At 71.4% G+C, this 53,782-nt stretch carries 61 protein-coding genes (1 of these 61 cut by a window edge); 21 read left to right on the top strand and 40 right to left on the bottom strand.

Annotated elements, in window-relative coordinates; genetic code table 11:
• Nucleotides 1-691 carry the beginning of an ABC transporter substrate-binding protein gene (locus QWZ14_RS12825; RefSeq protein WP_290317062.1) on the bottom strand. It extends 896 nt beyond the left edge of the window, so only the first 691 of its 1,587 coding nucleotides appear in the window; its start codon is at nt 689-691; its stop codon lies beyond the left edge, outside the window.
• Between the two features lie 731 nt (nt 692-1,422).
• Here QWZ14_RS12825 and QWZ14_RS12820 point away from each other — a divergent pair.
• From QWZ14_RS12820 to QWZ14_RS12805, 4 genes are all read left to right on the top strand, one after another.
• Nucleotides 1,423-1,914: a GtrA family protein gene (locus tag QWZ14_RS12820; RefSeq protein WP_290317061.1), complete on the top strand. Its 492-nt coding sequence runs from the start codon at nt 1,423-1,425 to the stop codon at nt 1,912-1,914.
• 114 nt (nt 1,915-2,028) lie between these two features.
• Nucleotides 2,029-3,546 (top strand): exopolysaccharide biosynthesis polyprenyl glycosylphosphotransferase, encoded by a 1,518-nt coding sequence (locus tag QWZ14_RS12815; protein ID WP_290317060.1) that lies wholly within the window; start codon nt 2,029-2,031, stop codon nt 3,544-3,546.
• A gap of 113 nt (nt 3,547-3,659) precedes the next feature.
• Entirely contained in the window at nt 3,660-4,592 is a 933-nt protein-coding gene (locus QWZ14_RS12810; protein WP_290317087.1) for a glycosyltransferase family 2 protein, read from the top strand.
• Nucleotides 4,589-5,623: a glycosyltransferase family 2 protein gene (locus tag QWZ14_RS12805; protein ID WP_290317059.1), complete on the top strand. Its 1,035-nt coding sequence runs from the start codon at nt 4,589-4,591 to the stop codon at nt 5,621-5,623. Before QWZ14_RS12810 ends, QWZ14_RS12805 begins: the two co-directional genes overlap by 4 nt.
• A 24-nt stretch (nt 5,624-5,647) precedes the next feature.
• On the opposite strand, the gene QWZ14_RS12800 is transcribed toward QWZ14_RS12805, so the two are convergent.
• Together QWZ14_RS12800 and QWZ14_RS12795 are read right to left on the bottom strand one after the other, a co-directional pair.
• Nucleotides 5,648-6,343, bottom strand: a complete 696-nt coding sequence (locus QWZ14_RS12800; RefSeq protein WP_290317058.1) for a WecB/TagA/CpsF family glycosyltransferase — start codon at nt 6,341-6,343, stop codon at nt 5,648-5,650.
• Nucleotides 6,344-6,389: 46 nt separating this feature from the next.
• Nucleotides 6,390-7,628, bottom strand: coding sequence for an outer membrane beta-barrel protein (locus QWZ14_RS12795; RefSeq protein WP_290317057.1), 1,239 nt, complete (start codon nt 7,626-7,628; stop codon nt 6,390-6,392).
• Nucleotides 7,629-8,093: 465 nt separating this feature from the next.
• On the opposite strand from QWZ14_RS12795, the gene QWZ14_RS12790 reads away from it, so the two are divergent.
• The 5 genes from QWZ14_RS12790 to QWZ14_RS12770 are packed head-to-tail and all read left to right on the top strand — an operon-like array spanning nt 8,094 to nt 12,968.
• Nucleotides 8,094-8,516: a hypothetical protein gene (locus tag QWZ14_RS12790; RefSeq protein ID WP_290317056.1), complete on the top strand. Its 423-nt coding sequence runs from the start codon at nt 8,094-8,096 to the stop codon at nt 8,514-8,516.
• A 3-nt stretch (nt 8,517-8,519) separates the two neighbouring features.
• On the top strand, nt 8,520-10,289 hold the full coding sequence (locus tag QWZ14_RS12785) for a type I secretion system permease/ATPase (RefSeq protein ID WP_290317055.1): 1,770 nt from the start codon (nt 8,520-8,522) through the stop codon (nt 10,287-10,289).
• A complete protein-coding gene (locus QWZ14_RS12780) occupies nt 10,286-11,737 on the top strand; it encodes an HlyD family type I secretion periplasmic adaptor subunit (RefSeq protein WP_290317054.1) in 1,452 nt (483 codons plus the stop codon). Before QWZ14_RS12785 ends, QWZ14_RS12780 begins: the two co-directional genes overlap by 4 nt.
• A 30-nt stretch (nt 11,738-11,767) precedes the next feature.
• Nucleotides 11,768-12,043 (top strand): hypothetical protein, encoded by a 276-nt coding sequence (locus QWZ14_RS12775; protein WP_290317053.1) that lies wholly within the window; start codon nt 11,768-11,770, stop codon nt 12,041-12,043.
• Nucleotides 12,044-12,047: 4 nt separating this feature from the next.
• The gene (locus tag QWZ14_RS12770; protein WP_290317052.1) at nt 12,048-12,968 is read left to right on the top strand and encodes a glycoside hydrolase family 5 protein; all 921 of its coding nucleotides are present in this window, start codon (nt 12,048-12,050) and stop codon (nt 12,966-12,968) included.
• Nucleotides 12,969-13,001: 33 nt separating this feature from the next.
• On the opposite strand, the gene QWZ14_RS12765 is transcribed toward QWZ14_RS12770, so the two are convergent.
• Complete coding sequence (locus QWZ14_RS12765) at nt 13,002-14,135, bottom strand: acyltransferase family protein (protein ID WP_290317051.1); 1,134 nt, start codon at nt 14,133-14,135, stop codon at nt 13,002-13,004.
• 239 nt (nt 14,136-14,374) lie between these two features.
• On the opposite strand from QWZ14_RS12765, the gene QWZ14_RS12760 reads away from it, so the two are divergent.
• The 4 genes from QWZ14_RS12760 (at nt 14,375) to QWZ14_RS12745 (ending at nt 18,943) form a co-directional block, all read left to right on the top strand.
• Nucleotides 14,375-15,778: an O-antigen ligase family protein gene (locus QWZ14_RS12760; RefSeq protein ID WP_290317050.1), complete on the top strand. Its 1,404-nt coding sequence runs from the start codon at nt 14,375-14,377 to the stop codon at nt 15,776-15,778.
• 5 nt (nt 15,779-15,783) lie between these two features.
• Nucleotides 15,784-16,806, top strand: coding sequence for an acyltransferase family protein (locus tag QWZ14_RS12755; protein ID WP_290317049.1), 1,023 nt, complete (start codon nt 15,784-15,786; stop codon nt 16,804-16,806).
• A 105-nt stretch (nt 16,807-16,911) separates the two neighbouring features.
• Nucleotides 16,912-18,180 carry an ATP-grasp domain-containing protein gene (locus QWZ14_RS12750; protein WP_290317048.1) on the top strand — a complete coding sequence of 423 codons (1,269 nt, stop codon included), beginning with the start codon at nt 16,912-16,914 and terminating at the stop codon, nt 18,178-18,180.
• A 208-nt stretch (nt 18,181-18,388) separates the two neighbouring features.
• Entirely contained in the window at nt 18,389-18,943 is a 555-nt protein-coding gene (locus QWZ14_RS12745) for a TspO/MBR family protein (protein WP_290317047.1), read from the top strand.
• Here the strand turns inward: QWZ14_RS12745 and QWZ14_RS12740 are convergent.
• From QWZ14_RS12740 to QWZ14_RS12725, 4 genes are read right to left on the bottom strand one after another with little or no spacing between them, the layout of a single operon-like run.
• On the bottom strand, nt 18,912-19,382 hold the full coding sequence (locus QWZ14_RS12740; RefSeq protein WP_290317046.1) for a GNAT family N-acetyltransferase: 471 nt from the start codon (nt 19,380-19,382) through the stop codon (nt 18,912-18,914). The two genes, QWZ14_RS12745 and QWZ14_RS12740, sit on opposite strands and share 32 nt — an antisense overlap.
• Nucleotides 19,379-20,821, bottom strand: a complete 1,443-nt coding sequence (gene tldD / locus QWZ14_RS12735) for a metalloprotease TldD (protein ID WP_290317045.1) — start codon at nt 20,819-20,821, stop codon at nt 19,379-19,381. The genes QWZ14_RS12740 and tldD overlap by 4 nt, the downstream gene beginning before the upstream one ends.
• A 13-nt stretch (nt 20,822-20,834) precedes the next feature.
• On the bottom strand, nt 20,835-25,664 hold the full coding sequence (locus tag QWZ14_RS12730; RefSeq protein WP_290317044.1) for a sensor histidine kinase: 4,830 nt from the start codon (nt 25,662-25,664) through the stop codon (nt 20,835-20,837).
• Nucleotides 25,661-26,734 (bottom strand): COX15/CtaA family protein, encoded by a 1,074-nt coding sequence (locus QWZ14_RS12725; RefSeq protein ID WP_290317043.1) that lies wholly within the window; start codon nt 26,732-26,734, stop codon nt 25,661-25,663. Before QWZ14_RS12725 ends, QWZ14_RS12730 begins: the two co-directional genes overlap by 4 nt.
• 125 nt (nt 26,735-26,859) lie before the next feature.
• Here QWZ14_RS12725 and QWZ14_RS12720 point away from each other — a divergent pair, with 125 nt between their 5' ends.
• On the top strand, nt 26,860-27,615 hold the full coding sequence (locus QWZ14_RS12720; protein ID WP_290317042.1) for a glycosyltransferase: 756 nt from the start codon (nt 26,860-26,862) through the stop codon (nt 27,613-27,615).
• Entirely contained in the window at nt 27,612-28,283 is a 672-nt protein-coding gene (locus QWZ14_RS12715) for a TVP38/TMEM64 family protein (protein WP_290317041.1), read from the top strand. Before QWZ14_RS12720 ends, QWZ14_RS12715 begins: the two co-directional genes overlap by 4 nt.
• Nucleotides 28,284-28,314: 31 nt before the next feature.
• On the opposite strand, the gene QWZ14_RS12710 is transcribed toward QWZ14_RS12715, so the two are convergent.
• On the bottom strand, nt 28,315-28,587 hold the full coding sequence (locus tag QWZ14_RS12710; protein WP_290317040.1) for an usg protein: 273 nt from the start codon (nt 28,585-28,587) through the stop codon (nt 28,315-28,317).
• A gap of 169 nt (nt 28,588-28,756) precedes the next feature.
• On the opposite strand from QWZ14_RS12710, the gene pncA reads away from it, so the two are divergent.
• A complete protein-coding gene (gene pncA / locus QWZ14_RS12705; RefSeq protein WP_290317039.1) occupies nt 28,757-29,413 on the top strand; it encodes a bifunctional nicotinamidase/pyrazinamidase in 657 nt (218 codons plus the stop codon).
• Between the two features lie 87 nt (nt 29,414-29,500).
• On the top strand, nt 29,501-31,174 hold the full coding sequence (locus tag QWZ14_RS12700; RefSeq protein ID WP_290317038.1) for a Na/Pi cotransporter family protein: 1,674 nt from the start codon (nt 29,501-29,503) through the stop codon (nt 31,172-31,174).
• A gap of 9 nt (nt 31,175-31,183) precedes the next feature.
• On the opposite strand, the gene QWZ14_RS12695 is transcribed toward QWZ14_RS12700, so the two are convergent.
• Entirely contained in the window at nt 31,184-31,837 is a 654-nt protein-coding gene (locus QWZ14_RS12695; RefSeq protein ID WP_290317037.1) for a cation transporter, read from the bottom strand.
• 70 nt (nt 31,838-31,907) lie between these two features.
• Here QWZ14_RS12695 and QWZ14_RS12690 point away from each other — a divergent pair, with 70 nt between their 5' ends.
• From QWZ14_RS12690 to QWZ14_RS12680, 3 genes are all read left to right on the top strand, one after another.
• The gene (locus QWZ14_RS12690; protein ID WP_290317036.1) at nt 31,908-32,312 is read left to right on the top strand and encodes a MerR family transcriptional regulator; all 405 of its coding nucleotides are present in this window, start codon (nt 31,908-31,910) and stop codon (nt 32,310-32,312) included.
• A gap of 61 nt (nt 32,313-32,373) precedes the next feature.
• Nucleotides 32,374-33,906: a UxaA family hydrolase gene (locus QWZ14_RS12685; protein WP_290317035.1), complete on the top strand. Its 1,533-nt coding sequence runs from the start codon at nt 32,374-32,376 to the stop codon at nt 33,904-33,906.
• A gap of 113 nt (nt 33,907-34,019) precedes the next feature.
• Nucleotides 34,020-35,780 (top strand): ABC transporter ATP-binding protein/permease, encoded by a 1,761-nt coding sequence (locus QWZ14_RS12680; protein WP_290317034.1) that lies wholly within the window; start codon nt 34,020-34,022, stop codon nt 35,778-35,780.
• A 29-nt stretch (nt 35,781-35,809) separates the two neighbouring features.
• Here the strand turns inward: QWZ14_RS12680 and QWZ14_RS12675 are convergent, their stop codons facing one another.
• Together QWZ14_RS12675 and QWZ14_RS12670 are read right to left on the bottom strand one after the other, a co-directional pair.
• Nucleotides 35,810-37,006 carry an LLM class flavin-dependent oxidoreductase gene (locus QWZ14_RS12675; protein WP_290317033.1) on the bottom strand — a complete coding sequence of 399 codons (1,197 nt, stop codon included), beginning with the start codon at nt 37,004-37,006 and terminating at the stop codon, nt 35,810-35,812.
• A 119-nt stretch (nt 37,007-37,125) separates the two neighbouring features.
• Complete coding sequence (locus QWZ14_RS12670; RefSeq protein ID WP_290317032.1) at nt 37,126-38,280, bottom strand: lactonase family protein; 1,155 nt, start codon at nt 38,278-38,280, stop codon at nt 37,126-37,128.
• A gap of 174 nt (nt 38,281-38,454) precedes the next feature.
• Between QWZ14_RS12670 and QWZ14_RS12665 the strand changes: the two genes are divergently transcribed.
• Nucleotides 38,455-39,345 carry an FkbM family methyltransferase gene (locus tag QWZ14_RS12665; protein ID WP_290317031.1) on the top strand — a complete coding sequence of 297 codons (891 nt, stop codon included), beginning with the start codon at nt 38,455-38,457 and terminating at the stop codon, nt 39,343-39,345.
• Between the two features lie 60 nt (nt 39,346-39,405).
• Here the strand turns inward: QWZ14_RS12665 and rplQ are convergent, their stop codons facing one another.
• The 28 genes from rplQ to QWZ14_RS12525 form a co-directional block, all read right to left on the bottom strand.
• Nucleotides 39,406-39,837: a 50S ribosomal protein L17 gene (rplQ, locus tag QWZ14_RS12660; RefSeq protein WP_290317030.1), complete on the bottom strand. Its 432-nt coding sequence runs from the start codon at nt 39,835-39,837 to the stop codon at nt 39,406-39,408.
• Between the two features lie 30 nt (nt 39,838-39,867).
• Nucleotides 39,868-40,890: a DNA-directed RNA polymerase subunit alpha gene (locus tag QWZ14_RS12655; RefSeq protein ID WP_377754817.1), complete on the bottom strand. Its 1,023-nt coding sequence runs from the start codon at nt 40,888-40,890 to the stop codon at nt 39,868-39,870.
• A gap of 42 nt (nt 40,891-40,932) precedes the next feature.
• The gene (gene rpsK, locus QWZ14_RS12650) at nt 40,933-41,331 is read right to left on the bottom strand and encodes a 30S ribosomal protein S11 (RefSeq protein ID WP_290317028.1); all 399 of its coding nucleotides are present in this window, start codon (nt 41,329-41,331) and stop codon (nt 40,933-40,935) included.
• Between the two features lies 1 nt (nt 41,332).
• Nucleotides 41,333-41,710 carry a 30S ribosomal protein S13 gene (rpsM, locus tag QWZ14_RS12645; protein ID WP_290317027.1) on the bottom strand — a complete coding sequence of 126 codons (378 nt, stop codon included), beginning with the start codon at nt 41,708-41,710 and terminating at the stop codon, nt 41,333-41,335.
• A gap of 183 nt (nt 41,711-41,893) precedes the next feature.
• Nucleotides 41,894-42,556, bottom strand: a complete 663-nt coding sequence (locus QWZ14_RS12640) for an adenylate kinase (RefSeq protein WP_290317026.1) — start codon at nt 42,554-42,556, stop codon at nt 41,894-41,896.
• 58 nt (nt 42,557-42,614) lie between these two features.
• On the bottom strand, nt 42,615-43,973 hold the full coding sequence (secY, locus tag QWZ14_RS12635; RefSeq protein ID WP_290317025.1) for a preprotein translocase subunit SecY: 1,359 nt from the start codon (nt 43,971-43,973) through the stop codon (nt 42,615-42,617).
• A 117-nt stretch (nt 43,974-44,090) separates the two neighbouring features.
• On the bottom strand, nt 44,091-44,588 hold the full coding sequence (gene rplO / locus QWZ14_RS12630) for a 50S ribosomal protein L15 (protein WP_290317024.1): 498 nt from the start codon (nt 44,586-44,588) through the stop codon (nt 44,091-44,093).
• Between the two features lie 10 nt (nt 44,589-44,598).
• A complete protein-coding gene (gene rpmD / locus QWZ14_RS12625) occupies nt 44,599-44,814 on the bottom strand; it encodes a 50S ribosomal protein L30 (RefSeq protein ID WP_377753113.1) in 216 nt (71 codons plus the stop codon).
• On the bottom strand, nt 44,783-45,433 hold the full coding sequence (rpsE, locus tag QWZ14_RS12620; RefSeq protein WP_290317022.1) for a 30S ribosomal protein S5: 651 nt from the start codon (nt 45,431-45,433) through the stop codon (nt 44,783-44,785). Before rpsE ends, rpmD begins: the two co-directional genes overlap by 32 nt.
• 11 nt (nt 45,434-45,444) lie before the next feature.
• The gene (gene rplR / locus QWZ14_RS12615; RefSeq protein ID WP_290317021.1) at nt 45,445-45,807 is read right to left on the bottom strand and encodes a 50S ribosomal protein L18; all 363 of its coding nucleotides are present in this window, start codon (nt 45,805-45,807) and stop codon (nt 45,445-45,447) included.
• Nucleotides 45,807-46,340: a 50S ribosomal protein L6 gene (rplF, locus tag QWZ14_RS12610; RefSeq protein ID WP_290317020.1), complete on the bottom strand. Its 534-nt coding sequence runs from the start codon at nt 46,338-46,340 to the stop codon at nt 45,807-45,809. Before rplF ends, rplR begins: the two co-directional genes overlap by 1 nt.
• Before the next feature lie 14 nt (nt 46,341-46,354).
• A complete protein-coding gene (rpsH, locus tag QWZ14_RS12605) occupies nt 46,355-46,753 on the bottom strand; it encodes a 30S ribosomal protein S8 (protein ID WP_290317019.1) in 399 nt (132 codons plus the stop codon).
• A 12-nt stretch (nt 46,754-46,765) separates the two neighbouring features.
• On the bottom strand, nt 46,766-47,071 hold the full coding sequence (gene rpsN / locus QWZ14_RS12600; protein ID WP_290317018.1) for a 30S ribosomal protein S14: 306 nt from the start codon (nt 47,069-47,071) through the stop codon (nt 46,766-46,768).
• Between the two features lie 70 nt (nt 47,072-47,141).
• Nucleotides 47,142-47,840, bottom strand: coding sequence for a 50S ribosomal protein L5 (gene rplE, locus QWZ14_RS12595; RefSeq protein ID WP_290317017.1), 699 nt, complete (start codon nt 47,838-47,840; stop codon nt 47,142-47,144).
• Nucleotides 47,837-48,157 (bottom strand): 50S ribosomal protein L24, encoded by a 321-nt coding sequence (gene rplX, locus QWZ14_RS12590; RefSeq protein WP_290317016.1) that lies wholly within the window; start codon nt 48,155-48,157, stop codon nt 47,837-47,839. Before rplX ends, rplE begins: the two co-directional genes overlap by 4 nt.
• A 2-nt stretch (nt 48,158-48,159) precedes the next feature.
• Nucleotides 48,160-48,528 carry a 50S ribosomal protein L14 gene (gene rplN / locus QWZ14_RS12585; RefSeq protein WP_290317015.1) on the bottom strand — a complete coding sequence of 123 codons (369 nt, stop codon included), beginning with the start codon at nt 48,526-48,528 and terminating at the stop codon, nt 48,160-48,162.
• Nucleotides 48,525-48,809, bottom strand: a complete 285-nt coding sequence (rpsQ, locus tag QWZ14_RS12580; RefSeq protein ID WP_290317014.1) for a 30S ribosomal protein S17 — start codon at nt 48,807-48,809, stop codon at nt 48,525-48,527. Before rpsQ ends, rplN begins: the two co-directional genes overlap by 4 nt.
• A gap of 16 nt (nt 48,810-48,825) precedes the next feature.
• Complete coding sequence (gene rpmC, locus QWZ14_RS12575; RefSeq protein ID WP_290317013.1) at nt 48,826-49,041, bottom strand: 50S ribosomal protein L29; 216 nt, start codon at nt 49,039-49,041, stop codon at nt 48,826-48,828.
• Between the two features lie 4 nt (nt 49,042-49,045).
• The gene (gene rplP, locus QWZ14_RS12570) at nt 49,046-49,468 is read right to left on the bottom strand and encodes a 50S ribosomal protein L16 (RefSeq protein WP_290317012.1); all 423 of its coding nucleotides are present in this window, start codon (nt 49,466-49,468) and stop codon (nt 49,046-49,048) included.
• Nucleotides 49,469-49,481: 13 nt separating this feature from the next.
• The gene (gene rpsC / locus QWZ14_RS12565; protein WP_290317011.1) at nt 49,482-50,159 is read right to left on the bottom strand and encodes a 30S ribosomal protein S3; all 678 of its coding nucleotides are present in this window, start codon (nt 50,157-50,159) and stop codon (nt 49,482-49,484) included.
• 1 nt (nt 50,160) lies between these two features.
• Complete coding sequence (rplV, locus tag QWZ14_RS12560; protein WP_290317010.1) at nt 50,161-50,562, bottom strand: 50S ribosomal protein L22; 402 nt, start codon at nt 50,560-50,562, stop codon at nt 50,161-50,163.
• A 4-nt stretch (nt 50,563-50,566) separates the two neighbouring features.
• Nucleotides 50,567-50,845 carry a 30S ribosomal protein S19 gene (gene rpsS / locus QWZ14_RS12555; protein ID WP_290317009.1) on the bottom strand — a complete coding sequence of 93 codons (279 nt, stop codon included), beginning with the start codon at nt 50,843-50,845 and terminating at the stop codon, nt 50,567-50,569.
• Nucleotides 50,846-50,850: 5 nt separating this feature from the next.
• Nucleotides 50,851-51,687: a 50S ribosomal protein L2 gene (rplB, locus tag QWZ14_RS12550; protein WP_290317008.1), complete on the bottom strand. Its 837-nt coding sequence runs from the start codon at nt 51,685-51,687 to the stop codon at nt 50,851-50,853.
• Nucleotides 51,688-51,691: 4 nt separating this feature from the next.
• Entirely contained in the window at nt 51,692-52,030 is a 339-nt protein-coding gene (locus tag QWZ14_RS12545) for a 50S ribosomal protein L23 (RefSeq protein ID WP_456307241.1), read from the bottom strand.
• The gene (gene rplD / locus QWZ14_RS12540; protein ID WP_290317007.1) at nt 52,027-52,647 is read right to left on the bottom strand and encodes a 50S ribosomal protein L4; all 621 of its coding nucleotides are present in this window, start codon (nt 52,645-52,647) and stop codon (nt 52,027-52,029) included. The genes QWZ14_RS12545 and rplD overlap by 4 nt, the downstream gene beginning before the upstream one ends.
• A gap of 12 nt (nt 52,648-52,659) precedes the next feature.
• On the bottom strand, nt 52,660-53,346 hold the full coding sequence (gene rplC, locus QWZ14_RS12535) for a 50S ribosomal protein L3 (protein ID WP_290317006.1): 687 nt from the start codon (nt 53,344-53,346) through the stop codon (nt 52,660-52,662).
• Nucleotides 53,347-53,367: 21 nt separating this feature from the next.
• Nucleotides 53,368-53,676, bottom strand: coding sequence for a 30S ribosomal protein S10 (gene rpsJ, locus QWZ14_RS12530; protein ID WP_186773380.1), 309 nt, complete (start codon nt 53,674-53,676; stop codon nt 53,368-53,370).
• A 33-nt stretch (nt 53,677-53,709) separates the two neighbouring features.
• A partial coding sequence (locus tag QWZ14_RS12525) for an EF-Tu C-terminal domain-related protein (protein ID WP_290317085.1) occupies nt 53,710-53,782 on the bottom strand: 73 nt, incomplete at its 5' end.

The following is a 53,782-nucleotide window of genomic DNA, read 5'->3' as shown; positions in this document are numbered from 1 at the left end:
GCGCCACATGCGGCCCGGCGGTGTTGCGCGCCACGCCCTCGCCGAAGGGCTGGTAGGCGGCGTTCCGCTCCCAGACCGCCTTGGCGCCGGGCACCCATTCGTCCCGGCGGAATCGGTACGGGCCGCTGCCGGTCGCGTCGGTGATCTGCTGGAAGGGGTCGGTCCGCGCCACCCGCTCCGGCATGATGTAGAGGCAGGGCGTGGTCACCTTGGCGAAGGCGTCCAGCATCATCGGGAAGGGCTTCTTCAGCCGGATCTGGAAGCGCAGGTCGTCGAGCGCCGCCATCTCCTCGGTCTGGGTCAGCAGCCGCTGGCCGAAGGCATCGCGCCGGGCCCAGCGCTGGATGCTGGCGACCGCGTCCTGTGCCCGCACCGGCTCGCCATCGTGGAAGCGCAGCCCCGGCCGCAGGGTGAAGACCCAGCGGCGGCCCTCGTCCTCCACCACATGGCCGGCGGCGGCGGCCGGGTGGACCTTGTAGTCGTCGTCCACGGCATAGAGCTGGTCGTAGACCATGTAGGCATGGTTGCGGGCGATATAGGCCGTGGTCCAGAACGGATCGATGGTGGAGAGATTGGCCTGGGGGATGAATTTCAGCACCCGCGACGCCGCGGGCTGCGCCAGGGCGGGCTTCGGCAGGACCATGGCGGCGCCGGCCAGCGCCGCCCCACCCAAGACACCGCGTCGGAACATGCGTGACACTCCCCGGAGCTGGAACGGTACAGAAACTACCCGATTCCCGGCGGGAGCGAAGCAGTAATCCGTCCGGCGGGGCGCGGCCTTGCCGCCGTCCGACCCGAGGTTGCGGAGACGGCGGGAATTTCAGCTGCGGCCGTGCGTGCCGCCACCGCAACCGGCAGTGGCCCATCCGGCCTCGGCCGCCCGCTGTCGCGGTGGATGCGCCGGTGCCGCATGGCCTGCGGTGGCGGCCTCGCCGCGGCCCGGAGCGCCGGGCGGGGCGCGGGCGGCGCCGCCAAGGCCAATCTTCCCCAAGGACGCGAAGTTTCATTGCAACGTCACGCCTTTTGCGTTGGGTGCATGGCCATGCTGCACTGCAACCGGAACCGCATCCGCGGACCGGGCAGGGACGACACCAACAACGAAATGATCGCTCCCCGAAATGCGACAGGCGCTCGACATCCGGTGATCGCGCGGCGGGCGCCAATGGGTGTAATTCAGCATTGACACTCAAGAAACATTCCGCGTTGCGACCTGCCGCATCTCCGTCACATCCAGGTCCCATACTTCACGTTCCGGAGGAGCCTCGATCGCATGCCGCACGCCTTGCCTTCATTCCCATGCTGCGCCGCAAAAAGTGACGGAGAAATTGGGTGTATCCAGGCATCAGCGAGCCGTTGTCACCGCGCCGTGGTTTGTCTGAAACCCTGTCGCGGCGTATGCAATCCGCATTCAGGATGCACCGCATGACCGCCGCCACTTCCGGCATCGTTACGCCCACCCAAGGTCCTCGTACCGCCCTTGCCCGCTGGCTCTCCCCGTCCGCCCGGCGGATGGGGCGCGAGCTGCTGCGCTTCGGCGTGGTCGGCGTGGCCGGATTCGTGGTGGATGCCGGCGTGCTGGTGGCGGGCATCGCCCTCGGCACCGGCCCCTGGTTCGGCCGGGTGCTGTCCTACCTGGCCGCGGCGAGCACGACCTTCGCGCTCAACCGCGCCTGGACCTTCCGCGACGCCGCCCGGCCCGCCGGCCGGGCCGCCGCCCGCCAATGGGGACTTTTTCTGCTGGTCAATCTTCTTGGCTTCGCCTGCAACTACGGGACCTATGCGGCGCTCCTCGCCAGCGTGCCGCTGGTCGCAGCGCATCCCGTGCTCGGGGTCGCGGCGGGTTCCCTCGCTGGCTTGCTCGGCAATTTCCTGCTGGCACGGCGCTTCGTGTTCAGCGACAGCAAGACCTCCTGAGGACCTGGACGTGATGCCCGAGACCCTGGTCCCGATCCCCTGCGGCAGCCTGCGCCCCGGCCTGCCCAGCCCAAGCCTGCGCCACGGTGCGCCCTGCTCAAAAGGAGCAATCGCATGCCCGGCGTGATGCCCCCTGAAACCCGGCCCGGCGCCCGCCAGCTGATCCCCGCCATGGCGGATGCCGGCTGGGGCCGCTTCGCCGCGGATGCCCGCACCGCCGCCCGGCGGCAGGATCCGCTGCAGGCGCCGCTGCCGCCGATCCTGCTGGCCAGCCTGGTGGCGCTGCTCGACGGCCTGGCGATCGCCGCGGCCGGAGTCGCGCTGCAGGCCCTGCCGACGCCGGCCGGCCGGCCGGATGCGGCGCTGATCGGCTTCCTCTCGCTGCTCGGCCCCTGCCTGATCGGCGTGGTCGGCGGCTACGGCCATGCCGCGCTCTACGGCAGCCGCAAGGCGGCGCTCGCCGCGCTGGCCGGGCTCACCCTGGCCGGCGGCGGGCTGTCGCTCGCGGCCATGGTGCTCGACGCCCAGGTCTCCTTCCCCCCTGCCCTCGCCCTGTTCTGGCTGGCCTTCGCCACGCCGCCGCTGCTCAGCGGCCGGCTGGCCGCCGCCCTCGCCCTGCGCGCCGCGGCCGACCGCACCCGGCAGCGCGCCGTGGTGGTCGGCGACGGGCCGCAGGCCTCCCGCTTCGTCGCCGCCCTGCGCGGCCGGCAGGACCGCAGCATCGAATTGCTCGGGCTGGTCGACGACCGCCGCCCGCACCAGCCGCGCGGCCACCGCAACGGCCTGCCCTACCTCGGCTCGATCGAGCAGCTCTGCGCCATGATCCGCCGCGGCGAGGTCGACCAGATCATCCTCGCGCTGCCCTGGGCGGCGGAGGCCCGGCTGGTGGCCCTGCTGCGGCTGTTCGGCGACTATCCGGTGGACATCCGCCTGGCCCCCGACCTGATGGCCTATCGCAGCGCCGGCCAGGCCGGCCCGGAGGCCGAGCGCCTGCGCCTGCTGCGGCTGGCCGACCGGCCGATCCGCGGCTGGGGCGCGGTGGTGAAGTCCATCGAGGACTACCTCCTCGCCGGCATCGGCCTGGCGGTCGCCGCCGCGCCGATGGCGCTCATCGCGCTGGCCATCAAGCTCGACAGCCCCGGCCCGGTCTTCTTCCGCCAGCGCCGCACCGGCTTCAACAACACCCACTTCTACGTGCTGAAGTTCCGCACGATGTACAACGACGCCCTCGACCACACGGTGAAGAAGCAGGTCTCGGCCGGCGATGCCCGCGTCACCCGGGTCGGCGCCATCCTGCGCCGCACCTCGCTGGACGAGCTGCCGCAGATCCTGAACGTGCTGCGCGGCGAGATGTCCTTCATCGGGCCCCGCCCGCATGCCCCCGGCACCCGCGCCGGCGGCCGCCCCTTCGAGGAGGTGGCCGTCCGCTACGCCGCCCGCCACCGGGTCAAGCCGGGCCTCACCGGCCTGGCCCAGGTCCGCGGCTGGCGCGGCCCGACCGAGACGGAAGAGAAATTGATCCGACGGGTTGAGAGCGACCTCGAGTATATCGACACCTGGTCGCCCTGGCTCGACCTTACCATCCTGGTCCGGACCCTGCTGGCCGTGGCGCGCATGCGCAACGCCTGCTGACGCCGAACCACCGGAGACGCCATTTGACCGCCACCGACACCTTGTCACGCGACACCGTCACCGCTGCGCCCCGCCCGGCGCCCCTTCCCGGGGCCGGCGGGGCGCGGCCCCGCATCGCCATCCTGATCCCCTGCTACAACGAGGAGGTGGCCGTCCCCCGGGTGGTCGCCGCCTTCCGCGCCGCCCTGCCGCAGGCCGCCGTCTACGTCTACGACAACAACTCGAAGGACGGCACGGTGGCCGCGGCGCGCGCCGCCGGCGCCGTGGTGCGGACCGAGAACCTCCAGGGCAAGGGCCACGTGGTCCGCCGGATGTTCGCCGACATCGAGGCCGATGCCTATGTCCTGGTCGACGGCGACGACACCTACGATGCCGCCGCAGCCCCGGCCATGCTGCGCGAGCTCTTCGCCCAGCGGCTGGACATGGTGACCGGCATCCGCATCACGCCGGAGGAGATCGCCGCCGCCGCCTACCGCCCGGGCCACCAGTTCGGCAACGCGGTGCTGACCGGCATGGTCCGCTGGGTCTTCGGCGACCGCATCTCGGACATGCTCTCGGGCTACCGGGTCTTTTCCCGCCGCTTCGTCAAGAGCTTCCCCGCCCTGGCCTCGGGCTTCGAGACCGAGACCGAGTTCACCGTCCATGCGCTCGAGCTGATGCTGCCGGTCGGCGAGGTCGCCTCCGCCTACAAGGAGCGCCCGGCCGGCTCCACCAGCAAGCTGAACACCTACCGCGACGGCTTCCGCATCCTGCGGACCATCGTCACCCTGGTGCAGCGCGAGCGGCCGCTGATGTTCTTCTCGGCCGCCAGCGCGCTTCTGCTGCTGCTGGCGCTGATCCTGGCGGCGCCGCTGCTGCAGACCTTCATCGCCACCGGCCTGGTGCCGCGGCTGCCGACGGCGGTGCTTGCCACCGGCCTGGTGCTGCTCTCCTTCCTGTCCTTCGCCTGCGGCCTGATCCTGGACACGGTCACCCGCGGCCGGCAGGAGGCCAAGCGCATCGCCTACCTGGCGGTGCCCGGGCCGGATTTCGAAGGCCAGGCATGAGCCTCGGCCCCTATCCCGCGCCGGTCCACGTCGCCGGCGCCGCCGGGCCGCCGGGCAGGACCGACGCCGACGTGATCATCCTGGCGCTGGACCGGGCCGAGGACACCATCGCCGCCATCGCCTCCGCCCGGGCCCAGACCGGCCTGGCCAAGCATGTCTGGGTCGCCGACCAGGGCAGCAAGCCGGAGAACCTCGCCCTGCTCGCCGCGGCGGTGGGGGACGCGCCGGATGCGACGCTGGTCCGGCTCGACCGCAACTGGGGCGTCGCCGGCGGCCGCAACCGGGCCACCGCGCTCGGCACCGGCCGCTGTGTCTTCGCCCTCGACAACGACGCCGAATTCGCCACGGCCGACACGCTCGCCCGCGCCGTCGAGGCGCTGGACGACGAGCCCGACATCGCCGCCGTCGCCTGCCGCATCCAGGTCTTCGCCACCGGGGCGGAGGATCTCTCCTCCTGGGGCTATCCCCCCTCGCTGCTGCCGCGCGCCGCCGGGGCCTTCGACGCAGTCACCTTCGTCGGCGCCGGCCATGGGATCCGCCGAGCCGATTTCGAGGCCGCCGGCGGCTACGACGACGCCCTGTTCTTCTGCTGGGAGGAGTTCGACTTCGCCCTGCGGGCCATCAATGCCGGCCAGCGCATCCGCTACCGCGGCGACATCGCGGTGCGGCACAAGGTCAGCGGCGAGCACCGCTTCTCCTGGTCCGGCACCCGCTGGTTCCACTTCGTCCGCAACCGGCTCTATATCGGGATGAAATACGGCACCGGCGCCCTGGCGCTGATGCCGCGCTTCCTGGCCTATCAGGTGAAGGGCGCCCGCAACGGGGTGCTGGGCCAGGGCCTGCGGGCCGGCCTCGCCGCGCTCAAGCTGGCCCGCGCCTTCCGCCCGCCGGCGGGGCAGGAGGCGCTCTACCGGCTGACCCCCGCGGCGCAGGCCTATATCGCGGCCAACGACGCGGCCCACCGGGGCGGCATGGCGAAGCGGGTGCGGGCCGAGATCCTCTCGGCCCTGCCGAGCGCCGCCAAGAGCTGAGCGCCCCGAGGGGGCCGGGTCAGCTCAGGCCTTGCGGCTGCGGGCTTCCTGCCGCAGCAGGCCGATGATCGCCGGGCTATCCACCAGGTAGCGCCGCGCCAGCCGCTTCGGGTCCTGCGCCAGCCGCCAGGCCCATTCCAGGCCGACCTTCTGCACCGGCACCGGGGCCCGCCTTTCCTCCCCGGTCAGGAAGAGCAGGCTCGCGCCGATGCAGAGCCCGAGGCCGGTCGCCCGGCCGCGTTCCACCACCTTGTGCGCCACCATGCACTGCCGGGGCGAGCCGACCGCAAGGAAGGTGAAGCGCGCCGGATGCTCCTCGATGAAGCGGACCGCCGCCTCGAACTCACCTGGATCGCGCTCGAAGCCCATCGGCGGGTTGTGATGGGCGATGCGCCGCAGCCCGGTGCGCTCGACCAGCCGCGCCAGTGCCGCCGGCTCGAGGCCGAGCACCGTCACCGGCTCGTCCGGGGCGATCTCCTGCTCGACCAGCCGCGCCGTGAGGTCGCTGCCCGGCACCACCGCCGGGACCGGCAGCCCGACCATCCGGCCGAGCTGTGCCACCACCCGGCTGTCGAGCAGCCGCATCCAGGCGTCGTCGTAGAGCGGGCGGATGCGCGGCTCGCGCGCGATGCGGACCAGATGGTCCGCATTGGGGGTCACCACGTAGCCGAAGGGTGCCCCCGGAGGACGGGCCACCAGCTGGGCGACCACGTCCGGCATCGACAGGTTGGCGAAATCATGGCCCAGAAGCCGGACCCGGCTACCCTCAGAGGGCGAAGCGGAGCCGAAGCTGGACGAGGTTCCGCGAGTACTCATCCAGACCGGCACTGGTCTCGATTCGCCGGACATAGGTATAGGTCCCGATCAGTTGCATGTTCCGATTCAGCAGATAGCGTGCTGACACGGTGGCCAACGCGTCAGTCACCTGCTGGTTCGGGCTTTCATACTCACGACGGTCGGCGCGGAGATCGGCACCAAGGATGATGTTCCGCAGGTATTCGTGATCGACCCCGATGCCCGCCTGGGTCCGCTGGAAGCTCACCGCATCGGCCCGGATCGATTCCTCGATGGTCCGGTTCACGTTGAAGCGCAGGGTGGTCAGCTGGGTCGGCGCCCAGGTCAGCACGGCTTCCACCGCCGGGCCCTGCAGGGTCTTGATGTTGGCCGCGCGGTATTCGCGCTGCCGCCAGCCGACCGCGACGCGGGCCTGCCAGACGCCGTCGAAGTCGTACTGGAAGCCGCCCAGGGCCTCCCAGGTGAAGCTGTCGCGGCCGCGGGTCAGGGCATCGGAGTAGCTGATGTCCTGCACCCGGAAGACCGCGTTCACCGCCCGGCCCGGCGCCAGCGAGTAGCTGCCGCCCAGCGAGCCGATGACGGTGTTGAAGCTCTGCGCCGAGAGCTGGTTCTGCACCCCGCCGACCGTCGCGTCCTCGAACTGGAAGCTCCGGTACACGCCGAGGGCCTGCAGGCCCAGCCGGTTGAAGGCGGTCTGGCCGAGCACCGCGACCTCGTCCGAATTATAAGGCACCGGCTGGGTGATGCCGGCCCGCTGCACGTCGAAATTGTAGACGTCGAGGTGCTCGCGGTAGTGGCGGTACTGCGCGGTGACATTGGTGGTCGCGTTGAAGTCGTACTTGCCGAAGCCGCCGATGGTCCAATCGTTGTAGTTCAGCGCCGAGCGGCTGAAGTACTGCCGGTTGTCGGAGGTGACCGAAGCCCCGAGGGCATGGGTCGTCCAGTCGGTGCGGAGGTCGACGTTCGCCCGCTCGTCGACGAAGCCGTCGGAGACGACATTGTTCTTGCGGCCGAACAGGTTGCTGTCCCAGCCCGGGGCGATCTCGACCGCGCCGTCCAGCCGGTAGCCGCCCAGCCGCACGCCCAGCGGGTCGTAGTCCGGCCGCGCCCGGCTCTGCACCGTGACGCCCCGCGCCGTGTCGGACGCGGCCCCGATCTGCGCATAGGCCTCGCCCAGCGGCATCGCCGCCAGGGTCAATCCCCAGAACACCCCACGGGAGACCCACCGGAAACCCGACCCTGGAAACCTTTTCACCACCATTGCCCCGCCATGCTGCGCCCCTGACCTGCCTAGCACGAGGTCGCTGCCCAGTATGCCCGAAACAAACACAAACTGTCCTGGCAGCCCCCTCCGGCGCCGGGTTTTGGCGGGATGTGGCACGGTTGCCGCGGTTTTCCCCTCCCCTGGCAGCGTAGGCGGGGGCGGAGGCGCATCGTGTTATGGTTACGGTCGATTCAGGCGGCCCGAAGGGGGTTGCAATTCGCCGCGTGGGCGGTGCGTATTCCCGCCGGATGCCACCCGGCCCAGGCAAATCTCAGTCCTGGTGCCGGAAGATCAGTTATTCGCGCCTGACGGGAAGGTCCCGCCGATCCGCCCCGCCGATCCGCCCCACGCGGGCCCAGCGGCGGACGCGACACCTTTTCCCCCTTGGGCGGCCCAGGATGGAGCCTTGCAATGGCCAGCGTCGAAACCTTCCGGCCGGGTGCACCCGGTGCGGACGCGGCTGAAGCCGCCCCCCGCCCGATCGACCTCGCCGCGTTCCAGGGCAGCCCGGAGGCCGACCGGCTGACCGGCCTCGTCGCCTTCGCCCTGGCCGCCGAGCGCCAGGCCGATGCCGAGCCGGAAACCGTCGCCCGGCTGCGGCAGGAGGCCGATGTGGCGCTGACCGAGCACGCCTTCCGCACCCTGCACAACAACGTCGAGCGGCTGCAGCAGGAGGCGGTGCGGGAGCAGCTCGGCCACCTGCCGCGGCCGCCCGGCTTCCTGCGGCTGCTGGCCGCCAATCTCCTCGCCCTGGTCCTGGTCGCGGCCGCGGCGGGCTGGCTCGCGCTTCACCCCCAAACCCTGGCCGGTATCACCGGCCTCCTGGCAGGCTGACGCATGTCCCTCACCCGTATGAGTCCCGGCGGCGTCGACATGGCAGCGGATACCCCGCTCCGCCGCGCCCTCAAGGCCTGCCGCAGCCAGTTCCTGATCGTCGGGGTGTTCAGCGGGGTGGTGAACCTGCTGCAGCTCACCACCTCGGTCTACATGATGCAGGTCTTCGACCGGGTGCTGGCCACCCGGGTGCTGGACACCCTGCTCTATCTCTCGATCATCGCCATCGCCGCGGTCGCGGTGCTGGCCATGCTGGAGGCGGTGCGCGGCAAGGTCATGCAGCGGATCGGCACCTGGATCGAGCACCGGGTCGCCCCCGAGGGCTTCGTCCGGGCGCTCGAGAGCACGCTGCGCGGCCGGCCCTACCGGATGGAGGCGCTGCGCGACCTGGCGGTCTGCCGCGGCTACCTCGGCTCGCCCGGCGCCCTCTCGCTCTATGACATCCCCTGGGTGCCGATCTACATCGGGGTCATCTTCCTGCTGCACCCGGTCATGGGCTACATCGCCCTCGGCGGCGCCGTGCTGCTGTTCGGCCTGACCCTGGCGAGCGAGGTCTCGACCTCGGCGCTGCTGAAGGAGGCCAATACCGCGGCGATGTCGAGCCAGCGCCGGGCGGACGCCATCTCCCGCAACGCCGAGGTGATCGACAGCATGGGCATGCTGCCCTCGGTCATCGGCCGCTGGCGGGAATCGGTCGCGGCCATGACCGCGCCGCAGCAGCGCGCCGCCGACCGCGCCGCCCTGCTGGTCGCCGCCACCAAGTTCTTCCGCCTCGGGGTGCAGATCGCCATCCTCGGCGTCGGCGCCTACCTGGTGCTGCAGCAGGAGCTCACCTCCGGCGCCTCGATCGCCGGCTCCATCATCATGGGCCGGGCCCTCGCCCCGGTGGAGCAGATGATCGGCGGCTGGAAGCAGCTCGTGCAGGCCCGGCAGTCCTTCCGCCGGCTGCAGTCCTTCCTGGCGCTGCCGCGGCTGCGCCCGCCCGGGCTGCCGCTGCCCGAACCGACCGGCAAGCTCTCGGTCGAACGCGTCTCCTATGCCTTCCCCGGCCAGGGCGTTGCGATGATCAAGGGCGTCAACTTCTCCCTCACCCCGGGCGAGAGCCTGGCCATCATCGGGCCGTCTGCCGCCGGCAAGACCACGCTGATCCGCATGCTGATCGGCACCCTGCCCGCCTCGGCCGGCACCGTCCGGCTCGACGGCGCCGACGTCTACCAGTGGCTGCGCGAGGACTTCGGCCGCCACGTCGGCTACCTGCCGCAGGATGTCGAGCTGTTCGACGGCACGGTCTTCCGCAACATCGCCCGGATGGCGGAAGCCGAGCCCGAGGCGGTCTACGAGGCCGCCCAGCTCGCCGGCTGCCACGACATGATCCTGCGCCTGCCGAACGGCTACGAGACCGAGATCGGCGACAGCGGCCAGTACCTCTCGGGCGGCCAGCGCCAGCTCATCGGCCTGGCCCGGGCCATGTTCGGCCGGCCCAAGCTGGTGGTGCTGGACGAGCCCAACTCCAACCTCGACGGCGATTCCGAGGCGGCGCTGACCGCCGCGCTGGAGCGGCTGAAGGCCCAGAGCACCACCGTGGTGCTGGTCTCCCACCGGCCGACCCTGGTGCAGGGCGTCGACAAGGTGCTGCTGCTGAAGGATGGCGCGATGGAGATGTTCGGCCCCCGCGCCGAGGTGCTGAAGCGCCTGATGAACCCGCCCCGCCCCGCCGACATGCCGCCCGGCGCCCCGCCGCTGGCCCGCCTCGAAGGGAGTGCCGCCCGATGAGCGCCACCACCGACACGCCCGATGCCGCCGCCGTGCCCGCCACGGTGGCGCGGCCCGCGACCGCCCTCACCGCCGCGCCCCTGGGCCGCGCCCTGGTGCCCGGCAGCCGCGGCCTCAGCACCGGCGGCCTGCCGCCCTTCCCCTTCAACCCGCTGCTGGACGCGGCGGCGCCGCGCACCGGCGGCACGCTGATCTTCGGGCTGCTGGTCTTCCTGGTCTTCGTCGTCGGCGGCCTGGCCTGGGCGGTCTTCGCCCCGCTGGCCGAGGCCTCGATCGCCCCCGGCGTCATCAAGGTCGAGGGCAGCCGCCGCACCATCCAGCACCTCGAGGGCGGCATCATCCGCGAGATGCTGGTCCGCGACGGCGCCAAGGTCGAGCAGGGCCAGGTGCTCATGCGGCTCGACGACATCCAGGCGGATGCCAGCCTCGAGACCCAGCGCGCCCAGCGCTGGGCGCTCATGGCCCAGGACGCCCGGCTGACCGCCGAGCTCTCCAGGGCCCGCGACATCACCTTCCCGCCGGAGCTGCGGGCCAGCACCAACGCCCGCGCCATGGACAGCATGGCCGGCCAGCGCGCCCTGTTCGAGGCGCGGACCGCCAGCCTGCTCAGCCAGGTCCAGGTGCTGCAGTCGCGCATCGACCAGCAGACCGCCGTCATCTCCGGCGCCCGCGGCCAGCTCGCCTCCACCCGCCGCCAGCTCGCGCTGATCAAGCAGGAGGAGGAGATGACCCGCACCCTGGTCAGCCAGGGCCTGCAGCGGCTGCCGCAGCTGCTGGCGCTGCAGCGCAGCTCCGCCGGGCTCGATGGCAGCATCGAGGACCTGAACGGCCAGATCGACCGCGCCAACGGCGCCATCGCCGAGGCCCGCCGGCAGATCCAGCAGACCGAGGAGCAGCGGATGCAGGACAACTCGCTCGAGCTGCGCGACGTCCGCGGCAAGCTCGCCGAGGCCGAGGAGAAGCTGCGCGCCGCCGCCGACGTCATGACCCGGCGCGAGATCGTGGCGCCGGAGAGCGGCACGGTGGTGAACCAGCGCTTCTTCACCCTGGGCGCGGTGGTGAAGCCGGGCGACCCGGTGATGGACCTGGTCCCCGACCACGACCGGCTGATCGCCGAGGTGAACGTCCAGCCCTACGACATCGACGTGGTCTACCCCGGCCTGCGCTCCGAGATCCGCCTGCCCGCCTTCAAGCAGCGGCTGGTCCCCTACCTGCACGGCCAGGTGACCTGGGTCGCGGCGGACGTGACCACGAACGAGCAAAGCCGGCAGCAGTACTACCGGGCCTACGTCCTCATCGACCAGGAGCAGCTGGCGAAGCTGCCGAACGTCTTCCTCACCCCCGGCATGCCGGTGGAGGCCCATGTGCAGATCGGCGAGCGGAGCTTCTTCCGCTATATCACCCAGCCGATCCGTGACAGCTTCCACCGCGCCTTCCGGGAACAGTGACCCGGGACCGCCTCAGGAGATCACCGTCGCATGGCCGATAGCCGCACCACCCTCTTTGCCGATGGCATCCTCGACGCCAGCGTCACCTACGGCGTCGCCCGGCTGACCCTGGCGCAGACCGGCCCGGACGGGAAGCCGGTGCCGGCCGGCCAGCTGGTGGTGCCGCTGGTCCAGCTGCCCTCCATGGCCAACAGCCTGCTCAACCTGCTGAAGCAGGTCGAGAGCAAGATGAAGGAGCAGCAGGCCCCTGCCGCCCCGGCCGTGGCGGAAGCGCCGACGGTGCCGGGCTCCTTCCGCTTCGGCTGAGCCGATGGCCGGGATCGCCCGCCGCCGCCTGATGGCGGCGCCGGCCGGCCTGGCCCTCGCCCGGCCCCGGCGGGCCGCGGCGCAGGCCTTCGCCCCGATCCGCGTCAGGATCGCCGGGCTGCAGCTCGGCGCCAACCTCGAACGCTGGTTCGCCATCTCGCGGGACAACCACCCGCGCCGGCTCGGCCGTGCCTGGTGGCGGGACTTCCGCGCCGCCGGCTTCGACCACGTCCGGATGTTCATCCCCGAGGTCGGCAAGACCGGCGCCGGCATGGAGATCCCCGGCCTCTTCGCCGAAGCGGTGCAGGATGCCCAGGCCGCGGGGCTGACGATCCTGCTGGGGCTGGCGGATTTCTATTACCAGTCGAATCCCTGGCAGGCCCAGGACTGGGCGGCGCTGCGCGCCCGGGCGGATTTCCTCGCCGCCCGCTGCGACCCCGCCACGGTGGTGCTGGCCGCGCTGAACGAGCCGGTCTTCGACGACACCCCGAGCTGGCTGCCGGTGCGGGACCGCCTGCTCGGGGTCCTGCGCCACGCCGCGCCGGACCACCTGCTGATGTGGGGCGGCCGGGAGTGGTGCAGCGTCGGGTCGCTGCTGGAATGCACCCCGCCGGCCGACCCCGGCACCATGGCGGAGGTCCACGACTACCAGGGCGGCGACACCGCCGCCGTCACCGCCCGCTTCGCCCCCGCCGCCGCCTGGCGGGACCGCCACGGCCTGCCGGTGGTGGTGGCCGAGCTCGGCGGCGCCCTCGGCCACGAGACGGACCGCGAGGCCTTCGCCGCCGACCTCGCCCAGTCCCTGCCCGCGCTGCGGCAGCTCGGCCTGCCCGCCACCCTCTGGTCCTACAGCCACGGCGGCTGGTGGCGCCTGCAGTCCGGCGACGAGCCGGTGCCGCGGCCCGGCCTGCTGCCCGGGCGCTAGGCGCCCCCTTACTGCCCGGGCGCCAGGCGCGCCTCAGGGCGAGGCCTTCAGCGGCCGCGCCGCGGCGGCGCCCGCCCGGCCGCGGTGCAGCAGCCAGGCATGCGCCGGCACCTCGATGAAGCGCCAGGCCAGCCAGCCCGCCACCAGGCTGCCGGCGAAGCCCGCCAGCATCAGCCCGATCCGCCCGGCGAGGCCGGGGTCGGCCAGCCGCAGCACCAGCACCAGCGCCGCCTCGATGAAGACCCAGCAGAGGTAGATGCCGAAGGACGCCTCCCCCAGCCGCAGCAGCAGGTCCGGCCGGTGCGGCGCCGCGCCCGGGACGGCGGCGGCGACGGGCCTGCCCGGGGCCGCCTGCCGGTGCAGCAGCGGCACCAGCACCGCCAGGCCCAGCACCGCCAGCGCATCGAGGTACAGCCAGAGGCCGAGCGGCAGCGCCGGCAGCAGCGCCCAGAGCAGCGGCCGCGGCAGCCGCCCCTCCGTCGCCAGCCGCCCGAGCCCGAGGCCCACCGCGAATTCCAGCCCGAACCGCACCAGCCCGAGGTGCAGCGTCCGGTTCAGCCCGTAGTCCGGCGTCGCCTCCGACAGCACCCAGAGCCCGGCCATCCCGGCCAGCGGCAGCAGCCAGACCGCCGGCCGCGGCAGCCGCACCAGCCCGGCCATGACCAGGGGAAAGGCGAGGTAGCCCGCCCATTCCACCGACAGCGCCCAGGAGGGGTAGTTCCAGGCATGCACCCGGGTGGTCTCCCAGGCGTTGGTCAGGGTCAGCTGCAGCAGGAATTCGCGCAGGCCGAAGCGCTCCGGGCTGCGGATGTCGAGGCCGGCGAGGCTCGCCGCCGCCACCAGCCCGGCCAGCGCCAGCAGCGCCAGCGCATGCAGCGGCCAGATCTTGGCGAAGCGCCGGCGCAGGAAGCCCTTGGCCCCGGCCCAGCCGACCGGCGGCCGCGCCCCGTAGCCGAGCCACAGCGCATAGCCCGAGAGCAGGAAGAAGCCGTCCACCCCGAGGTAGCCGTGCCCGAGCAGCGGCCGCAGCCAGGGCAGCGCCGCCCCCACCTGCAGCGGCAGATCGAGGTGATAGAGGATCACCCAGCCGATCAGGAAGAAGCGCAGCCGCGTCAGCGCCGTGTCGCGCGGCGCCGCACCCGTCGCCGTCGGCAATTCCTTCTGCATGCGCCCTGCTGTCTCCTGTCCGCGGCCCCGGTCCATCCGGCTCATCCACACGTTGGTCTTGCCAAAGCGCTGGACTACCGTGAAGCCCTGGCCTACCCAAGGCTGATCGCAACCCCGTGCCAACACGGCCTTATGTCGCCCGGATGCCAGGCAGGCCACCTTCGGTCACGCTCTTGGGTAGCCGCATGACACAACGCTGATTGGCCGGGCCGGATGCCCTGTGGGACAAGACGCGCCGCATGCTCACACTCACATCGCCCGCCGGGCAGGTCCTCATCGCCGTCTGCGGCGCCGCCGGCATGCTGCTCTTCGCGCTGCTGCAACCGGAATACCTGCTGCTGCTGCTGCCGCTGATGGTGCTCACCCTCGGCGCGCTGGCGATGTACCAGTTCCCGCAGGCGATCGTCGCCCTGCTGGTGCTGACCTACGGCATCGGTCTCGACATCCAGCTCGACGGCGGCATGTTCGCGGGCTCGGGCGGCGCCACCGCCGCGCTCGGCGCCGCGGTGGTCAAGGTGGTGCCCTTCGCCCTGGCCGGCGCGCTGCTCATCCGCTACGGCCCGGCCAGCGCCATCAACTGGCCCTTCCTCGCCTTCACCGTCATCGCGGTGATGAGCATCGTGATCCTGCCGATCGGCCGGATCGTCAGCAACGCCGAGATGGTGCGGAGCTTCATCGGCTCCACCGCGCCCTTCGTGCTGGCCTTCGCCATGGCGCCGAAGCGGATCTGGACCACCGTCATCCGCGGCGCCACGCTGGTGCCGATCATCAGCGCCTTCACCAGCCTGCTGACCACGGTCGCCGGGCTCTACCCCGCCATGGACCTGCTCGGCCGCTTCCAGGGCATGCATACCGCGCCCTTCCTCGCCGGCTTCTGCAGCACCGCCATCTTCGCCGCCATGCTGGAGTACCTGCGCGGCTTCAAGCTGCGCTGGATCATCATCGCCGGCATGAACCTCGCCATCCTGCTGGCGACCCAGGCCCGCGCCCCGCTCGGCGCCGTGATCCTCTTCATGCTCTGCATCTTCCTGCTCTCGGACAACAAGCTCTTCCCGATGAAGCGCAAGGTCGACCTGGTCATGGGCAGCATGGTCCCCGGCCTGCTGCTGCTCGGCCCGGTGCTGGTCTTCGCCCTCGGCCGCTTCGTCGACCAGGGCAGCAGCAGCTCGGGCCGCGACCTGATGTGGCCCTACTTCATCGAGGCGATCGAGGCCCGGCCGCTGTTCGGCTTCGGCCTCGGCGCCGGCAAGCTGCTCGTCAATCCGGACGACCCGCTCATCAAGCTGCTCGGCAGCACCGCCGCGCACAACGAGTACCTGCGGCTGTCGGTGGACGGCGGGATCATCGGCTGCGCCCTGATCTTCATCGCGCTGATCGCCTGGATCTGGGGCGGCTCGCGCAACCTCGCCCCGGCCGAGAAGCTGGTGCTGCGCGCCGCCCTGGCCGGCGTGCTGCTCCACAGCGGCTTCGACAACACCCTGATCGCCACCACCTCGGTCATGCAGTTCTGCCTGTTCGGGGCCATCCTCGCCCGCGGCCGGGCCGAGGCGAAGCAGGGCCTGCGCGGCCAGACCCCGCATGGCCGCGGCAGCGTCCGCCATGCCGCCGATACCCTTACCTGGCGCCAGCCAAGGCCCGGGTGAGCGGCATGGATCAGGGCGCCTCCCGCCCGGCGGTCCCGCGTTCGCGGGAACGCCGGCTCGACCTCGACCGTGCCCGCGGCATCGCCATCCTGCTGGTCGTCTTCGGCCATGTGGTGGCGCAGCAGGCCCCCGAGGGCAACACCTGGTACGAGCCGGTGCGCTTCGCGATCTACCGCTTCCACATGCCCTTCTTCCTCTACCTCAGCGGCACGGTGGTGGTGCTCTCGGGGCTGCTGGCGACCGCCCCGCCGGCCTGGCCGGCGGCGCTGCGCAAGCGGGCGGTCCGGCTGCTGGTACCGTTCTTCGGCATCGGGCTGTTCATCCTCGCCGCCAAGCTGGTGGCGCTGCAGCTCGTCTACGTCGACAACCCGCCGGAGGGGCTGGGGGGTGGCCTGCGTGACCTCTTCCTCACCACGGCGCGTAGCCCGGCCCTCTCGGTCTGGTACCTGCTGGTGCTGTTCCTCTGCACCATCGTGGCGCTGCTGCTGCGGCGCCTCGGCAGCACCGGGCTGGTGCTGCTCGGCCTCGCGCTGCAATTCCTCGAGGTCCCGCCCCTCGTCTACCTCGACCGCTTCGCCAGCCACTTCCTGTTCTTCGCCGCCGGGCTCTGGGTGGCGGAACGGCAGGGGCGGATGCTGCCGGCCTTCGAGGCCTGGCAACCCCTCTGGTGGGCGGCCTTCGCCCTCGGCATCGCCGCGGCCGAGCTGGAATGGCTCGATGCGCGCTGGTCGATGGTGCTCTGCGGCCTGCTCTGCATCCCGGCGCTGCACGGCGCCATCCGCCGGCCGCCGGTCTCGGCCTGGCAATGGCCGCTGGCGCTCGGGCGCTACGCCATGGCGATCTACCTCTTCAACACCCTGGCGATCGGCGGCGGCAAGGCGGTGCTGATCGCCGGCGGCATCGGCTGGACCGAGGCCTGGTTCCCGCTGCATGTCGCGGTCGCCATGGCGCTCGGGCTCGGGGTGCCGGTGCTGCTGAAGCGGCTGGTGCTGCGGCGCATCCCGCCGGTCGACCGGCTGACCGACTGAGCGCGCGGCGACGGCCGGCTTAAGGCTTCCTCCACCTCCCTGCCCCAGCCTCGGCGCCGGCCCTTCCGGGCCGGGCATCGCCGCAGGGGGGGACTTCGCCAGACCATGGACCGCTACGTCCACTCCGCCCTCGGCCCGCGGGACCGCGACCGCCTGCCCCCCGGCCCGCTGCTCGGCCGCGCCCTCGACTACGTCGCGCGGGAGGAATGGCGCGCCGCCCGCGCCGTGCTGGACCGGGCGGCGGAGGACCCGGCCGAGCGGCGGCGGGCGCAGTACCTGCTCTGGGAGGTCTGCCAGGTGCTGGGCGAGCCGGACCCCGCCGCCCGCGCCCTGCGCGCGGCGCTGCGGGAGGACCCCGTCACCACCCGCTTCAGCCCCGCCCCGCGCCGCCGCATCCTGGCGCTGGCGGCGCCGGGCGACTTCCAGGCGAACCTGCCGCTCGGCGCCCTGCTGGAGGCGCCCGAGATCGAGCTCCACACCCTCTGGCTGACCGATCCGGCGACGGTGCTGCGCGACCCCGCCGCCGCCTTCGCCGGCCCGCCGCCGGCCTTCGACTGCGTCTTCATCGCCATCGCCGAGGATCCCCGCCACCATCAGGCCCTGGCCGCCGCGGACCGGTTGGCCGCGGCGCTGGACGTGCCGGTCATCAACAGCGGCGCCGGCATCGCCGCCCTCTCCCGCCAGGGCGTGGCGGAACGGCTGCGCGGCCTGGCCGATGCGGTGGTGCCGCCGCAGGCGCTGCTGGACCGCGCGGCGCTCGAGGCCGGGCCGGCGCTCGACTGGCCGGTCATCATCCGGCCGGAGCATTCGCACGCCGGGCAGGGCCTCGCGCGGCTCGACGGGCCGGCGGCGCTGGCGGCCTACCTCCGCCGGACCGAGGCGGCGCGCTGCCACCTCGCCCCCTTCGTCGACTACCGCAGCGCCGACGGCCACTGGCGCAAGTACCGCATCATCCTGGTCGACGGGGAGCCCTGGCCCTGCCACCTGGCGGTGCACGACGACTGGACCATCTGGTACTACAACGCCCGCATGGAGCTGGCCCCCTGGAAGCGGGCCGAGGAAGCCCGCTTCCTCGGCGACTTCGCGGCGGCCTTCCCGGCCCCGGCGCGCCGCGCCCTGCAGGGCATCGCCGCGCGCATCGGCCTCGACTACTGCGGCATCGACTGCGGCCTGCTGCCCGACGGGCGGCTGGTGCTGTTCGAGGTCGAGACCGGCATGATCGTCCATGGCTGGGACCGGCCGGGGCTCTACCCCTACAAGCGCCGCGCGGTGCAGGCGATCGCCGGCGCGGTCGAGCGGCTGATCGACCGCCGCATCGCGGCATGGCCCGCCCGGACAGGCCGGGCTTGCCAATTGGCGGAAGGCGGTTTATAGGAATACCTGCCTACGGCATCCCGGCGGCGGGTGGCCGGTAAAACCCTCAATTCCTCAATTCCGCGACCAAAATCATGCCATATCAGTGGGTTAGGCGAAGCCGGTTGAGCCGAATTGAGCGGAATTGAGGGAAATTGAGCCGAATTGAGCGGCCGGGGAACCGCCCCCGAGGCTAGGCGCTTCTCGCCCGAACGGCGGAGACCACCCGATGCCCGGCGACCTCATCCCCAACGCGCTGATCCAACGCATCGCCAAGCCCGGCAACGCCCGCCCGCTGAGCGACCGGGACCTCGGCCTCGGCCTCGCCGTCACCGCCGGGGCGGTGCTCGCCTCCGCCCTGGTGGCCGCGCGCTATTCGCCCTCGCCCAACCACCCGCGCATCCGCGCCGACTACAAGCGGCTGGAGAAGCCGCCCTTCAACCCGCCCGATGCCGCCTTCGTGGTCTGGTTACCGCTCTACGGCGCCCTCACCCTCTCGGGCTGGCGCATCTGGAACGCGCCGAAGTCGCCGGCCCGCGACCGGGCGCTGGGCCACTGGTTCGGCATCCAGGTCCTGAACGCGCTCTGGATGTGGCTCGGCTTCGGCCGCCGGGACCGCGGTGCCGCCACCGCCGAGGCGGTGCTGACCACCGCCAATGCCGCCGCCTATGTCGAGGCCGCCCGCCACGTCGACCGCCCCGCCGCGCTGCTGGCGGTGCCCTACGCCGGCTGGATCGGCTTCGCCGCCCTGCTCAGCGAGGAGCTCTGGCGGCGCAACCGCTGAGGCTCTTGGCCATGAAGACCCGGGCGAAGCCCTGCTCCTGCCGCCGCCCCGTCTCGGCGTAGCCGCGGCGGGCATAGAGCGCGATGTTCCGCTCCATCAGCAGGTTGGTATAGAGCCGCACCTCGGCCAGCCCGAGCCGCCGCGCCTCCGCCTCGACGAAGTCGAGCAGCGCCCGGCCGTCGCCGCGGCCCTGCCGGGCCGGGTCGATGGCGATGTTGTCGAGCAGGAGGTGATCCGCCTCCCGCTCGATCACCACCAGCCCGGCGATGGCGCCCGCATCCTCCAGCACCCAGGCCTGGCCGGCGGCGATGCGGGCGGCGTAGTCGTCCTGCATCGGGAAGGGCCGGCGCCCGACGATGGGCACCCAGGGCCCATAGGCCGCCTCGACGATGGCGGCGAGGCGCGGCGCCTCCCCGGCCCGCGCCGGGCGGATGCTCACACGGCGGTCCCGCCGACCGTCAGCCCGGCCAGCTTCAGGGTCGGCTGGCCGACGCCGACCGGCACGCCCTGGCCCTGCTTGCCGCAGGTGCCGATGCCGGCGTCCAGCGCCATGTCGTTGCCGACCATGGTCACCTTGGTCAGGCTGTCCGGCCCGTTGCCGATCAGGGTCGCGCCCTTCACCGGCGCGCCGAGCTTGCCGTCCTCGATGAGGTAGGCCTCGCTCGCCGAGAAGACGAACTTGCCCGAGGTGATGTCGACCTGCCCGCCGCCGAAATTCACGGCGTAGAGGCCCTTCTTGACCCCGCGCAGGATCTCCTCCGGCGCATGGGTTCCGCCGAGCATGACGGTATTGGTCATCCGCGGCATCGGGATATGGGCGTAGCTCTGGCGGCGGCCGTTGCCGGTCGGGTCCATGCCCATCAGCCGGGCGTTCTGCCGGTCCTGCAGGAAGCCGACCAGGATGCCGTCCTCGATCAGCACGGTGCGGTGGCTCGGCGTGCCCTCGTCGTCGACGGTGAGCGAGCCGCGGCGGTCCGGCATCGTGCCGTCGTCGATCACCGTGACGCCCGGCGAGGCGACGCGCTGGCCGAGCAGGCCGGCGAAGGCGCTGGTCTTCTTGCGGTTGAAGTCGCCCTCCAGCCCATGGCCGATCGCCTCGTGCAGCAAAATCCCGGGCCAGCCCGGGCCGAGCACCACCTCCATCTCCCCGGCCGGGGCCGGGACGCTGTCGAGGTTGACCAGCGCCTGGCGCAGCGCCTCGTCGACCGCGCCGTGCCAGACCTGCTCGGTCAGGATGCGGCCGTATTCGAACCGCCCGCCGAGGCCGTGGCTGCCGGTCTCGCGCCGGCCGTCCTGCTCGACCACCACCGCGACGTTGAGCCGCACCAGCGGGCGGATGTCGGCGACGCGGGTACCGTCGGCACGGATGATCTGCACCGCCTGCCATTCGCCGAAGATCGAGGCCATGACCTGCTTCACCCGCGGGTCGCGGGCCCGGGCGAAGGCGTCGATCTCGCCGAGCAGCGCGGTCTTGGCGCCGAAGTCGAGCAGGGTCAGCGGGTTGCCGTCGCCGTAGAGCCGGGCGTTGGTCGCACGCGGCGCCAGGTCCAGCGTGCCGGAATAGCCCTGCCGCACCGCGCCGACCGTCTCGGCCGCGCGCTTCAGCGCCGCCTCGGTCATCTCGCCGGAATGGGCGTAGCCGGCGGCCTCGCCGGCCACGGCGCGCAGGCCGAAGCCCCGCGTCGCGTCGAAGGTGGCGGAGCGGATGCGGCCGTCGTCGAGCGAGATGCCCTCGCTCTCGCAGTACTCGAGGAAGAGCTCCCCGTCCTCGGCCCCGGCCAGGGCTGACTGCACCAGCGCCTCCGTCCCGGCGCGGTCGAGCTGGTCGTCGGCGAAGAACAGGCGGTCGGTGACCGAGAGCGGCGTGTCGAGCGGCATGGGGTGGCTCCAATCAATCGGCCAGCAGGCGGGCTTTGGGGATGCGCAGCACCGCGGTGGTGCCGGCGCCGGGGGCGCTTTCCAGGGTCAGCGTGGCCCCCTGGGCCTCCGCCAGCGCCCGGGACAGATATAGGCCGAGCCCCGAGCCGGGGAAGCGGCGGGAGAGCGATGAATCCAATTGGGTGAAGGCCTCGAAGGCGCGGGGGATGTCGGCGGCCGCCATGCCGATGCCGGTATCGGACACCCGCAGCAGCAGGTCGCCGCCCGGCTCGATCGCCGCGCCGAGGGTCACCGTGCCGCCGGCGGGGGTGAATTTCACCGCATTGGCGACGAGGTTCAGCAGCACCTGGCGCAGCCGCAGCTCGTCGGCCCGGACCAGCGGCAGGATCGCCGGCAGCGCCGCCTGGATGGCCACCTGGGCGGTCGCCGCGGTCGCCTGCATCACCCGCACCACGCCCCCGGCCAGCGCGCCGAGGTCGACCCGGCCCTCGACGACGGCGAAGCCGGTGGTCTCCGAGCGGGTGACGTCGAGGATGTCGTCGATCAGCGAGAGCAGGTGCCGCCCCGCCTCATGGATGGACTGCACGTAGTCCCGGCCGCGCACCGGGTCGCGGTCCACCATGAAGGCCTCGGAGAAGCCGATGACGGCGTTCAGCGGCGTCCGCAGCTCGTGGCTCATCGTCGCCAGGAAGCGGGACTTGGCCTTGTTGGCGGCCTCGGCAGCGTCGCGCGCCCGCTCCAGCTCGGCGCGCGCCCGCTGCTCGTCGCTGATGTCGCGGTAGCTGCGGATATAGCCGGCCTCGCCGGCGCGGTCGGTGGTGACCTCGATGATCCGCCCATGCTGCAGCGTCCGCTGCCGGGTATAGGGCACCGGCCAGGGCCGGTCCCGCGGCACCAGCGACAGCGCCTCGCCCAGCACCTCGGCATCGAAGTAGCCGGCCTCCGCCTGGTCGGCGATCATGGCGTGGATGTGCCGCCCCGGCTGCAGCGCCTCCGGCGGCAGGCCGTTCAGCGCGGCGGCCATGCCGTTGGCCGCCACCACCCGGCCCTCGAGGTCGAACAGCATGATGCCCTGGCGGCTGTTCTCCAGCATGGCCTGGAGGATGTCGGCGCGATGCCGCACCGCCTGCTCGGCATCCATCAGGGCGGTGATGTCGGAGGAGGTGACGACGAAGCCGCCGTCCGGGGTCGGGTCCGAGGTGACCTCGAGGATGCGGCCGTCGTGACAGGGGCGGACGTAGCGCGCCGGCAGGCTGCGGTCCATCTCGCGGGCCATCCGCGCCACCGCGGCGCTGTCGCCGCCCAGCACCTGCAGCGCCAGCTGCTCCTCGACCAGCGCGTCGAGGCTGCGGCCCGGGCGCAGCGCCCCCGGCGGATGTCCGGCCAGCTCGGCGGCCAGGGCATTGGCCGCGATCACCCGGCGGTCCGCGCCGTAGTAGCAGATGCCGTGCCGGATGTTGTCGAGCATGACCTGCAGGATGCCGGCGCGCTCGCGCGCCGCCGCCTCGGCCAGGGTCACCGCGGTGACGTCGCTGTAGGTGACGACGAAGCCGCCGTCCGGCGTCGGGTCGCAGAAGACCTCGATCACCCGGCCGTCCGGCCGCTGCCGGCTGCGCCGCGACGGCCGGGTGGGGCCCTCCTCCAGCGCCTCCTCCAGCACCGCCTGCAGCGCCGCCTCGGTCATCATCCCGGCCTCCACCGCCTCCCGCAGCAGCTCGGCCGCCTGCCGGCCGGGGCGCAGCGCGGCGGCGGGGATGCCGATCAGCTCGGCCACCAGCGCATTGGCCGTCAGCAGCCGGCAGTCGCGGTCGAACAGCGCGATGCCGTGGCGCATGCTGTCCAGCATGACCTGCAGCAGCGCCGCCCGGTCCGCGGCGGCGCCCTGGGCCTCCAGCAGCTCGGTGACGTCGGCGTGGATGACGACGAAGCCGCCGTCCGGCGTCGGGCTGGAGGTGACCTCGAGGATCCGGCCCTGCGGCGTCCGCCGCACGTAGCGCGCCGGCACGCCCCGGTTCAGGGTATGGCCCATGCGCAGCGCCGCCGCGGTCGCCTCGGCATCGCCGAAGATCCCCTGCTCGGCCTGCCACTGCAGCAGCGCCTCGAAGCCGATGCCGACCCTCAGCGCCTGCGGCGCATTCCCGGTCAGCGCGTCGACCAGGTTGTTGAAGGCGATCAGTCGGTGGTCCGGGCCGAAGTAGCGGATGCCGTGCCGCAGGTTGTCGAGCATCACCTGCAGCACCGCGGCCCGCTCCGAGGCCTCGGCCTTGGCCTGCTCCAGGTCGGTCACGTCGGAGGTGGTGACGACGAAGCCGCCATCCGGGGTGGGGTCGGAGCCGATGTCGAGCACCCGCCCGTCCGGCATCCGGCGCCGGTAGCGGATCGGCCGGGAGCGGTCGATGCCGATCAACTCGGCGGCGGTCCGCGCCGCCTCCGGCTCCGGCCCGAAGAGGCCGAGCGCCTGCTGCTCGCGGACCAGCGCGTCGAAGGCCACGCCGGCCCGGCCGTGCAGGTCGTCCAGGCCATGCCGCGGCCCGGCGAGCCGGTTGGCGACCAGCAGCCGGCGGTCCGGCCCGTACATGGCGATGCCGTGCCGCACGTTGTCCAGGGTCACCTGCAGGGTGGCGGCGCGCTGCCGCGCATCTGCCTCGGCCAGGGCCCGGGCGGTGACGTCGGTGAAGCTGACGACGAAGCCGCCGTCCGGGGTCGGGTCGCTGTAGACCTCGACCACCTTGCCGTCGGGCATCCGCCGGGTGCGCCGCCAGGGCCTGCCCCGATCCGCCGCCAGCAGCCGGGCCAGGTTGCCGTCGCCCTCGGCTCCCGGCCCGTACATGCCGCGGGCGTGCTGCCGGCGAAGCTGGTCCTCGAGCAGGATGCCCGGCCGCAGCTCCTCCGCCTGCAGCCCGCCGATCTCGCGGGCCAGGGCATTGGAGGCGAGCAGCCGGCGGTCCGGCCCGAACAGCATGATCCCGTGCCGCATGGTATCGAGCGCGGCCTGCAGCATGGCCGCCCGCTGCTTGGCCTCCGCCTCGGCCCGGGCCAGGGCGGTGATGTCGGAGAGGGTGACGACGAAGCCGCCGTCCGGCATCGGGTCGGAGGCGACCTCCAGCACCCGGCCGTCGCGGGAGGGCCGGGTGTAGCGCAGCGGGCGCGACCGGTCGGCCTCCACCGCCAGGGTCCGGTAGCTCCGGTCGAGGGCGGCGTCGCCGGTGAACATGCCGACCTCCTGGGCCGCCACCAGCTCGTCCAGCCGCCGGCCGGGCCGCAGCGCCCCGGGCTCGTAGCCGACCATCTGCTCGGCCAGGCGATTGGCCGCCAGCAGCTCCCGGCCGGGGCCGAAGAGCGCGACGCCGGTGCGCATGTTCTCGATCATCGCCTGCTGCGTGGCGGCCCGCTGCGCCGCCGCCGCATCGGCGCGGGACAGCGCGGTGACATCCGTCCAGGTCAGGACGAAGCCGCCGTCCGGGGTCGGGTCGGAGGCGCCCTCGACCACCCGGCCGTCGGGCAGGGTGCGGCGGGACCGGTGCGGGGTGCGGCGGTCGCGGGCGCTGGCCGCCGCCGCCGCCGCCGCCGAGGCGAAGACGCCGCGCCGCAGCCGGATGGCATTGAGCGCGGCGACCGCCATGCCAGGCACGACGTCGCCCGGCTGCAGCCCGGCCAGCTCGGCGGCCTGGGAATTGGCCATGAGGAGGCGGGCGTCGGGGCCGAACAGGGCGATGCCGTGGCGCATCGAATCCTGCATGGTCTGCAGCAGGGCGGCATGGTCCCGCGCCGCCGCCTTGGCGGTGGCGAGGGCGGTGATGTCGGCGAAGGTGACCACCTGCCCGCCCGCCTCGGTCGGCGCCCAGAGGATCTCGACGAAGCGGCCGTTCGGCAGCCGGCGGCGTTCGCTGCCGGGCTGGCGCGGGTCGCGGGCCAGAACCTCGCGCAGCCGCGCCTCGCCCGCGGCGCCCTCGCCCAGGAGGCCGCGGGCCAGCTGCAGGCGGAGGAACGCCTCGCGGCTGCAGCCGGGGACGAGATCCCCGGGCGACAGGCCGCAGATCTCGGCGACCTGGGCATTGGCGACCAGCAGCCGCCGGTCCGGGTCGAAGATCAGGCAGCCATGCCGCATGGCGTCCAGCGCCGCGGCCAGGGTCCCGGCCCTCTCCCGCGCCGCCGCCTCGGCCTGGGCGCGGGCGGTGATGTCCATGAAGTTCAGCACGAAGCCGCCGTCCGGCGTCGGGTCGGAGGTGACCTCGATCACCTCGCCGCCGGGGGTCGCGCGCTGGTAGCGGATGGGCTGGCGGCGATCGAGCCGCTTGATGCGGGCCGCTTCCGCCAGCCCGGCGGCGCCCTCGCCGAACAGGCCGGAGGCGGCCTGGGCATCGACCACCTCGTCGAATCGCGCGCCGGGCAGCGGGAAGCCTTCCGGGGTGCCGCTGAGGCGCCGGGCCAGCCGGTTCATCACCACCAGCCGCCGGTCCGGCCCGAAGACCGCGACGCCCTGCCGCAGGGCATCGAGCGTCGCCCGCAGCTGGCCGGCCTCCGCGCGCTGCGCCGCCTCGGCCGCGGCCTGCGCGGTGACGTCGGTGTAGGTGACGACGCAGCCGCCATCCGGCAGGGGGTCCGAGGTGACCGCCACCACCGTGCCGTCCGGCCGGATGCGGGCCTGGCCGGGCTCGGGGGTCGCGGGCGGGGCGCCGGGCGCCGGGTCCAGCTCGCCGAGGGCGACGGCGCGCGGGGTGGCGGCGACCAGCCGGGCGGCGGCATCGAACACCGCGATGCCCTGCCGCAGGGCGGCCAGCACGGGATGCGCGAGGAGCGCCGCCTCGCCGGCCATGCCGGGCCCGGCGGCGGTCCTGCTCAATGCCGCCGCTCCGGCCCGCGCAGCCCGTTCAGCGCCAGCAGCGCCATCCCGAGCACCAGCACGGCGCAGGCCTGGTGCAGGGTGCCGAGCCAGACCGGCACCATGGCCAGCAGGGTGGCGACGCCGAGCCCGTACTGCAGCAGCACCGCGGCGCCGAGGCCGAGGCAGGCGCTGCGGGCGAAGCCGGGCGGCAGCCGGCGCCAGGCGGCGAAGGCCGCCCCCAGCGCGGCCAGCCCGGCCAGGGTCGCCAGCAGGCGGTGGTTGAACTGCACCGTGGCGATATTGGTGGTGAGATTCGTCCAGCCCGGCTGCAGCCCCCAGTAGCCCTCGGGCACCAGCCGTCCGGCCATCAGCGGGAAGGTGTTGTAGTCGAGCCCGGCGCGGTTGCCGGCGACGAAGCCGCCCGCCAGCATGGCTCCGACCAGCAGCCAGGCCGCCGCCTTCACCTGGCGGCGGAGGCCGCCGAAGGCCGGCTCGGCCACCGCCGGCCGCGGCCGCAGCAGCGCCAGCCCGGTCCAGGTGAGCGCCGCGAAGAGCAGCAGCGCCAGGCCGAGGTGCATGACGAGGCGATAGGGCGAGACCGCGGTGCGGTCCGCCTCGAAGCCCGAAGCGACCATGAACCAGCCGACCGCGCCCTGCAGCCCGCCCAGCACCAGCAGCCCGAGCAGCCGCGGCTTGAGCCCGGCCGGGATGCGGCCGCGCAGCCAGAACCAGGCCAGCGGCAGCGCGTAGGCGAGGCCGATCAGCCGGCCCCAGAAGCGGTGGATCCACTCCAGCCAGAAGATCTGCTTGAAGCCCTCGATCCCGAAGCCCTGGTTGACCAGCGCGTATTGCGGGATGCCGCGGTAGAGCTGGTAGAGCCGGTCCCACTCCGCCGCCGACAGCGGCGGCAGCGCCCCCGAGAGCGGCGCCCATTCCATGATCGAGAGGCCCGAGCCGGTCAGCCGGGTGGCGCCGCCGATGGCGACCATGGCCCAGACCATGCCGGCCACGGCGAGCAGCCAGAGGGCGATGGCGCGCGGCATCGCCCGGGCGCGGGAGGGGGTCCGGGAGGGAGCATCGAAGGGCATGGATACAGTATAGGCAGGCCGGGCCGATCCGGCATCAAGCGAAGCGCCGCGCGGCACGCGCAGCAGCAGGGCACCCGGGGCCGCGGCTTGCCCTTGGCGGCACCGGCTGCTACCGCACCGCGGCGATGCACCCTGCCCCCGGCACGACCCCAACACCCCTCCTGTCGGTCGTGATCCCCGTGCGCAACGAGGCGCCGAACATCGCGCCCCTGGTCGCCGAGATCGAGGCCGCGCTGGCCGGCGTCGCGCATGAGATCGTCTATGTCGACGACGGCTCCACCGATGCGACGCCGGCGGCGCTGCGGGCGGCGGCGGCGGGCGCGCCGCTGCGCCATTTCCGGCACCGCGCGAGCTGCGGCCAGTCCGCCGCGGTCATCACCGGGGTGCGGGCGGCGCGCGGCACCTGGATCGCAACCCTCGACGGCGACGGCCAGAACGACCCGGCCGACATCCCGCGCATGCTCGCCCGGGCCGAGGCCGGCGGGGCGATGCTGCTGGTCGCCGGCCACCGGGTGACCCGGCGGGACAGCTGGGTGAAGCGGCGCTCGAGCCGCATCGCCAACCGCATCCGCGCCCGGCTGCTGGGCGATGCGACGCCGGATACCGGCTGCGGGCTGAAGGTCTTCCCGCGCGCCCTGTTCCTCGCGCTGCCGCACTTCGACCACATGCACCGCTTCCTGCCGGCGCTGGTGCTGCGCCAGGGCGGGACGGTGGTGAGCGAGCCGGTGAACCACCGGCCGCGCACCCGCGGCGCCTCGAACTACGGCACGCTGGACCGGCTGGCGGTGAGCCTGTTCGACCTGATGGGCGTCGCCTGGCTGCAGCGGCGCGGGGCGCGGCCGGTCGTCGAGTCCACCGATGCGGATGGCCCGGGGGCGTGAGCCCGAGGACCAGGGCCATCGCCAAGCTGCTGCTGCTGGCGGCCGGGCTGGTGGCCTCCGGGCTGCTGCTGCGCTGGCTGGGCGCGGCGCTGGGCACCGAATGGGTCGACCGCAACATCCGCGGCCAGGGGCTGTGGGGGGAGGCGATCTTCCTGCTGCTCGGCAGCGTGGCGACGGCGGTGGGGGCGCCGCGGCAGGGCATCGCCTTCCTCGGCGGCTATGCCTTCGGGGCAGTGGCGGGCACCGGGCTGGCGCTGGCCGGGCAGCTGGCCGGCTGCGCGCTGTCCTACGGCTGGGCCCTGATGGTCGGCCGCGGCTGGGCGGAGCGGCGCCTGGCCGGGCGCTTCGGCCGGCGGCTGCGGCCGCTGCGGGACGCGCTGGCGGCCAGCCCCTTCGAGGCCACCGTGGCGCTCCGGCTGCTCCCGGTCGGCAACAACCTGGCGCTGAACCTGCTGGCGGGGATGGCGAGCATCCCGCTGCTGCCCTTCCTCGCCGCCTCGGCGATCGGCTACCTGCCGCAGACGCTGGTCTTCGCGCTGCTCGGCAAGGGCGTGCGGGTGGATGGGGCCTGGCAGCTCGGGCTTTCGGCGCTGCTGCTGCTGGGCTCGGTCGGGATCGGCTTCTGGCTGCTGCGGCGGCACCGGGCGGGGCGGGCCCTGGAGGAGTGAGGCCGGCCCCGCGCCGGGTCTGCCGGTGGACTCAGTGCAGGACGAACTGGCCGTCGGCGTAGCGCAGCTCGGTCGGGCGGATCAGCGCCGGCGAGGCGACCCGGACGGAATGCAGCGGCCCCTCGATCTCGCGGCGCCAAAACTCGAGGAATTTGGACAGCTCGGGGAAGACCGGGGCCCGGTCGATCTTCTGCCAGACGAAGGTCTGCAGCACGCCGGGATGGTCGGGCATGTGATAGAGGATCTCGGCGGTGGTGAGCCGCCAGTCGGGGATGTGGACGAAGCGTTCCAGGGTCTGCAGCACGCGGGTATCCTTTCGCTGGCCTTTCGCTGATGCACCGCCGTTCGGCAGGCGAGTCCTCCGTGGTTGCAGCGCGAAGCTTGCCATGGGGATGCCGGGGGGCCGCAACAAAATTGTGGTATTTCAGTATGTTGGCACTCAGGCATGAGGGCTGCTGCCAGGGGAGGCGATGATGGCGCTGGTGATCGACCCCGAGGCCGACATGCTCGGCGTGGTGGATGTGCAGCCCTGCTTCATGCCGGGCGGGGCGCTGCCGGTCGCGGATGGCGATGCGGTGGTGCCCGCGGTCAACCGGCTGCTGGCCGGGCCCTTCGCCCATGCCTTCGCCACCCAGGACTGGCACCCGCCGGGACATGCCTCCTTCGCCTCGGCGCATCCCGGGCGGCAGCCCTTCGAGAGCATTCCCTTCCCCTACGGGCCGCAGACGCTGTGGCCGGACCACGCCATCCAGGGCAGCGCCGAGGCGGCGCTGCACCCCGGCCTCGACCAGTCGCGGATCGAGCTGGTGGTGCGGAAGGGCTTCCGCGCGGCGATCGACAGCTACTCCGCCTTCTTCGAGAACGACCGGGCGACCGCGACCGGGCTCGAGGCCTGGCTCCGGGCCCGCGGGGTGCGGCGGCTGTTCCTCTGCGGGCTGGCGACCGACTATTGCGTCGCCTTCTCGGCCGAGGATGCGGCCCGGCTCGGCTTCGCGGTGGTCGTCGTCGAGGATGCCTGCCGCGGCATCGGGCTGCCGCTGCCCACGGGCGGCGACACGATCGCCGCCGCCAGGGCGCGGCTGGCGGCGGCGGGGGTGCGCTTCTGCCGGTCGGGCGACCTCGCCGGCTGACACGGGCCGGTCCCGCCGGCGCACGCCGGGCGGGACATCCGGACGCTTTGCGCTATCCTGGGTCTTTGGGACCACGGGGGTGCTGGCATGGCGGAGGCACGGCTGCTGCTGGAATTGGCCGGGGAGGCGGCGCTGCTGCTCTGGGGCCTGCACATGGTCCAGAGCGGGGTGCAGCGGGCCTTCGGCAGCCGGCTGCAGCAGGCCCTCGGCGTCGCGCTCGGCAGCCGCGGCCGGGCCTTCCTCGCCGGGCTCGGGGTGACCGCGGCGCTGCAGTCCAGCACCGCGACGGCGCTGATGGTCGGCTCCTTCGCCGCGGCCGGGGCGGTGGCGCTGGCGCCGGCGCTGGCGGCGATGCTGGGCGCCAATGTCGGCACCGCGCTGATCGTGCAGCTACTGTCCTTCGACGTGACGGCGATATCCCCGGCGCTGGTATTGGCCGGCGTGCTGGCCTTCCGCCGCGGCCGGCGGCAGCAGGTGCGCGACCTCGGCCGGGTCGCCATCGGCCTCGGGCTGATGCTGCTGGCGCTGCACGAGATGGTGGCGACCATGGCGCCGGTGGAGGCCTCCCCCACCCTGCGGACCCTGCTCGGGGCGGTCGCCGCGCTGCCGCTGCCGAACCTGCTGCTGGCCGCCGTGGTCGCCTGGGCGGCGCATTCCAGCGTCGCCGGCGTGCTCTTCGTCGCCGGGCTGGCGGGCAGCGGCACGGTGGCGCCGGAGGCGGCGGTCGCCATGGTGCTCGGCGCCAACCTCGGCAGCGCGCTGAACCCGCTGCTGGAAGCGGGCGGCGACCGCGAGGACCGGGCGCGGCTCCGGGTGCCCGCGGGCAATCTCATCAACCGGCTGGTCGGCTGCGCGGCGGTGCTGGCGCTGCTGCCGCAGGCGACCGGCTGGCTGCTGGCGCTGGATGCGGCGCCGGCCCGGCTGGTCGCCAATGCGCATCTCGCCTTCAACCTGGCGACCGGGCTGCTGGCGCTGCCGCTGCTGCCCGGCCTCGCCGCGCTGGTGCGGCGGCTGCTGCCGGACCGCGATGCGTCGGCCGATGCCGCGGCGCCGCGCTACCTCGATGAGGCGGCGCTGGCGACGCCCTCGGTCGCGCTGGCCAATGCGGCGCGCGAGGTGCTGCGGATGGCCGACCAGCTGGAGGCCATGCTGCGCGGCTCGGCCGAGGCCTTCCGCGGGCAGGACCGCGAGGCGGCACGGGCCATCGGCCGGATGGACGACGTGGTCGATGGGCTGCACCGGGCGGTGCATGGCTACCTCGCCCGCATCCCCCAGGAGGCGCTGGGCGAGGAGGAACGGCGGCGGCTGGCCGAGGTGCAGGCCTTCGCCATCGCACTGGAACATGCGGCGGATGTGGTCGAGCGCGACCTGGTGCGGCATGCGGCCAAGCGGCTGCGGCGCGGCGTCACGCTCGGCGCGGAGCCGGCGCGGGAGATCGCGGCGCTGCACGGGACCCTGCTGGACCAGCTGCGGCTGGCGATCGCGGTCTTCATGATGGCGGATGCCGAGGCGGCACGGCGGCTGGTGCGCGGCAAGGAAGGGCTGCGGACGGCCGAGCGGGACGCCGCCCGGCGACTGGCCGAGGCCGGCGCGCTGGGCATCGCCGAGGGCGGCGGCGCGGCCGGGCTGCTGCTCGATGCGGTGCGCGACCTGCGGCGGGTCGGCGGCCACCTGGCGGTGGTCGCGCATCCGCTGCTGGAGCGGCGGGGCGAGCTGCTGCCGAGCCGCCTGGCGCTGGTGGAGGAGGAGGACCCGGCCTGAGCCGCCCCGCTATCCCGCGGCCAGCACGCGGCCGGCGGGACCCGGGCGCAGCTCCGCCCGGGCATGGCCGATGATCTGCCAGCCGCCCCAGAGCCCGAGCCCGCCCATGATCGCGGCGACGATCACGTCGGGCCAGCCGGTGCCGGTGCCGAAGACCCCCATCGCCGCCAGCACCACCGCCGCATTGCCGATGGCGTCGTTGCGCGAGCAGAGCCAGACCGAGCGCATGTTCGCGTCGCCCGCGCGGTAGCGATAGAGCATGAGCGCCACCGCGGCGTTGGCGACGAGGGCGGCGATGCCGACCACGCCCATGACTTCGGCGCTGGGCAAGGTGCCCTGCGTCGCGTGCCAGACGGTGCTGCCCAGCACCCAGACGGCGAAGGCGAGCATGGTGGCGCCCTTGGCCGCCGCGGCCCGCGCCCGCCAGGCCAGCGCCATCGACGCCACGCCGAGGCTGATGCCGTAATTCGCCGCGTCGCCGAAGAAGTCCAGCGCATCCGCCTGCAGCGCGGCCGAGCCGGCGGCGGCACCTGCGGCCATCTCGGCCAGGAAGAAGCCGGCATTGACGACGAGGGCGATCCACAACGCCCGTCGCCAACCGGGGCTGTCGAGCGCCAGGGGATCGGCGGTGGCGGAACAGGTCGCATCGTGACAGCAGGCCATGCGGACACCTCGGGTGCGTTGCGCTGGCCGGGGTGGTAGACCTTGCAGTCGCTACAGGGTCAAGGGCCGGATGATGCAGATCGGGGAACTGGCGCGCGCCGCCGAGACCACGGCGGAGACCATCCGCTACTATGAGACGATCGGCCTGCTGCCCTCGCCGCCCCGGACGGCGGGGAACTACCGTGCCTATACCGCGGCCCACCTGCAGCGCCTGGTCTTCACCCGGCGCGCCCGCAGCCTCGGCTTCGGCATCGAGCAGGTCCGCGCCCTGCTCGACCTCGCCGACCAGCGGGAGCGGTCCTGCGCGGCGGTCGATGCCATCGCCCGCGACCACCTGGCCGAGGTCGACCGCAAGCTGGCCGACCTGGCGGCGCTGCGGGCGGAGCTGGATGCGCTGATCGGGCAATGCGGCCACGGGATCGTCGCCGAGTGCCGGATCCTGGAAGCGCTCGCCCCGGCCGCGCCGCGGCCCTGAAGCCGGGTACCAAGGCGCCGGCGTTATCCGGTAGGATGCCGGCCAAAGGGAGCCCCCATCCATGGACGCCGTCACCCAGCCGCCCGTCATCGCCCTGCACCCCGAGGATGGCGTGGTCATCGCCCGGCAGGTGCTGCCGCCGGGCACGCCGGTGGCGCCGAACGTGGTGGCCACCGCCCGCATCCCGGCCGGGCACAAGGTGGCGGTGCGCTTCCATGCGCCGGGCGAGGCGGTGAAGCGCTACGGCCAGATCATCGGCTTCACGACCGAGCCGGTCTCGCCCGGGCAGTGGGTGCATACCCACAACCTGGCGATGGGCGACTTCTCCCGCGACTATGCCTGGGGCGTCGACGCGAAGCCGACCGTCTACGCGGCCGAGCCCGCCACCTTCCAGGGCATCCGCCGGGCGGATGGCCGGGTGGCGACGCGCAACTACATCGGCATCGTCACCTCGGTGAATTGCTCGGCGCATGTGGCGGAGCTGATCGCCCAGGCCTTCCGCCGCAACCCGCTGACCGGCGAGGACCCGCTGGCGGAATGGCCGAACGTCGACGGCGTGGTGGCGCTGACCCACAAGACCGGCTGCGGCATGACCCAGGGCGAGCCGCTGACCCTGCTGCGGCGGACCCTCGGCGGCTTCGCCCGGCATGCGAACTTCAGCAACGTCATCGCCATCGGCCTGGGCTGCGAGGTCAACCAGATCGGCGGGCTGCTGGAGGAGCAGAAGCTCTCCGGCCGGCTGCGCAACATGGACATCCAGGAGATGGGCGGCACGCGGAAGACCGTGCAGGCCGGGATCGACTTCGTGCGCGAGGTGGTGGCCGAGGCGAACGCGGTGCGGCGGACCACGGTGCCGGTCAGCGAGTTGTGCGTCGCGCTGCAATGCGGCGGCTCGGACGGCTATTCCGGCATCACCGCCAATGTGGCGCTCGGCGTCGCCAGCGACCTGGTGGTGCAGAACGGCGGCACCGTGATCCTGTCCGAGAGCCCGGAGACCTATGGCGCCGAGCACCTGCTGACCCGCCGCGCGGTCAGCCCCGAGGTCGGCCAGAAGCTGGTCGACGTGATGCACTGGTGGGAGCGCTACTGCGAGCGCGAGGGAGCGGAGATGGATGCCAACCCGTCGCCGGGCAACAAGCTGGGCGGGCTGACCACCATCCTCGAGAAGTCGCTTGGCGCCATGGCCAAGGGCGGCTCGACCAACCTGGTGGAGGTGGTGCGCTACGCCGAGCCCGTCACTGCCAAGGGCTTCGTCTTCATGGACACGCCCGGCTACGACCCGGTGGCGGCGACCGGGCAGGTGGCGGGCGGGGCCAACCTGCTCTGCTTCACCACCGGCCGCGGCAGCGTCTTCGGCTGCAAGCCGACACCCTCGATCAAGCTGGCGACCAATTCGGTGATGTACGAGCGGATGTCGGAGGACATGGACATCAACTGCGGCACCATCGTCACCGGCGAGGAGACGGTGCAGCAGGTGGGCGAGCGGATCTTCCGGCAGATGCTGCGGACCGCGAGCGGCGAGCGGACGAAGAGCGAGTCCTTCGATTTCGGCGGGGCGGAGTTCGCGCCCTGGGTTCTCGGCGCCACGATGTAGCATCACGAATGTCACAGTCGGGGCAGCGATGCCCCATTTCCGCCCCATTTGAGTAGCAAACCTCACATCGTTTTGTATATCCCTGCAATGCTGCATTGCATGGGAGTACTGGCGTGGCCGAACCGACCTCTTCCCAAGGCCCGTTCCGCCGCACCTGGCGCATGGCCCGCGGCTGGTATGCCTCCGAGGAGCGTGCCGCCGCCTGGGGACTGACCGCCGCCACCCTGGTCCTGACCCTGGCGCAGATCGGCACCCAGCTGCGGCTGAACCTCTGGCACCGGGACTTCTTCAACGCGCTCGAGCAGCGCGACCCGGTGCAGAGCAGCGGCCAGGTCGGCCTGTTCCTGCTGCTGGCCGCCCTCAGCATGGCGATCGCGGTGTCGCAGCTCTGGGCGCGGCAGATGCTGGCGCTGCGCTGGCGCCGCTGGCTGGTGCACCACCTGCAGGAGCGCTGGCTGGCCGATGCCTGCCACTACCGCATGGGGCTGCTGCCCGATGCCGCCGACAACCCGGACCAGCGGATCAGCGAGAATACCCGCTGGGCGACGGTCATGGCGGTCGACCTGGCGACCGGCCTGCTGCACGCGGTGCTGACCCTGGTCTCCTTCGCCGGGGTGCTCTGGGTGCTCTCGAGCGTGGTGCGCTTAGGCGGCGTCGCGGTGCCGGGCAGCCTGGTGCTGGTGGCGGTGGTCTATGCGCTGGCCGGCGGGACGCTGACCTGGCTGATCGGCCGGCCGCTGGTCGACATCAACATCCGCCGCAACCAGACCGAATCCGACCATCGCTTCGCCCTGGTGCGGCTGCGCGAGAGCGCCGAGGCGGTGGCGCTGATCCGCGGCGGCCGGGACGAGGCGACCGGGCTGCGTGGCGCCTTCGCCCGCGTGGTCGGCACCATGCACGAGCTGCTGCGGACCGAGCGGCAGCTGATGTGGCTCGGCTCGGGCTACGGGATGGTCGCCGCCGTGGTGCCGCTGCTGCTGGCGAGTCCCGTCTACTTCGCCGGGGCGCTGACCCTCGGCGCGCTGATGCAGCTCGCCCAGGCCTTCGTCGAGGTGGTGAAGTCGCTCTCCTGGTTCCAGGAGAACTGGCCGCGGCTGGCCGACTGGCGCAGCCATGTCGAGCGGATCGTGGCGCTCGAGGACAGCCTCGACGCGGCCGAGGCGCTCGGCGCCGCCGGCGGCATCGCGGTCGAGGAAGGCGCCGCGGTGCTGGCCTTCGAGGGGCTGGAGCTGCGCGGCCCCGACGGGGCGGTGCTTGTCGCCGAGGCCAGCGCGGTGATCCGCGCCGGCGAGCGGGTGCTGATCCAGGGCGAGAGCGGCACCGGGAAAAGCACGCTGTTCCGCGCCGCGGCGGGGCTCTGGCCCTGGGGCAGCGGCCGGGTGCGGGTGCCGCCGCGCGAGGCGATGATGATCCTGCCGCAGCGGCCCTACCTGCCGCTCGGCACCCTGCGGGAGGCGGTGAGCTACCCGGCGCCGGCCGGCCGGTTCGCCGATGCGGCGGTGCAGGCGGCGCTGATCCGCTGCGGGCTGCCGGCCCTGGTCGGGCGGCTGGACGAGCAGGGCCGCTGGGACCGCAGCCTCAGCCTGGGACAGCAGCAGCGCATCGGCTTCGCCCGGCTGCTGCTGCACCGGCCGGATTGGATCCTGCTGGACGAGGCGACCTCGGCGGTGGACGAGGCCGGCCAGGCGGCGCTGATGGGCCTCTTCGCGGTGGAGCTGGTGGGCTCGACCCTGGTCTCGATCGGCCACCGTGACGGGCTGGTGCGGCACCATGACCGGGTGCTGCGGCTGGTCGCGGGGCCGGCGGGGGCGCGGATGGTCGATGGGCCGCTGGCGCCGCGGGCCAAGGCGCTGGTGGTGGCGCCGCTGCGCTAGGGGGAGGAGACCCCTCCCCCGGCGCCTGCCTAGAGCTCGACCTTGCCGGTGTGGAGCTTCATCCGCATGTGGTCGGGCACCTCCTGCCCGGCATCGACGAAGGCCTTGCGCAGCGCATTCATGCTGGGGCCGAAGATTCCCTGGCGGTTCTCGCTGCACCATTCGCGGGATTGCAGCGGCATGGTCAGGCTGCCCTGGAAATGCGGCATGACCCAGCGGGCGAAGAGCTCGAAGCTGCGCATGGTGTCCTCGCGGTTGGCCCATTCATGGGCGCGGAACAGCACGCCGCCGGCACCGCCCTCGGTGTATTCCAGCAGCCGCTGGATGCCCTTGATGATGGTCTCCGGGCCGCCGACCAGGGTGGTGCCGGCCTTCAGCCCGTCGCCCAGCGGGTTCTCGCTGCGCATCGGCGGGCGGCCGAGCGTCTCGCTGAAGTAGGAGAGCGTCTCCATGCGTTCGCCGCGGGCGACGTCGCGGAAGGCGCGCTCGTCCTCCTCGGCGCAATGCATGTTGATGACCAGCCGCCAGCCGTCGCGGCTGAACTGCTTGCCGTGCTTCTCGGCCTCGGCCTCGCCCTGGCGCCAGTACTCCGCCAGCTTGGCATTGCCGCCGGGCAGGCCGGCGCCGAGCGATAGCAGGCCGACGCCGTGCTTGCCCGCGGTCTGCACGCCCGACGGCGTGGTCGCCGAGGCGACCGCGATCGGGAAATGCGGATAGGTATAGGGGGCGAGGTGCAGCCGGGCCTGGTTCATCTCGAACCAGTCGGTCTTCATGGTGACCGGCTCCTCGCAGGCCAGCAGCTTCATGATGGCGCCGAGGCTCTCGTCCATCATCCGGCGCTGGTCCTCGGCCTTGATGCCCATCATGTAGGCGTCGGAGACCAGGGCGCCGGGGCCGCAGCCGAGCATGGCGCGGCCGCGGGTCATGTGGTCGAGCTGGACGAAGCGCTGCGCCACCAGGAAGGGGTGGTGGTAGGGCAGCGAGGTGACGCCGGAGCCGAGCATGATGTGCTTGGTGCGCTCGGCCGCGGCGGCGATGAAGATCTCCGGGGAGGCGATGATCTCCCAGCCGGCCGAGTGATGCTCGCCGATCCAGGCCTCGTCGTAGCCCAGGCTGTCGAGCCAGGAGATCAGCTCGAGGTCGCGGCCCAGCGACAGGGTCGGATTGTCGCCCACCCGGTGGAAAGGCGCCAGGAAGATGCCGAAGCGCAGACCGCGATGGGCCATGGGAGGTTTGCCTTTCTTGTCTCGGACCGGGGTATTGGCATCAGGCTAGGGACCGGATGGGCCGCTGGTCAACCGGCCGGTTCGCCCCGGGCCCTCCCGCCCCGTCCCTCCCCGGGGACCTAGCGCGGCCGGGCGGCGACCCGCAGCGCGGCGGTGCCGCCGCCGACCCGGATGCGCGGGCCGCCCTCGGCCAGCTTGCCGTCCTCGGCGACGCGGAAGACCGAGATGTCCTTCTCGACCATATTGCCGACGAAGAGCATGCGGCCATCCGGGGAGAAGGCGACGCCCTGCGCCCAGGTGCCGACCTGCGCCTCGGCCACCACCGCGAGGCGGCCGTTCTCGATCCGCAGCATCCGCACCAGGCCGCGGCCGGCGAAGGGCGAGCCGGCGGGCTTGTTCGAGCCGTTCATGACCGCGACCGCGACGTGGCGGTTGTCGGGGCTGGTCTGGATGCCTTCCGGGGTCTGGCCGATGCTGACGGTATCGACGACGCGGAAGGGCTCCCGCGTCAGGTCGATGAGGCTGACGGTATCCGCGTCGCCGGTGCCGCGGCCGATGTTGGCGACCACGGCATGGCGGCCGTCCGGGGTGACCGCCACGCCATAGGGGCGGACGCCGGTGGTGATCTCGCGGTCCAGCTTCACCACCCGGTCGCCGTCGATCTGCAGCACGTTGACCGAATGGTCGCCGTAGCGGGTGACGAGGGCATGGCGGCCGTCCGGGGTGAAGGCCACGTGGGAGACCTCGGAGGAAACCGGGCCGATCTCGACCTTGCCATGCACCGTCACCTGGCCATTGGCGATGCGGTAGACGCTGACCGTGCCCTCCGCCCGGTTGGCCACCAGCGCCATGGTGCCGGCGCCGTTGATCGAAACCCCGGCCGGGCCGGCACCGGTCGGCAGGGTCGCGGCGATGCGGGGCGGGGTGGCGGTCAGGTCGACCACCGCCATGGTGGTGCCGGGGACCAACCTGCCGGCATCGGCCGGATTCGGCCGCTGGTTGGCGGTGACCAGCGCCAGGCGCTCGTCCGGGGCGATGGCGACCGAGAGCGGCGGGCCGACCACGCTGGCCGGGACGTTGATCTCGGCGCGGATGCTGGGCGGGCTGGTGGCGAGGTCGATGACCGTCAGCGTATCCGGCGCCGGCTCGCGCAGGGTGCGGACCATGCCGTTCTCCAGCACCATCTTGTTGTCATTGGCCGAGAGCAGCAGCTGCGCCTGGGCGGCCGCCGCGAGGCCCAGCACGGCGATGCCGGCAAGCAGCAGGTGTCTCATCTGTCGTCTCCCCCGGATCCCGGCCCTTCCGGCAGTCTCCGCCGCGCCGCGGGGCGACGCAAGCAGGGGCGGGGCTGCCTGCGGGCAACGCCTGGTTGTGGCGATGGCCACGCTCGGGCATGTGTGCGGCGGAGGCCGCCGGATGGCCGGCGTACCGCGGAGGCCGGGCTGGGCATGGCAATGAAGAAGCATGGTGCGACCCCCCTGCACGGCATGCTGCGGCGGCTGCGGCGCGGCCCGGAAGCGCTTCCCCCGCCGCCGGAGGCCGTGCCGGCCCGGGCGCCCCAGGCCTATTGCTACCTCGGCCAGGGGCGGGCGGTGGCGCTGACCCACCGGGGGCACAAGATCTTCCTCGACACCCGCGACCTGGGGCTGACGCCGCATATCGCCACCCACGGCATCTGGGAGGCCGAGGTGGAGGCGGTGCTGGTGCGGCTGCTGCGGCCCGGCCAGCAGGTGGCCGAGGTCGGGGCCAACATGGGCTACCATACCCTGGCCATGGCCGAGGCGGTGGGCACCGCCGGCCGGCTCGACTGCTTCGAGGCCAATCCGGCGGTGCTGCCGCTGCTGCGGGCGACGCTCGCGGTGAACGGGCTGGAGGAGCGGGTGAGGCTGCACCCGGTCGCGGCGCTGGAGGCCGCCGGGAGCGTCGAGTTCACCAGCGACCCCGAGCATATCGGCAGCGGCCACCTCGCCTTCGAGGGCGAGGCGGCCAATTATTCGCGCCGGGCGCTGGTGCCGGCGGTGACGCTGGACGCGGCCCTGGCCGACGGGCCGCCGCTAGACCTGCTGCGGATGGATGCCGAGGGATCGGAGCCGCAGGTGCTGCGCGGGGCGCGGGCGCTGCTGGCCCGGTCGCCCGGGCTGCGCGTCGTCACCGAGTGGTCGGCACCGATGATGGCGGTGCGCAGCGACCTCGGCGCCCTGCTCGACTGGCTGCACGGGGAGCTGGGGTTCGGCTTCTGGCGGATCGCCGAGGCCGGCCGGCTGGAGCCGGTGAGCGTGGCGGCGATGCCGGGCCTGCCGCATGGCGAGGTGGTGATGGCCCGCGGCGCGCCGGGCTGAGGGCATGAAAAAGGCGGCAGGTTGCCCTGCCGCCTTTCCGCACGGATCCTTTGAGTAGGCTCAGCCGGCGTCGGCTTCGTCCGCCTCCAGGGCGCGCTCCATCTTCGGGCCGCTGTCCAGGCCCTTGGCGGCCGGGTCACGGTCGACCAGCTCGATCACCGCCATGGAGGCGGCATCGCCGTAGCGGATGCCGGCCTTGAGCACGCGGGTGTAGCCGCCGGCACGGGTCTTGTAACGGTCGGCGATGGTGCTGAACAGCTTGTCCACCACCTTCTCGTCCATGATCTGGGCATAGGCCTGGCGCCGCGCATGCAGGCCGCCACGCTTGCCGAGGGTGATGATCCGCTCCACGTAGGGACGCAGTTCCTTCGCCTTGGGCAGGGTGGTGGTGATCTGCTCGTGCTTCAGCAGGCTGGTCGCCATGTTGCGGAACATGGCGAGCCGGTGGGTAGAGGTGACGTTGAGCTTCCGCCCCGCCATTCCGTGACGCATGGTACTGGTTTCCCTGGGTTGACGAGGAGGCTAGAACGGCTCTTCCAGCTTCTTCGCCAGATCTTCGATGTTTTCCGGCGGCCAACCGGTCACGGTCAGGCCCAGCCCGAGGCCCATGGAAGCAAGCACTTCCTTGATCTCGTTCAGCGACTTGCGGCCGAAGTTCGGGGTCCGCAGCATCTCCTGCTCGGTCTTCTGAACGAGATCGCCGATGTAGACGATGTTGTCGTTCTTCAGGCAGTTCGCGGAGCGGACGGACAGCTCCAGCTCGTCGACCTTGCGCAGCAGGTTGCGGTTGAAGGGCAGGTCGTCGCGCTCTTCCTCGACCTTCCGCTCGCGCGGCTCGTCGAAGTTGATGAAGAGCTGCAGCTGGTCCTGCAGGATGCGGGCGGCGAGCGCCACCGCATCCTCGGGCGCCACCGTGCCGTCGGTCTCGACGGTCATGACGAGCTTGTCGTAGTCCGTCACCTGGCCGACGCGGGTGGGCTCCACCCGATAGGCCACGCGGCGCACCGGCGAGTAGATGGCATCGATCGGGATCAACCCGATCGGGGCATCCTCCGGCCGGTTCATCACGGCGGGGACGTAGCCCTTGCCGGTGCCGACGGTGAATTCCATGGACAGCTTGGCGCCGTCGTCCAGCGTGCAGATCACCAGATCGGGGTTGGCGATCTCGATGTCGCCGGTGGTCTGGATCTGGCCGGCGGTGACTTCGCCGGGTCCGGTCGCGGTGAGCTGGAGGCGCTTCGGCCCCTCGCCCTGCATCCGGATGGCCAGCTGCTTCACGTTCAGCACCAGGTCGGTGACATCCTCGCGGACGCCCTGGATGCTGCTGAATTCATGCAGCACGCCGTCGATGCGCAGCGCGGTGACCGCCGCCCCCTGGAGGGAGGACAGCAGCACGCGACGGATCGCATTGCCGAGCGTCATGCCGAAGCCGCGCTCCAGCGGTTCGGCGACGATGGTCGCCGTGCGGTCGGGGTCGGCTCCGACTTCCACACCCAGCTTCTCGGGCCGGATGAGCGACCGCCAATTCCTCTCGATCACGAGCAGTCTCCTAGGCCAGCCACACGAAACAGCGAACGCGTCTTCGGATCAGACGCGGCGGCGCTTGCGCGGGCGGCAGCCGTTGTGCGGAATGGGCGTCACGTCCCGGATGGCGGTGACGTAGAAGCCGACCGCCTGGAGGGCGCGCAGCGCCGATTCGCGGCCCGAACCGGGGCCGCTCACCATGATCTCCAGCTGCTCCATCCCGTGTTCGCGGGCCTTGCGGCCGGCGTCTTCGGCGGCAACCTGCGCCGCGTACGGGGTGGACTTCCGGCTTCCCTTGAAGCCGTTGCTGCCGGACGACGACCAGGCAATGGCATTGCCCTGGGCATCCGTGATGGTCACGATGGTGTTGTTGAAGGAGGCGAGCACGTGGGCCACGCCGGAAGAGATGTTCTTCCGTTCCTTCTTGCGGGGCGCGCGGGCGCCCTTGGGATCGCGGGCCATACTACTTCGTCACCTTCTTCTTGCCGGCAATCGCCACCGCCTTGCCCTTGCGGGTACGGGCATTGGTATGCGTGCGCTGACCACGGACCGGGAGGCCCCGGCGATGGCGCAGGCCACGGTAGCAGGCCATGTCCATCAGCCGCTTGATGTTCATCGCAACTTCACGACGGAGGTCGCCCTCGACGCGATATTCGCGGTCGATCAACTCGCGGATGCGGAGGATTTCCTCATCGGTGAGCTGGTTGACGCGACGGTCCTCGGGGATGCCGAGCTTGCTGCAGATCTCGACCGCGTTCTTCGGGCCGATGCCGTAGATATAGCGCAGCGAGATTTGCACGCGCTTATTCGTGGGGATGTTCACTCCGGCGATGCGCGCCACTGCTCAGCTCCTGGAGCCTGTCGCTCCTGCTCTCGCCGAGGGTGGCCGGGGCCACCCGCGACGACATGATCAACCCAAATATGATGCCAACGGCGAAAGCGCAGCCGGGAATGCCCGGAAGGCTTCCGCTGACCGCGAGGGGTGCGACCTATACCGCACCCTTCCGCGAGTCAACCCTTGGCCTCAACCCGTCTTCGGCACCGGACCGAGTATCGCTTCCACCTGGCGCGCGACCTCGTTCATTTCAGCCATGCCGTCCACCACCCGGAGGATCCCCTGGGCGGCGTAGTAAGGCAGCAAGGGGGCTGTCTGGCGGTGGTAGGCATCGAGCCTTGCCGCCACCAGCTCCGCCTTGTCGTCGGCCCGCCGGGTGAACCCGGTGTGGCCGCATTGGTCGCAGACCCCGGCCTGGGCCGGCGGCTTGTACTGGTCGTGGTAGCCCTCCCCGCACCGGGCGCAGGTGAAGCGGCCGGCGATGCGGTCGACCAATGCCGCGTCATCCACCTGCAGCTCGATCACGTGGTGCAGCGGCATGGCCTTGTCCCGGAGCACCAGGTCCAGCGCCTCGGCCTGCGGGACGGTGCGGGGGAAGCCGTCCAGGATGAAGCCCTGGGCGACGTCCGGCTGCGCGACCCGCTCGGCCAGCATGGCGATGATGATGGCATCGGGGACCAGCTCGCCCCGTTCCATCACCGCCTTGGCCTGGAGGCCGATCTCGCTGCCGGACCGGACCTCGGCCCGCAGCATGTCGCCGGTCGAGATCTGCTTCAGGCCGTAGCGATCTTCCAGTCGCTTCGCCTGGGTGCCTTTGCCGGCCCCAGGCGGCCCCAGCAGGATCAGGTTCATCGGTCGCCCCCCCATGCACGTCGCGGCCTTTGCCGCCGCAGAACCCCGCCGTAGCCCATCAGCGCGGGCGCGGCGAGCCGCGGCCGCCCAGCCGGGCCTTGCGGATCAACCCCTCGTATTGATGGGCGAAGAGATGAGACTGCACCTGGGCCACGGTGTCCATCGTTACCGAGACGATGATGAGCAGGGACGTGCCGCCGAAATAGAAGGGCACGCCGTAGTTGCTGATCAGCAGTTCCGGCAGGATGCAGACCAGGCAGAGGTAGAGGGCGCCGATGGCGGTCAGGCGGGTCAGCACCCGGTCGAAGTAGTCGGCGGTGTGCTGCCCCGGGCGGATGCCCGGCACGAAGCCGCCGTACTTCTTCAGGTTGTCCGCCGTCTCCACGGGGTTGAAGACCACCGCCGTGTAGAAGAAGGCGAAGAAGATGATCAGCGCCATGTAGAGCGCCATGTACAGCGGCTGGCCATGGGCGAGGGCGTTGGTGATGGTGCTCAGCCAGCCGTCCGAATTCGGGTCGGTGGCGAAGCCCGCGACCGTCGCCGGCAGCAGCAGCAGGGAGGAGGCGAAGATCGGCGGGATGACCCCGGCGGTGTTCAGCTTCAGCGGCAGGTGGGTGTTCTCCCCGCCGAACATTCGGTTGCCGACCTGGCGCTTCGGGTACTGCACCGGAATCCGGCGCTGCGCCCGCTCGACGAAGACCACCAGGGCGATGACGCCGAGGGCGATCAGCAGGAAGAAGATGATGAAGAAGGTCGAGAGCGCGCCGGTCCGGCCGAGCTCGAGCGTCGCCACCAGGGCATGCGGCAGGTTGGCCACGATCCCGGCGAAGATGATGAGCGAGATGCCGTTGCCGACGCCCCGGGCGGTGATCTGCTCGCCCAGCCACATCAGGAACATGGTCCCGCCGACCAGGGTGATGACGCAGGAGATGCGGAAGAACATCCCGGGATCACCGACCGCGGGCCCGAAATTGCCCCGCATGCTCTCCAGCCCCACCGCGATGCCCCAGGCCTGGAAGATGGCGATGAGCACCGTCAGGTAGCGGGTGTACTGATTGATCTTCTTCCGGCCCGACTCGCCTTCCTTTTTCAGGGTCTCGAGCGCCGGGACCGCCGCGGTCATCAGCTGGATGATGATGCTGGCGGAGATGTAGGGCATGATGTTCAGCGCGAAGACGGTCATGCGCCCGAGCGCGCCGCCGGTGAACATGTCGAACATGCCGAGGATCCCGCCGCCGTGCTGGCGCAGGATCTCACCCATCACCCCGGCATCGACCCCCGGCACCGGCACGTAGGTGCCGATCCGGTAGACGATCAATGCGCCGAGGGTGAACCAAATGCGCTTCTTCAGCTCGGTGGCCTTGGACAGGACACCGAGGTTGAGATTGGCCGCAAGCTGTTCCGCTGCGGAGGCCATGGACCTTAACCCCTCCTCACGACAACGGCGCCCCCAACCGGGGGGAAGCCCCCCGGCCGTGGCGCCGCAGCCACGAACCTGTCTCTAGGTAGCGAGCGCCCAAGCGGGCGGCAAGCATTACGCTTCGGCGGAAGCCTCTTCCACCTTCGGCGGCACGAGCAGGGTGATGGTCCCGCCCGCGGCCTGGACCGCGGCCACCGCGGTGGCCGAGGCGCCGGAGACGGTGATGGTCACCGCCCGGCTCAACGTGCCGTGGCCGAGGAGGCGGACGCCCGCCAGCTTGGTCCCGGCCCGGACGATGCCGGCCGCGCGCAGCGCGGCCTCGTCGATCGGCTCCCCGGCGGGGAGGCGGCCTTCCTCGATCGCCTTGTCCAGCGCGCCGAGGTTCAGCGGCGCATATTCCTTGCGGAAGATGTTCACGAACCCGCGCTTCGGCATCCGGCGATAGATCGGCAGCTGGCCGCCTTCGAAGCCGTTCAGGGCGACGCCCGAACGGGCCTTCTGGCCCTTCACGCCTTTGCCGGAGGTCTTGCCCTTGCCGGAGCCGATGCCGCGGCCGAGCCGCTTGGACTTGTAGCGCGCGCCGTCGTTGTCGCGCAGTTCATTCAGTTTCATTGCGCGGTCCTCAGTCCCCGACCTTCAACAAGTGGGCGACCTTACGGATCATGCCGCGGACCGAAGGGGTGTCCTCCAGCTCCCGCGAACGGTGCATCTTGTTCAGCCCGAGCCCGATCAGCGTTTCCCGCTGACCCGGCTTGCGACCGATGGGCGACCCGATCTGGGTCACCTTCACGGTCGGCTTGCTTGCGTCAGACACTGGCAGCCTCCTGCGCCGCGGCATCCGCCGGGGCCTGGTCCTTGCGCGGTCCGAGCAGGTCCGAGACCTTCTTGCCGCGCCGGGAGGCGACGGCACGCGGGCTCGTGCTGCGGTTCAGGGCCGCGAAGGTGGCCTTGATCATGTTGTGCGGGTTGGTCGAGCCGGTGCACTTGGCGACGACGTCGCCCATGCCGAGCGTCTCGAAGATCGCCCGCATCGGGCCGCCGGCGATGATGCCGGTACCGGCGGGCGCCGCCCGAAGGATGACCCGGCCTGCGCCGAACTCGCCGAGGACGTCGTGGTGCAGGGTCCGGCCTTCCCGCATGGGAACGCGGATCATGGTGCGCTTGGCCTGCTCGGTCGCCTTGCGGATGGCTTCCGGAACCTCGCGCGCCTTGCCGGCGCCCCAGCCGACGCGGCCCTTCTGGTCGCCGACGACGACCAGGGCAGCGAAGCTGAACCGGCGGCCGCCCTTCACCACCTTGGCGACGCGGTTGATGGTGACGAGCTTGTCCTTCAGCTCGTCGCCGTCGCCGCGCTCCTGGCGGTTCTCATTCTCGCGGCCGCGGCCGCGACGACGACGATCACCGTCGCCACCGCCGCCATGCTCGCCGCCGCCACCGCTATGGGGGGTACGTGCCATCTATGCCATCCTCAGAACGACAGCCCGCCCTCGCGGGCGGCGTCGGCCAGGGCCTTGACCCGGCCATGATACAGGTAAGGCCCGCGGTCGAAGACGACCTTCTCGACCCCGGCGGCCAGGGCGCGTTCCGCCACCAGCTTGCCGACGGTCGCGGCGGCTGCCTTGTCCGCGCCGGTCTTCAGCTCCTCGCGCATCGCCTTCTCCAGGGAGGAGGCGGCGGCGAGGGTGCGGCCCTGCGCGTCGTCGATGACCTGGGCGTAGATGTGCCGGCCCGAGCGGAAGACGGAGAGCCGCGGACGGCCCCCGCTCTTGATCTTAAGCTGGTAGCGGAGCCGGGACCGGCGCCGCGTCTGCAATGCGAGCTTGTCGGACATTACTTCTTCTTACCCTCCTTACGGAGGATCTGCTCATCGGTGTAGCGCACACCCTTGCCCTTGTAGGGCTCCGGGCCACGCCAGGCGCGGATTTCGGCGGCAACCTGACCGACCTGGCGCTTGTCCGCCCCTTCGACCTTGATGGCCGTCGGGCGTTCGCAGGTGATCTTGATGCCGGCCGGCACCGCATAGCGGACTTCATGGCTGAACCCAAGGTTCAGGATGAGGTCACTGCCCTGCACCGCGGCACGGTAGCCGGTGCCCTGGATCTCCATGGACTTGGTGAAGCCCGTGGAGACGCCGGTCACCATGCTGTTGATGAGGCTGCGGGTGGTGCCCCACATGGTGCGGGCCCGGCGGTCGCCGCCGCGCGGCTTCACCGCCACGAGGTCGTTGCCGATCTCCACATCCACGAAATCGGTGAGGTCGAGCTTGAGCTCACCGTTCTTGCCCTTGGCCACCACTGTCCGACCCTGCAGCGCCACCTGGACGCCAGCCGGGACGGGAACGGGATACTTGCCGACGCGCGACATTCTCTATCCCTCCCTCAGAACACGCGGCAGAGGACTTCGCCGCCAACATTGGCGACGCGGGCCTCGGTGTCGCTCATCACGCCACGGGGCGTGGAGAGGATCGAGATGCCGAGCCCGTTGTAGAACTTCGGCAGCTCCTTGATCTTCGAATAGACGCGCCGGCCCGGCTTGGAGATGCGGGTGATCTCCTTTATGGCGGGCTCGCCTTCCGAATACTTCAGCTCGATCTCGATGCGGCTGATGCCGGGGCGCTCCTGCTCCACCCGCCAGGCGCGGATGTAGCCCTCACGCTTCAGCACGTCGAGCACGTCGGTCCGCAGCCGGCTGGCCGGGGCGACGCAACGCGTCTGCCGGGCCCGCTGGGCGTTGCGGATTCGGGTCAACAGATCCCCGAGCGGATCGGACAAAGACATATCCCCGCCCCCTTACCAGCTGGCCTTGGTCACGCCAGGCAGCTGACCCGTATTGGCCAGCTCCCGCAGCATGTTCCGGCTGAGCTTGAACTTACGATAGTTGCCACGGGCACGACCGGTCAGCTCGCAACGCAGGCGGACGCGGTTGGCGGCGCCGTTGCGCGGAAGCTGCGCCAGCTTGAGGGACGCCTCGAAGCGCTCCTCAACCGGCAGGGTGCGGTCCATCACCACGCTTTTCAGCAGGGCGCGCTTGGCGGCATGCGTCTGCGAGAGCTTCTCGCGCCGCTTGTTCTTCTGGACTGCCGAAGTCTTGGCCATGCGGTCTTCATCCTCCGGAACCTGCCCACTTACGAGCGGGCGGTTTTCCCAAGATACGTTGGTGCCAAAGCTATTTGGCAAACGGAAGCTGGAACGCCGTCAACAGCGCCTTCGCTTCCTTGTCGGTCTTCGCCGTGGTGACGAACTGGATGTCCATGCCACGCACCGTGTCCACGCGATCGTAGTTGATCTCGGGGAACACGATCTGCTCCTTCAGGCCCATGGCGAAGTTGCCACGCCCGTCGAAGCCGCGGTTGGCCGGGAGGCCGCGGAAATCCCGCACGCGCGGCATGGCGATGGTGACGAGCCGGTCGAGGAACTCGTACATCCGCGCCTTGCGCAGTGTCACCTTGCAGCCGATCGCCTGGCCTTCGCGGATCTTGAAGCCCGCGATGGCCTTCTTCGCCTTGGTCCGCACCGGCTTCTGGCCGGCGATGGCCGTCATTTCGGCGACTGCCGCGTCGAGCTTCTTGCCATCGGCCGCGGCTTCGCCGACGCCCATGTTGATGACGATCTTCTCGAGCTTCGGCACTTCCATGGGGTTCTTGTAGGCGAACTCCTCGGTCAGCCGCGCCCGGACCACCTCGGCGTAGAAGACCGCGAGACGCGCCTTCTCGGCCGGCGAGGCGGACGACTTGCCGGCCTTGGCCGGGACCGCCGTGACGGGACGCCCGCCCTCGCTGGAAGCCTCGGGCTTCTTCGCGGTGGCGTTGTTGTTCTTGCTGGCGCCGCCCTTCTTGGCAGCGCCGCCCTTCTTCGAATCGCTCATGCGTCAAGCACCTCACCCGAGGGCCGCGCCACGCGCACCTTCTTCCCGTCGTCGAGCACCCGGAACCCAACGCGGGTCGGCTTGCCGGACTTCGGGTCGAGCAGCGCCAGGTTCGAGAGGTGGATCGGCGCCTCCTTCTCCTGGATACCGCCCGGGGCATTCATCCCGCGCGGCTTCTGGTGACGCTTCACCACGTTCACGCCCTGCACCAGGGCACGCTTTTCCGTCGGGTTCACGGCGAGGACCTCGCCGCTCTTGCCCTTGTCACGACCGGTCAGGATCTGAACCCGGTCACCCTTGCGGATTTTGGCCGCCATGGTCAGAGGACCTCCGGCGCCAGGGAGATGATCTTCATGTACTTCCGTGCCCGGAGCTCACGCACCACCGGTCCAAAAATACGCGTGCCGATCGGCTCGCCCTGCTTGTTGATGAGCACCGCGGCATTGCTGTCGAAGCGAATGGCCGTGCCATCGATGCGGCGAACCGGATAGGCGGTGCGGACGATGACGGCGCGATGCACCTCACCCTTCTTCACCTTGGCCCGCGGGATGGCTTCCTTGACGGAGACGACGATGATGTCGCCCACGCTGGCCGTCTTCCGCTTCGAGCCGCCGAGCACCTTGATGCACTGCACGCGGCGCGCACCGGAGTTGTCGGCGACCTCGAGGTTGGCTTCGACGCCGATCATGCCGACACCGTTTCAGCCTGGGATTCGGCCGGGGCGGCGAGCGGGCTGCCGTTGCGGACAACCACCTGCCAAGCCTTCCGCTTCGACAGCGGCGGGCATTCCTCGATCTGCACCAGGTCGCCTTCCTTGCACAGGTTGGCTTCGTCATGCGCGGCGTACTTCTTCGAACGCCGGATGAACTTCTTGTAGAGCGGATGCATCACGCGACGTTCGACAAGGACGGTGACCGTCTTGTCCATTTTGTCGCTGACCACCCGGCCCGTGAGGACGCGCTTCGGCATTGCCGCTGGTCTCCTCTCAGTTCTTGGGTTGAACGGGAGCCGAGCGCTTCCGCTCGGACATTACGAACTTGATGCGCGCGATATCGCGCCGCACCACCTTGACGCGGCCGGTCGCCTCAAGCTGGCCGGTGGCCCGCTGAAAGCGCAGATTGAACTGCTCCTTCCGCAGGTCGAGCAGCTGCGTCTGCAGCTCATCCGGGGTCTTGGCACGGATGTCCGCAATCTTCGTCATCGCCTCACGCCTCCGCCGCGCCGAGGCGCGACACGATCTTGGTCCGGATCGGCAGCTTGGCGGCGCCGAGAGTCAGCGCCTCCTTGGCGGTGTCGAGCGACACGCCATCGATCTCGAACATGATGCGGCCCGGCTTGATCCGAGCCACCCAGAATTCCGGCGCGCCCTTGCCGGAGCCCATACGGACCTCGGCCGGCTTCGTCGACACGGGAACATCCGGGAAAATCCGGATCCAGACGCGACCCTGGCGCTTCATCGCGCGAGTGATCGCGCGACGGGCGGCTTCGATCTGCCGGGCGGTGACCCGCTCCGGCTCCAACGCCTTCAGGCCGAACCCGCCGAAGCTCAGCGAGAACCCACCCTTGGCGAGACCCTTGATCCGACCCTTGTGGGCCTTCCGAAACTTAGTGCGCTTGGGCTGCAGCATCTCACATCATCCCTTAGCGCTGCGGCGCCTGCTCGGCGGCGCGCTTGTCCTGCGCCATCGGGTCGTGCGCCAGGATCTCACCCTTGAAGATCCAGACCTTCACGCCGCAGGAGCCATAGGTGGTCTTGGCGGTCGCGGTGCCGAAGTCGATGTCGGCGCGCAGCGTGTGCAGCGGCACCCGACCCTCGCGGTACCATTCCATCCGGGCGATCTCGGCACCGCCGAGACGGCCGGAGCAGTTGATCCGGATGCCGCCCGCGCCGAGGCGCATGGCCGACTGGACCGCCCGCTTCATCGCGCGGCGGAAGGCCACGCGGCGCTCCAGCTGCTGCGCGATATTCTCGGCGACCAGGGTCGCGTCGATTTCCGGCTTGCGGATCTCGACGATGTTCAGCGAGACCTCGGCGCCGGCGAGCCGGGCCAGGTCCTTGCGCAGCACCTCGATGTCCGCGCCCTTCTTGCCGATGACGACACCGGGGCGGGCGGCATGGATGGTGACGCGCGGCTTCTTGGCCGGACGCTCGATGACCACGCGGCTGACGCCGGCACCCTTGAGGCGGGTGCGCAGCATGTCGCGCAGCTTCAGGTCCTCATGCAGCAGCCGGGAGTAGTCGGCGTCCGCGAACCAGCGGCTGTCCCAGGTCCGGTTGATACCGAGCCGGAAGCCGATCGGATTGACCTTGTGACCCATGTTACGCGGCCTCCTGCGCTGCCGCTGCGACTGCGGGCTGTTCGGCGACCACGATCTTCAGGTGGCTGAACCACTTCTCGACGCGAGCCGCACGGCCGCGGCCGCGGGCGGAGAAGCGCTTCATCACCTGGGACCGGCCCACCTCGGCACGGGCAACGACCAGCTGATCGACATCAAGCTGGTGGTTGTTCTCGGCGTTGGCGATGGCGCTCTCCAGCGTCTTCTTCACGGTCTGAGCGATGCGCCGCTTGCTGAAGGTCAGCGTGGCGACGGCATCATCGGCCCGGCGGCCGCGGATCAGCGCGGCGACTAGGTTGAGCTTGCGTGGGCTGACACGAATGTTCTTCGTGATGGCCTGCGCCTCGGTCTCCGGGAGACCGCGTTCGTGCTTCGGCTTGCTCATCGGATCAGCCCCGCTTCGCCTTCTTGTCGGACGAATGCCCGGTGAAGGTCCGCGTCGGCGAGAACTCGCCGAACTTGTGGCCCACCATGTTCTCCGAGACCTGCACGGGAATGAACTTCTTCCCGTTGTAGACACCGAAGGTGAGCCCGACGAACTGCGGCAGGATCGTGCTGCGGCGCGACCAGATCTTGATGATCTCGTTCCGCGTCGAGGCCTTCGCGGCCTCCGCCTTGTTCAGCAGGTAGCCGTCGACAAACGGCCCCTTCCATACGCTGCGCGGCATCGCCCTCAGCCCTTCGTCGCGGTGCGGCGACGGACAATGAGCCGGTCCGTCCGCTTGTTGTTGCGCGTCTTGGCGCCCTTGGTCGGCTTGCCCCAGGGGGTCACCGGATGGCGACCACCACTGGTCCGGCCTTCACCACCACCATGCGGGTGGTCGACCGGGTTCATCACGACGCCACGCTGATGCGGACGACGGCCGAGCCAACGCGAGCGACCGGCCTTGCCGATCTGCTGGTTGGAATTGTCCGGGTTCGAGACCGCGCCGATCGTCGCCATGCATTCGGCGCGGACGGTGCGGACCTCGCCCGACATCAGCTTCACCTGGGCGTAGCCGGCATCCTTGCCGACCAGCTGCACGTAGGTGCCGGCCGAGCGCGCGATCTTGCCGCCGGCGCCAGGCTTCAGCTCGACGTTGTGGACGATGGTGCCAACCGGGACCGAGCCCAGCGGCATGGCATTGCCCGGCTTGATGTCCGCACGCTCGGCGGCGACGACTACGTCGCCAGCCTTCAGGCGCTGCGGCGCGATGATGTAGGACAGCTCGCCGTCGGCGTACTTCACCAGCGCGATCCAGGCCGTACGGTTCGGATCGTATTCCAGCCGCTCGACCGTCGCGGTGACGCCGAGCTTGCTGTTCCGCTTGAAGTCGACGTGGCGGTAGGTCTGCTTGTGTCCGCCGCCCCGGAACCGGACGGTGGTGCGGCCATGGTTGTTGCGGCCGCCGGAGTGGGACTTGCCCTCCGTCAGCTGCTTGACCGGCTTGCCCTTCCACAGCTCATCCCGCTTGACCAGGATGGTGCCGCGAAGGCTCGGCGTGACCGGGTTGAAACTTTTCAGTGCCATGACGTTACGCGAGCCCCGTCGTCAGGTCGATGCTCTGGCCTTCGGCCAGGCGCACGACGGCCTTCTTCCAGTCGGAACGCTGACCCGGCCGGTTGCGGAAGCGCTTGGCCTTGCCCTTCACCACGAGGGTGTTGACCGCCAGCACCTTCACCCCGAACAGGGCCTCGACCGACGCCTTGATCTCCGGCTTGGTCGCCTCGAGCGCGACCTTGAATACCACCTGGCTGCGCTCGGTCAGGAGCGTCGCCTTCTCAGTGACCACCGGCGAGAGGATGGTCTGGTACATCCGCTCCTTCGAGAGGACCGGCTTGGCCACCTTGGGGGCGGACTGTGTCGCGCTCATGCCAGCCGCTCCGCCAGGGCCGCGATGCCGGCGCGGGTGACCGCGAGGACGTCGTGGTTCAGGATGTCATAGACATTGGCGCCCATGGTGGGCAGCACATGCATATGCGGCAGGTTGCGGATGCCGCGGCCGAAGCCCTCGTCGACCTGCGCGTCGACCACCAGGGCGCTGGTCCAGCCGAGCTGCTTGAGCTGCTTGGCGAGAACCGCGGTCTTGGCATCGGCGGCGGAGGCGGCGGTGTCGAGCACCACCAGCTTGCCCTCGGCGGCCTTCTGGCTCAGCGCGCTGATCAGGCCGAGCCGGCGAACCTTTTTGTTCAGGCTGTAGCCGTGGTCGCGCACGACCGGGCCGTGGACGATGCCACCGCCGCGGAACTGCGGCGCCCGCAGCGAACCCTGACGGGCATTGCCCGTGCCCTTCTGCCGATAGGGCTTCTTCGTGGTGCCGGAGACCTCACCGAGGCCCTTCACCTTATGCGTACCTGCCCGCCGCTTGGCGAGCTGCCAGTGAACGACGCGCGCCATGATATCGGCGCGCGGCTGCGCTGCGAACAGCGCCTCCGGCAGATCGATATCGCCTGCCGTGCCGTTATCCAGCGTGATGACCGGAACCTGCATCGAACTCAATCCTTACGCCGCGGCTGTCGGGAAGGGCGCATCGGCATGGCGCGCGCGCTTGACCGCGTCCCGCACCAGCACGTAGCCGCCCTTGGAGCCGGGCACCGCGCCCTTCACCAGCAACAGGCCCTTGTCGAGATCGTAACCGGCGATCTCGAGGTTCTGGGTGGTGATACGCTCCACGCCCAGATGGCCCGCCATCTTCTTGTTCTTGAAGGTCTTGCCCGGGTCCTGACGGTTGCCGGTCGAGCCAGGCGAACGGTGGCTGATCGACACGCCGTGCGAGGCTTCCAGGCCAGCGAAGTTCCAGCGCTTCATCGCACCGGCAAAACCCTTGCCCTGCGAGATGCCGGTCACGTCGACGATCTGACCCTTCACGAAATGCGCCGCGGTCAGCGCCACGCCAGGCTCGAGCGCCGCATCGGCACCCACCCGGAACTCGACGACCTTCTTCGGCGCCGCGACCCCGGCCTTCGCGAAATGCCCGCGATTGGCCTTGGTCACGTTCTTCGGCTTCGCCACGCCGATGCCGAGCTGCACGGCATCGTAGCCGTCGGTCTCGGTGGTACGGCGGGCAATGACGCGCACCTCATCGAGATGGAGTACGGTCACGGGGACCGTGCTGCCATCGTCGTTGAACAGCCGGGTCATGCCCAGCTTCCTGGCGATAAGGCCGGTGCGGCCGGTTTTGGCGGCCATGGCAGTAAACTCCCCCTGGCCTTACAGCTTGATCTCGACGTCCACGCCGGCGGCCAGGTCGAGCTTCATCAGCGCGTCCACGGTCTGCGGAGTGGGGTCGACGATATCAAGCAGGCGGCGATGCGTGCGGATTTCGAACTGCTCGCGGCTTTTCTTGTCGATATGCGGCGAACGATTGACGGTGAAGCGCTCGATCTCCGTCGGCAGCGGAATCGGGCCGCGGACACGGGCGCCCGTCCGCTTCGCGGTATTCACGATCTCCCGCGTGCTGCCATCCAGCACGCGGTGATCGAACGCCTTGAGGCGGATACGGATATTCTGGCTGTCCATGATAAGCGGACCGATCCTTGACTGAGCCTGACGTTACTTCACGATGCTGGCGACGACGCCGGCGCCAACGGTGCGGCCGCCTTCGCGGATGGCGAAGCGGAGCCCC

This window comes from Paeniroseomonas aquatica (assembly GCF_030409335.1).
In the GTDB taxonomy this organism is placed as follows: Bacteria; Pseudomonadota; Alphaproteobacteria; order Acetobacterales; family Acetobacteraceae; genus Belnapia; species Belnapia aquatica.
Note: the sequence above shows the minus strand (reverse complement) of the source record. Positions and strands in the feature narration are given on the sequence as shown.

Bases quoted from the DNA above. Each gene is read 5' to 3' on its own strand.
- QWZ14_RS12820 (WP_290317061.1), top strand. From the start codon at position 1,423: ATGACCGCCGCCACTTCCGGCATCGTTACGCCCACCCAAGGTCCTCGT.
- QWZ14_RS12815 (WP_290317060.1), top strand. From the start codon at position 2,029: ATGCCCGGCGTGATGCCCCCTGAAACCCGGCCCGGCGCCCGCCAGCTG.
- QWZ14_RS12805 (WP_290317059.1), top strand. From the start codon at position 4,589: ATGAGCCTCGGCCCCTATCCCGCGCCGGTCCACGTCGCCGGCGCCGCC.
- QWZ14_RS12800 (WP_290317058.1), bottom strand. From the start codon at position 6,343: ATGCCGGACGTGGTCGCCCAGCTGGTGGCCCGTCCTCCGGGGGCACCC.
- QWZ14_RS12790 (WP_290317056.1), top strand. From the start codon at position 8,094: ATGGCCAGCGTCGAAACCTTCCGGCCGGGTGCACCCGGTGCGGACGCG.
- QWZ14_RS12785 (WP_290317055.1), top strand. From the start codon at position 8,520: ATGTCCCTCACCCGTATGAGTCCCGGCGGCGTCGACATGGCAGCGGAT.
- QWZ14_RS12780 (WP_290317054.1), top strand. From the start codon at position 10,286: ATGAGCGCCACCACCGACACGCCCGATGCCGCCGCCGTGCCCGCCACG.
- QWZ14_RS12775 (WP_290317053.1), top strand. From the start codon at position 11,768: ATGGCCGATAGCCGCACCACCCTCTTTGCCGATGGCATCCTCGACGCC.
- QWZ14_RS12770 (WP_290317052.1), top strand. From the start codon at position 12,048: ATGGCCGGGATCGCCCGCCGCCGCCTGATGGCGGCGCCGGCCGGCCTG.
- QWZ14_RS12765 (WP_290317051.1), bottom strand. From the start codon at position 14,135: ATGCAGAAGGAATTGCCGACGGCGACGGGTGCGGCGCCGCGCGACACG.
- QWZ14_RS12760 (WP_290317050.1), top strand. From the start codon at position 14,375: ATGCTCACACTCACATCGCCCGCCGGGCAGGTCCTCATCGCCGTCTGC.
- QWZ14_RS12755 (WP_290317049.1), top strand. From the start codon at position 15,784: ATGGATCAGGGCGCCTCCCGCCCGGCGGTCCCGCGTTCGCGGGAACGC.
- QWZ14_RS12750 (WP_290317048.1), top strand. From the start codon at position 16,912: ATGGACCGCTACGTCCACTCCGCCCTCGGCCCGCGGGACCGCGACCGC.
- QWZ14_RS12745 (WP_290317047.1), top strand. From the start codon at position 18,389: ATGCCCGGCGACCTCATCCCCAACGCGCTGATCCAACGCATCGCCAAG.
- tldD (WP_290317045.1), bottom strand. From the start codon at position 20,821: ATGCCGCTCGACACGCCGCTCTCGGTCACCGACCGCCTGTTCTTCGCC.
- QWZ14_RS12725 (WP_290317043.1), bottom strand. From the start codon at position 26,734: ATGCCCTTCGATGCTCCCTCCCGGACCCCCTCCCGCGCCCGGGCGATG.
- QWZ14_RS12720 (WP_290317042.1), top strand. From the start codon at position 26,860: ATGCACCCTGCCCCCGGCACGACCCCAACACCCCTCCTGTCGGTCGTG.
- pncA (WP_290317039.1), top strand. From the start codon at position 28,757: ATGGCGCTGGTGATCGACCCCGAGGCCGACATGCTCGGCGTGGTGGAT.
- QWZ14_RS12700 (WP_290317038.1), top strand. From the start codon at position 29,501: ATGGCGGAGGCACGGCTGCTGCTGGAATTGGCCGGGGAGGCGGCGCTG.
- QWZ14_RS12695 (WP_290317037.1), bottom strand. From the start codon at position 31,837: ATGGCCTGCTGTCACGATGCGACCTGTTCCGCCACCGCCGATCCCCTG.
- QWZ14_RS12690 (WP_290317036.1), top strand. From the start codon at position 31,908: ATGATGCAGATCGGGGAACTGGCGCGCGCCGCCGAGACCACGGCGGAG.
- QWZ14_RS12685 (WP_290317035.1), top strand. From the start codon at position 32,374: ATGGACGCCGTCACCCAGCCGCCCGTCATCGCCCTGCACCCCGAGGAT.
- QWZ14_RS12675 (WP_290317033.1), bottom strand. From the start codon at position 37,006: ATGGCCCATCGCGGTCTGCGCTTCGGCATCTTCCTGGCGCCTTTCCAC.
- QWZ14_RS12670 (WP_290317032.1), bottom strand. From the start codon at position 38,280: ATGAGACACCTGCTGCTTGCCGGCATCGCCGTGCTGGGCCTCGCGGCG.
- QWZ14_RS12665 (WP_290317031.1), top strand. From the start codon at position 38,455: ATGGCAATGAAGAAGCATGGTGCGACCCCCCTGCACGGCATGCTGCGG.
- rplQ (WP_290317030.1), bottom strand. From the start codon at position 39,837: ATGCGTCACGGAATGGCGGGGCGGAAGCTCAACGTCACCTCTACCCAC.
- rpsK (WP_290317028.1), bottom strand. From the start codon at position 41,331: ATGGCCCGCGATCCCAAGGGCGCCCGCGCGCCCCGCAAGAAGGAACGG.
- QWZ14_RS12640 (WP_290317026.1), bottom strand. From the start codon at position 42,556: ATGAACCTGATCCTGCTGGGGCCGCCTGGGGCCGGCAAAGGCACCCAG.
- secY (WP_290317025.1), bottom strand. From the start codon at position 43,973: ATGGCCTCCGCAGCGGAACAGCTTGCGGCCAATCTCAACCTCGGTGTC.
- rplO (WP_290317024.1), bottom strand. From the start codon at position 44,588: ATGAAACTGAATGAACTGCGCGACAACGACGGCGCGCGCTACAAGTCC.
- rpmD (WP_377753113.1), bottom strand. From the start codon at position 44,814: ATGCCGCGGCGCAGGAGGCTGCCAGTGTCTGACGCAAGCAAGCCGACC.
- rpsE (WP_290317022.1), bottom strand. From the start codon at position 45,433: ATGGCACGTACCCCCCATAGCGGTGGCGGCGGCGAGCATGGCGGCGGT.
- rplR (WP_290317021.1), bottom strand. From the start codon at position 45,807: ATGTCCGACAAGCTCGCATTGCAGACGCGGCGCCGGTCCCGGCTCCGC.
- rplF (WP_290317020.1), bottom strand. From the start codon at position 46,340: ATGTCGCGCGTCGGCAAGTATCCCGTTCCCGTCCCGGCTGGCGTCCAG.
- rpsH (WP_290317019.1), bottom strand. From the start codon at position 46,753: ATGTCTTTGTCCGATCCGCTCGGGGATCTGTTGACCCGAATCCGCAAC.
- rpsN (WP_290317018.1), bottom strand. From the start codon at position 47,071: ATGGCCAAGACTTCGGCAGTCCAGAAGAACAAGCGGCGCGAGAAGCTC.
- rplE (WP_290317017.1), bottom strand. From the start codon at position 47,840: ATGAGCGATTCGAAGAAGGGCGGCGCTGCCAAGAAGGGCGGCGCCAGC.
- rplX (WP_290317016.1), bottom strand. From the start codon at position 48,157: ATGGCGGCCAAAATCCGCAAGGGTGACCGGGTTCAGATCCTGACCGGT.
- rplN (WP_290317015.1), bottom strand. From the start codon at position 48,528: ATGATCGGCGTCGAAGCCAACCTCGAGGTCGCCGACAACTCCGGTGCG.
- rpsQ (WP_290317014.1), bottom strand. From the start codon at position 48,809: ATGCCGAAGCGCGTCCTCACGGGCCGGGTGGTCAGCGACAAAATGGAC.
- rpmC (WP_290317013.1), bottom strand. From the start codon at position 49,041: ATGACGAAGATTGCGGACATCCGTGCCAAGACCCCGGATGAGCTGCAG.
- rplP (WP_290317012.1), bottom strand. From the start codon at position 49,468: ATGCTGCAGCCCAAGCGCACTAAGTTTCGGAAGGCCCACAAGGGTCGG.
- rpsC (WP_290317011.1), bottom strand. From the start codon at position 50,159: ATGGGTCACAAGGTCAATCCGATCGGCTTCCGGCTCGGTATCAACCGG.
- rplV (WP_290317010.1), bottom strand. From the start codon at position 50,562: ATGAGCAAGCCGAAGCACGAACGCGGTCTCCCGGAGACCGAGGCGCAG.
- rpsS (WP_290317009.1), bottom strand. From the start codon at position 50,845: ATGCCGCGCAGCGTATGGAAGGGGCCGTTTGTCGACGGCTACCTGCTG.
- rplB (WP_290317008.1), bottom strand. From the start codon at position 51,687: ATGGCACTGAAAAGTTTCAACCCGGTCACGCCGAGCCTTCGCGGCACC.
- QWZ14_RS12545 (WP_456307241.1), bottom strand. From the start codon at position 52,030: ATGAGCGCGACACAGTCCGCCCCCAAGGTGGCCAAGCCGGTCCTCTCG.
- rplD (WP_290317007.1), bottom strand. From the start codon at position 52,647: ATGCAGGTTCCGGTCATCACGCTGGATAACGGCACGGCAGGCGATATC.
- rplC (WP_290317006.1), bottom strand. From the start codon at position 53,346: ATGGCCGCCAAAACCGGCCGCACCGGCCTTATCGCCAGGAAGCTGGGC.
- rpsJ (WP_186773380.1), bottom strand. From the start codon at position 53,676: ATGGACAGCCAGAATATCCGTATCCGCCTCAAGGCGTTCGATCACCGC.